Raw genomic sequence first — 44,682 nt, forward strand, 5'->3', positions numbered from 1 at the left:
GTCGCCGTGCATTCAATGCCTTGCTCCTGCAGCTCTTTGGCCACAGCATTGCGCTTGTGCGTGAGCAAGTTGGCTCGCAGATCCAAAGTTGCGCTTTGTTTCAGGGCATGGCTGAGGGCGACAAAAGCCGTCTCGCCATATTGTGCTTGCAGCGCCTGGGCTAACCATTGCGGCAGATTGTGCTGCAGTGCTGCGGTGTCAGGTTCATTGAAGTGCGCATTGGCTTGCATACTCGCGCTCAACCAAACTTGCTGTTCTGGATCTGGCAGATTGTCGATCGCGGTTTGCAAGATGGCGGCAATTTGCGCGGCCGTCACGGGCAGGTTGATAGGGCCATGCTTGTCCATCGCCAAAGCCAAAACAGCCAGACGCTCGCATGATTTGGTTTCTGGCGATTTCGCATCCAGGCCTTCCATGTGGCGCAGCAGCGGCAAAAAACGCAAGGCGGCAAAGCTGGCGTTGGCAATCTGAAAGCGGTCGCGACTCCCAAGCTTGGGGTTTTCGCGTTGAAATTGCGTCAAAGTGATGTCTGCAGGGCCATCAAAGCGCAACAGGCGTTGCAGCACTTGGGCGGTGGCTTGTACAAGGTAGCGGGCAAACATAGTGGGGAGATCCGTCTAAAAAGGGCAATCAGGCGGCCTGTTTTCAGGCGTGCGACTGGGCAGCTTGGCGCGCCAAAATGCATTCAATAGCGCGCGGGTAGAGCAGGTGTTCCTGGGCCCTGACGCGGGAGGCCAAGCTGTCTGCAGTGTCGCCCGCCAGAACGGGGACGACGGCCTGGTCAATGATGGGCCCTGCATCGAGCTCTGGAATGACCCAGTGCACAGTGGCACCTGCGACTTTGCAGCCAGCATCAATCGCACGTTGGTGTGTGTGCAGGCCAGCAAATGCGGGCAAAAGTGATGGGTGGATATTGACCAGGCGCTGCTCAAATTGGCGCACAAAGCCTTCTGTGAGAACGCGCATAAAGCCTGCCAGGATGACCAAGCTGGGCTGGTACTGCTCAAGTGCTTGTGCCAACGCGCAATCAAAGTCTTCACGGGATGCGTATTGTTTATGGTCTACCACTTGTGTGGCCAGGCCGTGCGCTTTGGCCCAGTGCAGACCTGGTGCGTCTGGCCGGTTGCTAATCACTGCGGTGATGCGAGCACCCCATTTGGCTTGCCATTGGCGCTGCTGTTGGGCTTGAACCAAGGCCGCCATATTGGAGCCGGTTCCGGAGATCAAAACGACGATATTTTTCATGAGGGGCGTATTGTCGCATTGTTCGTAGCCGCCCTCAGCCGCAGTGCATGCCAGAAGGCCATGCGAGCCCAGCGGTGAGCAGCCTGCTAAAAGTGCACCAGTCACCAGTTAGACAGACTGGCCAGGTGATGGCATGGTACACCTGCAACTGAGACAAGCGTGTCGTGCCCGCTGCCTTTGAGGAGGCTCTTGGCACTATTTTGCGCGTATTCCTAACGCGACACATCATAAAGAGGCCGTATGGATTTGAATTACACACCGCAGGAGCAAGCGTTCCGACAAGAGGTCAGACAGTGGGTGCAAGCGCATCTGCCCAAAGACGTTGCCTATAAAGTCCACAACAACCTGCGTCTGAGCCGCGATGATATGCAAGGCTGGGCGAAGATTTTGGGCAAAAAAGGTTGGCTGGCTTATGGTTGGCCCCAAGAGTTTGGTGGCCCAGGTTGGACTGCGGTCGAGCGCCATTTGTTTGAGGAAGAGTGTGCGTTGGCCGGTGCACCGCGCATTATTCCGTTTGGCCCTGTGATGGTGGCCCCTGTCATCATGGCTTACGGCAATGCGGAGCAACAAAAACGCTTTCTGCCTGGCATTGCCAGCGGTGAGGTCTGGTGGAGCCAGGGCTACAGCGAACCAGGCTCAGGCTCTGACTTGGCATCGCTCAAGACCCGTGCAGAGCGCGTGGGCGACCATTACGTGGTCAACGGCCAAAAGACCTGGACAACGCTGGGTCAGTACGGTGACTGGATTTTCTGCCTGGTGCGCACCAGTACCGAGGGCAAGCCCCAGACCGGCATTTCCTTCTTGCTGATTGATATGACCTCGCCCGGTGTTACGGTGCGCCCGATCAAGTTGCTCGATGGCGAGTGCGAAGTCAATGAGGTGTTTTTTGACAACGTCAAAGTACCTGCGGAAAACCTGATCGGTGAAGAGAACCAAGGCTGGACCTACGCCAAGCACTTGCTCAGCCATGAGCGTACAAATATCGCCGATGTCAATCGATCCAAGCGCGAGCTGGAGCGTCTCAAACGCATCGCCAAGCAGCAAGGGCTCTGGGAGGACGTGCGCTTTCGCGATGAAATCGCCAAGTTAGAGGTCGATGTGCTGGCGCTGGAGATGATGGTGCTGCGTGTACTGTCGGCCGTCAGCTCAGGGCGCAATCCGCTTGATATTGCTGGCCTGCTCAAAATCAAAGGCAGTGAAATTCAGCAGCGTTATTCAGAACTGCTGATGCTTGCGGCTGGCCCATACAGCTTGCCATTCATTGAGGAGGCGATGAGCGCTGGCTGGCAGGGCGATTTTCCTGGAGGTGATGCGACGATGTCGGTGTTGGCACCGACGTACTTCAATTTCCGCAAAACCACCATTTATGGCGGCTCCAACGAAGTGCAGCGCAACATCGTCGCACAAACCGTGCTGGGCTGATGGCCCACGCACGCTTATCTAGATTCAGAGTGAAGGAGACTTGTCATGGATTTCAATTTCAGCGATGACCAACTGCAATTGCGCGAGGCTGTGCGCAAATGGGTTGAGAAAGCGTATTCGTTTGAACGCCGCAAAGGCATTGTGGCCAGCGGAGGCTTTGATCGCGCCGTTTGGCAAGAGTTGGCCGAATTGGGGCTGATGGGCCTGACGGTGCCTGAAGCCCAAGGCGGCATGGGCATGGGTGCGATTGAGGCGATGGTGGTGCTCGAGGAGTTGGGCCAAGGTTTGGTGCTTGAGCCCTATGCACAAGCGCTGCTGGCCGGTGATGTGCTGGCGCAGCATGCCGATGCTGCATTGCAGCAGGCCTGGCTGGCACCATTAACCAGCGGCGAGGCACTGATCGTGCTGGCGAGCCAAGAGCGTGGTGCGCGCTACCAGCTCGAACCTGTGGGCACGCAGGCAGAGCAAAGCGCAGGCACCTACCACATCAGCGGCCAAAAAAGTCTCGTGCCAGCAGGTGATCTGGCCGATGCCTGGATCGTGCCGGCACTGCTGCAAGGTGAAACAGCATTGTTTTTGGTCGAAAAGGGTGCATCAGGCGTGCAGGCAGATGGGTATTTGACGCAAGATGGCAGCCGCGCTGCGGAGATGCGTTTTGCCAAAACGCCTGCCAAGCTCATCACGACCAATGGCAGTGCGGCCTTGCAGCAAGCAGCCTATATTGGCATTGCCAGTGTGTGCGCATCAGGCGTGGGCGTGATGGATAAAACCCTGCTGCTGACTGCCGACTATCTGAACCAGCGCAAGCAGTTTGGCGTGGTCATTGCAAACTTTCAGGCCCTGCGTCACCGCATGGCCGATATGAAAATGCAATTGGAGCTGGGCCGCTCGATGTCGTATTACGCCTGGCTAAAACTCGATGAGCCAGAGGCCGTGGAGCGCAAGCTGGCGCTGTCGCGGGCCAAATACCAGTTGGGTCAAAGCATGCGCTTTGTGGGCCAGCAAGCGGTGCAATTGCACGGCGGTATTGGTGTGACCGATGAATACATTGGCAGCCATTACTTCAAAACGCTGACGCAATTGGAGATCAGCTGGGGCGACAGCCTGCACCATCTGGGCATCATCAGCGACAACATGCAAGAGACCGCAGGCGTTGCGGCTTAAGAGCCTGTTCAAAGTCTCCACGCAGACCGCGTTGGAGCCCAAAAGGATACGATGCGCGGCAAAAACCGCAGTCGGGCCATCTGCCCGGCGAGGATTTTTAACAAAGCAGCGTGCCTTTTGGGCTCCAACCCGAAGGGCAAGGCACAAAAAAACGCATTGCGGCGTTGCCCGTTTTGCTCATACAGACGTATGAGCGGCAACAGGCGCCTTGCACTGCCTCTTTTTTGTGCCTTGCGCGACTGCGTCGAGACTTGGAACAGGCTCTAAGGTGAAAACTGCAGTGCTTGCTTGCAAAAGTGGGTGCCGCAGCTTGAATTTGCAGGCCCTGGTACACGGGTATGTGCGCCGGGGCCATAATCGCCAGTGGCATCCTTCATAATGCGGTCTTTCTGCGAACAGACAGACACCGATTCATGACACAAACAGCCACCCTTACTGCCCAAATCAAAGCCAACGATCCGATCATCAACCGTGCCTACCAGCTGCTCGCACAAAACCAGTTGGAAGCGGTGGCCAAGCTGCTCAACGAAGCCCAGCGCAACACCACGCAGGATCCACGCATTTTCATGCTGGGCGCCAAACTCGCTGAACAGCAAGGTTACCCAGACAAAGCCGTCGAGGCTGCTGAGCACGCCGTGGCCTTGGCGCCGCAGTGGTGGCCTGCACAGCTGGAGTTGGGCTTGCTGCTGGCACGCCTGGACCGTTATGCCAAAGCATTGGCCCAAGCAGAAAAGATCTTTGCGCTCGAGTCCAAAGAGCGCATGGCATTGGCTGGTGTGGTGGACATTGCCAGCCGCTGTGGTGACCTGAATAAAGCCATCATTTACACCAAACGGGCTCTGGAGCATTACCCGAATGATCCGATACTGCTCATGAGCCTGGCCAACAGCTATTTCTACAATCGCCAATACGATGAAGCCCACGCAACTTGGACTGAGGTGATTGCGCTGGACCCCAAACAGGCCCAAGCCTATTTCGGTCGCCTGAACGTCTGGGTGCAGCGTGGCGAGCCAGCCAAGGCCCAAGAAGACATCGAGCGCTTGCTGGACTTGGCCCCGCAAGATCCGGTCTACCAGTACTATGCACAAGTGGTGGCTGGCCAGACGCCTGCAACGCAGCCTGTTGAGCTGCAGAGACAGTTGTTTGATGGCATGGCGGGGCGTTATGACTTGCACATGGTGCGTGTATTGCGCTATGAGTTGCCCAAGCAAATTGCCGAGAAAATTGTTGATATTTTCCCGGACCGTAAATTCAATTTGTTGGATTTGGGCTGTGGCAGTGGCCTGTTGGGCGTTTACCTGGGCAAAGTCAATGGCTGGGTCATTGGGGTTGATGCCTCGTCCAAAATGGTCGAGCAGGCTGCACGCCATGGTATCTACCACAAGTTCCATACCGTCAATATTTTGGACGCAGTGCGTGATACGCCAGCCAATCTGTACGAAGTGATTACGGCCTTGGATGTATTCCCCTATGTGGGTGACTTGGCGCCGGTGCTGGGCAATGTGCATCGCATTTTGCAGCAAGACGGTTTCTTTTTCTTCTCGACTGAAGTGGCTGATAACGACGGCCCGGGCTTTGTGTTGCAAGCCAACGGCCGTTATGCCCACAGCCGCAGCTACTTGGAGTCCTTGCTTCAACAAGCGGGCTACGCGCTGGCTACGATTGAAGAAAAAACCATTCGTTTTGAAGCAGGTGAGCCAGTCAAAGGCTTTGTTGTGACTGCCCAAAAAGGCCATTAAGGCGCTTGCGCACTTGCGGCTCCAAGAGCCGTGAGGGCGTTAATCGCTCAGCAAAAAAGCCCCCTTACCATGCGTACATTCCTAGGACTGAACCACCAAACACTGGCGCCTGCCAGTGCCATCACGATTGGCAATTTCGACGGCGTGCACCGTGGCCATCAGGCCATGCTGGCTTTGTTGCGCAACGAAGCAGCCAACCGGGGTGTTGCCAGTTGTGTGCTGACGTTTGAGCCGCATCCGCGCGATTACTTTGCCCAGTTGCTCAGTAAGCCAGAATTGGCGCCCGCACGCGTGGGCACGGTGCGTGATAAGTTGATGGATTTGGCCAGCAACGACATTGACCAAACAGTGATACTGCCGTTTGGCGACAAACTGGCCAACCAAAGCCCAGAGGACTTTGTACGCCAAGTCTTGGTGCAGGCCTTGGGTGCGCGCTATGTGCTGGTGGGGGATGATTTTCGCTTTGGTAAAAACCGTGCGGGTGACTACCGGCTGCTCGATGCCATGGGGCGCGAGATGGGTTTTGATGTGGCACGCATGAACAGCTATGAAGTGCATGGCGTGCGGGTCTCCAGTTCAGAAGTGCGCAGCGCCTTGCAAGAAGGCCGCATGCAGGATGTGGCCAAGTTGCTCGGCCGTCCTTACACGGTCAGCGGCCATGTGCTGCATGGCCGCAAGCTGGGTCGCCAGTTGGGCGCCAGTGGCAGTGCCGCCACCGATGGTTTTCGCACCTTGAACCTGCACTTCAAGCATTGGAAGGCCGCTGCCAGCGGAATCTTTGTTGTGCGGGTGTTTGGTCTCTCCGATCAGCCACTGGCTGGTGTGGCCAATATGGGGGTGCGCCCCTCACTGGACCCCAATGATGTCAATGGTGGCCGGGTTTTGTTGGAGACCCATTGCCTGCAATGGCCGCAGGAGCTGGGCGAGGAGGGCGGTTATGGCAAAACCATCCGTGTGGAGCTGCTGGAGAAACTCCATGACGAGCTCAAATACCCAGATCTTGATGCCCTGACCGCAGGTATTGCCAAAGACATAGAAACCGCAAAAGCCTGGTTTGCCGCCCATCCCGAAGCACTGTAAACACGGTTGAGTGCTCAGCTGGTGGGCTGTGTTGAAGACGCCAATGCCCGCTTGCCAGGTTGCGGGCTGTTGGCTTATTCTGATCGCGTGCTTGTGCTGCGTTGACGCTTGCCATCAAAAACCAGCACATACACCAGTGCTGCGATATTGAGCAAGGCCAGCACAAACCAGGTGATCGCATAGCTCAAGTGGTTATTGCTGAACTGGATCTGCGTCATGCCGCCGCGTGGCCATTCCTGACCAGCTCCTGTTGCATAGGCATCCACAAAGTAGGGCGCAGTCGCTTGTTGCAGGCCGCGCGCTTGGCTCAGTTCATCAGGCCAGCGGCGATACCAACGGTCCTCAGCTGGCACATTTTCACGCAAAAACAAATTGGCCTTTTCGGGCCAGCGCAACAAGCCCGCCACTTGAATGGTTTGCCCTGGTGTGGCATTCGTATTGCGTGGTGTTCTGCGTTGCTCGGTAGGAATAAAGCCCTGGTTGATCCACACGACCGTTGTTGGCGTGTTGGCAGTATCGCTGCTGGATACCAGCAGTGGTGTCATGACCCAGTAACCTGGGCCCAGCTCGGTGTTGGCGTAGACGGTGACTTCTTTGTCAGACAGCCACTGGCCTTGCAGTTGCACAGGCGTGTACTCGTTTGCTTCCTGGCTCAATTGCGGCCATTGCTCGGGCATTGGCGCTGCCTGGGGGGCGGCATGCACCAATGTGTCTAGACGGGCCATCAAGTCGGTTTTCCAACCCAAGCGCTGCACTTGCCACAGGCCCAAGCAACTGAAAATAACCGTGTTGATGATGAAGAAAATTACCAAACCCAAGCGTTTGGAGGAAGACTTGCGGGATAAGGCCATGGGGTCGTAATCAAAAAATGCCCTTTGCACCGCCATGTGCAGAGCTTGCATGGCCTGCGCAAAAACTGCGGCAGTCACTGCAACTGCCGCATCGTGTTATTCATGCCAATGCTTGGCAATCCAAGAGGCTGGGCGAATATAGCGAAAGCGGCGATTGCGCCGCCCTGCCAAAGCATCGGGCGGATTGCATTCACCGTGAAAAATCACCACGCGTGCATCGCTAGGGATAAAGGGCTCGTTCCAGAAATTGCTCGGCCACGTAGGAATGCCGTGGTATTTGAAACTCGGGCACCAGCTCTCTGGCCAATAGGCGAGTTTGCCTTGGCGGTGCAAAAAGTCTGACAGGTAGGCCTGCTCGTTGCGAAATTGCTGCTGCACCTGGGCAACGTGCTGCTGGAAATACTCGAGCACATCGACATGCGCGCCAATTTCAAAGCGGTAGACCGAGGAGTTGCCCGTGATGCGGCGTTTTTTCCATGGCCGGGCATAGTCATGGATGATGCGAAATTCACCCGGCTGGGTGAAAAAATCATCCAGTGGGCCAACCACGACCACATCCAGGTCCAGGAACAGGGCTGTGCCATGCAAGCCATATTGCTCGCCCAAGTCAGGCGAGAAGGTGGCGAGCTTTTTCCAGGCACGATCGGGCTGGTTGGGGTAGAGCTGCCAATCGAGCTCAGGGATAGGAAAGCATTCGACTTCGCTGCGAACGCCATCGGTGCGATCAGTGAGGCAAATGAAACGAAAATCGCCTTGCAAATGCCTGCGCGCCATGGCGTAGAGCCGGTTGACGTATTCAGGGCCGTACTTGGTGCCCCATTTCATGCACAGAATATGCCGAGTCGCGGCACCCGCGGTGCTCGCGGCAGAAGTTGGCCCCATGGCTGCTCCTTCAAGGATTGACTCACAACGAACGATGCGCTGGCCACTCATGATGAGACAGCCAGTCTGGGCGGCAGTTTAGTCCAGTGCCTTTTTCTTCGCAGAAACCTGTTTGGGCTTGGACTTTCTGATGTTGCCACCAGCAGTCAGTCGCTGGTTGCCGAGCACGCGTATGGTTTTGATCTCAGGCTTGAGGCCGAGTTTTTTGCTGTGCTTGACGATTTTCACGTCCACCGGTGCTTTGCCCTCGCCAGCTGCTCTGGCTTTGGGGGCCTGGGCACGCCAAATTACCAGCAATTTGCCAATATGCTGAACCGCTGCGGCGTTGAGGGTGTCTGTCAATGCCTGCAGGTAGGACTCGCGGGTGGCGCGGTCATCGCTGAAAACGCGTATTTTAATCAGGCCGTGCGCATCCAGTGCGGCAGCTACTTCTTTTTCGACGGCGGCAGTCAAACCGTCGGAGCCAATCAGTACCACTGGGCTGAGGTGATGGGCATCGGCGCGCAAGCTACGGCGTTGCGCTGGAGTCAAGGTCAATGAAGTCATGGCATGATTATCGACGATACGCAATGTTGCGGCACACTTGAACAGCACATTTAGTGATTGTTGAAGGTGAATTAATAAAAGGTTTGTACACAATGGCGACGAAGGGTAAGGGATCAAAGGTCAATAAGACATGGTTGTATGACCACCTCAATGATCCATATGTGAAGCTGGCTCAGAAAGAGGGTTACCGCGCGCGTGCGGTATACAAGCTCAAGGAAATCGATGAAGAGCACCGTTTGCTGAACAAAGCGCAAGTCGTTGTTGATTTGGGTTGTGCTCCAGGCGCGTGGTGCCAATACTTGAGCCGCAAGCTGAACCTGGGCCATGGCATGGAAGCGAGTCCGACTGCTCCAGTGGTTGTTGGCGTTGATTTGTTGCCAATGGAGCCAGTGCCAGGCATCCATTTCATCCAGGGTGATTTTGAGGATGCAGCGGTGCTGGCACAGCTGGAGCAGGCCATTGGTGGCCGCGCTGTCGATGCGGTGGTCTCAGACATGGCGCCCAATTTGAGCGGACACTCCGCCACCGATGGTGCAAGAATTGAAAATTTGATTGAGATGGCCGTCGACTTTGCCCAAAACCACTTAAAGCCCGATGGCGTCATGGTCGCCAAGGTGTTTCACGGGCCAGGTTACGACAATTTGGTGGCCCTGTTTCGGGATACCTTCAAGCACAGCAAACCGTATAAGCCGAAAGCATCGCGCAGCCGCTCTTCTGAAGTGTTTTTGATTGGCCAAGGTTTGCGCCGCTAAGAGCCTGTTTACGATCTTTTTGCAGACCACTTAGAAGCCCAAAAGGATGCAGTGCGAGGCAAAGAACCGCATTCTGGCTCTACGTCTGGCAAGAATTTTTAACAAAGCAGTGCGGCTTTTGGACGACAACCCGAAGGGCAAGGCACACAAAAGCGCATTACTGCGTTGCCCGTTTTCTCATACAGACATATGAGCGGCAACAGGCGCCTTGTACTGCCTCTTTTGTGTGCATTGCGTAACTGCGCAGAGATAAAGAACTGGCTCTGAAAGGTTNGTGTGCATTGCGTAACTGCGCAGAGATAAAGAACTGGCTCTGAAAGGTTTTGGTGAGGACAGAAATGCACAATCCCCTACTAGGCATTAACCATTTACGGACTACAGGGGCTTGAAAAGCATAGAATCGGACTTAATTGTGAAACACCAAATCCGCACAGTGCATTCATACGCATTTCATGACAGTTAAGTGTGAGGCATGTCGACCATTGTCGGTGTACTATTTCCAGGAGCATAGGCTTGAATAATCAATGGATCTCCAAAGTAGCGATGTGGTTAGTCCTCATCGTTGTTTTGTTTACGGTATTCAAACAGTTTGATACCAGTGGCGGCGGTAATGCGCAGCAAAAACCGTACTCTGACTTCATCAGCATGGTGCAAAACCACCAGATTCAACAAGCTGAGATCCAGGAAACAGGGGCTGGCGGTGTTGAAATCGTGGCGACCACCACCGACGGCGCCAAAGTGCGCACAACAGGCACTTTCTTTGACCGTGGTCTGATTGACGACTTGATCAATTCGAATGTGAAGTTCAATATCAAAGAGCGTGAGCAGCGCTCTTTGCTCGGCTCGATCCTGATCAGTTGGGGTCCTATGCTGCTGCTGATTGCCGTTTGGGTGTATTTCATGCGCCAAATGCAAGGTGGCGGCAAGGGCGGTGCATTCAGCTTTGGTAAAAGCAAGGCCCGCATGCTTGATGACAGCAACAACACCGTGACTTTTGCTGACGTGGCAGGCGCCGATGAGGCCAAAGAAGAAGTCAAGGAGGTGGTTGACTTCTTGAAAGATCCACAGAAATTCCAACGCCTGGGTGGCCGTATTCCTCGTGGCTTGTTGCTGGTTGGCCCGCCTGGTACTGGTAAGACTTTGTTGGCCAAATCGATTGCTGGTGAAGCCAAAGTGCCGTTTTTCAGCATTTCCGGCTCGGACTTCGTTGAGATGTTTGTCGGTGTTGGCGCTGCGCGTGTGCGTGACATGTTTGAAAACGCCAAGAAAAACGCGCCTTGCATCATCTTCATCGACGAGATCGATGCGGTTGGCCGCCAGCGTGGTGCTGGTTTGGGTGGTGGTAACGACGAGCGCGAGCAAACCCTCAACCAGATGCTGGTTGAAATGGACGGTTTTGAAACAAATATGGGGGTGATCGTGGTTGCTGCGACCAACCGCCCTGATATTCTGGATGCTGCTTTGTTGCGTCCAGGCCGTTTTGACCGCCAAGTCTACGTGACCTTGCCTGATGTCAAAGGCCGCGAGCAAATTCTGACTGTGCACATGCGCAAGATTCCAGTGGGGCAGGACGTCAATCCCAACGTGATTGCGCGCGGTACACCGGGCATGTCTGGTGCTGATCTGGCCAACCTGTGTAACGAGGCGGCCTTGATGGCAGCACGCCGCAATGCCCGTGTGGTCGAAATGCAGGACTTTGAGCAGGCCAAAGACAAGATCTTCATGGGTCCAGAGCGTCGCTCTGCTGTGATGGATCCTGAAGAGCTGAAAAATACCGCTTACCATGAAGCGGGCCATGCGTTGATTGGCCGCCTGATGCCTAAATCCGATCCAGTGCATAAAGTGACCATCGTGCCGCGCGGACGCGCACTCGGTGTGACTTTCACATTGCCAGAAAAAGACCGCTATGGCTACGACAAGGAATGGGCGCTGTCACGTATTTCGATGCTGTTTGGTGGTCGTATTGCTGAAGAAGTGTTCATGAACCAAATGACCACGGGCGCATCGGACGACTTCAACAAAGCCACGCAATTGGCGCGTGACATGGTGACCCGTTACGGCATGTCTGATGAGCTGGGCCCAATGGTCTACGCCGAAAATGAAGGCGAAGTGTTTTTGGGCCGCTCTGTGACCAAAACCACCAACGTCAGTGAGGCCACCATGCAAAAAGTGGACATTGAAGTGCGCCGCATCATCGATGAACAGTACGCTTTGGCGCGCCGTTTGATCGAAGAAAACAAAGACAAAATGCATGCGATGGCCAAAGCCATGCTGGAGTGGGAGACCATTGATTCATCCCAGCTGGATGAAATCATGGCTGGCAAAGAGCCGACACCACCGAAAGACTGGGTGCCCAAGCATCCAGCAGCTGGTGGCGGTGGCAATGATTCCGGTGGTGATTCATCTTCTGTGCAAAGAGATCCCTCACCATCGGCAGCATAATCGGCTTCTAGCAAGCTTTTGGCCGTAAGGCGAGTTGAACAACGGGGCTTTGGCCCCGTTTTCTATTGGCGGCTATTGGTGCTTCAGCACTGCACTCGACTGCAGCCCGTCGCACAGGCAGCTAAGCATCGCTGCGTTTTATAGGAAAGCAAAGTCATGGATTCACAACCAGAAGTTGTTTGGCGTACCAGCCGTTTTAGCCTGAACGTATCGCGTCCATTAATCATGGGCATTGTCAATGTCACGCCAGATTCCTTCTCCGATGGGGGGCGTTACAGCGACGTGCGCAGCGCCGTAGCCCATGCAGAGTCACTGCTCAAGCAAGGCGCTGATATTTTGGATCTGGGCGCGGAGTCCACACGTCCAGGCAGCCCAGCCGTGCCAGTGGAGCAAGAGTTGGCGCGCATACTGCCGGTGCTGCAGGAGTTGGTGCGACTGCAGGTGCCCATCTCGATTGACACCTACAAGGCCGAAGTGATGCGGGCCTCGCTGGACCTGGGGGCTGATATCATCAACGACATTTGGGCCTTGCGCCAACCCGGTGCGCTGCAAGCGGTCAGCGCCCATCCCGATTGTGGTGTGTGTTTGATGCACATGCACAAAACCCCCCAGGATATGCAAGTAGAGCCGATGCAAGGCGATGTACTGCAAGAAGTTTGGGTGTTTTTGCAGCAACAGGCGAAACAATTGGAGAGTGCAGGTGTTGCAGCTGATCGCATTGTGCTCGATCCGGGGATCGGCTTTGGCAAGACGGTAGAGCAAAATTTCTTGTTACTGGCCAAGCAGGCGCAGCTGCTCACATTGGGTTATCCTGTGTTGGCTGGCTGGTCGCGCAAATCATCGATTGGCGCTGTGACCGGCCTGGAGGTCGAGCACCGTGCCACGGCCAGTGTGGTTGCTGCGGTATTGGCCGTTGAGCATGGCGCACGCATTGTGCGCGTGCACGATGTGCGTGCGACCGCTGAGGGATTGAAAGTGTGGGGGGCGATGCAGGCGGCGAATGCGCAGTGATGCCTGTGTCGTGATATCTTGAGCCTGACAACAAAAACTGCGGTTTTTGATTACAAATACAACCTATGAGTAAACATTATTTTGGCACTGATGGAATCCGTGGCACGGTAGGCCAGGAGCCAATAACCCCCGATTTCATCTTGCAGCTGGGCCATGCCGTAGGCCGTTTGCTCAAACAATCGATTGCCAATCCCACGGTGTTGATTGGCAAAGACACCCGTATTTCCGGCTATATGCTTGAGAGCGCGCTGGAATCTGGTTTGAACTCGGCTGGGGTTGATGTGGTGCTTTTGGGGCCGATTCCAACCCCTGCGGTCGCCTACCTCACGCGTGCTGTGCGAGCCGACTTGGGCGTGGTGATCAGTGCCAGCCACAATCCATTTGAGGACAATGGCATTAAATTTTTCAGCGCGCAGGGCACCAAGTTGCCCGATGACTGGGAATCTCTGCTTGAGCGCGGCATTGGTCAGGCACCGCAATGGGCGCCAGCTGCGGCATTGGGTAAATCTCGCCGAATGGGAGATGCGGCAGGGCGTTATATTGAATTTTGTAAAAGCACGTTCGACCATGACCTGAATTTGAAAGGTCTGAAATTGGTGGTCGATGCCGCGCATGGCGCCGCCTACCAAGTCGCGCCCCAAGTCTTTCATGAACTGGGAGCAGAGGTCATCCCGATTGGCATTGAACCTGATGGCTTCAATATCAACAAAGAGGTTGGCGCCACTGCGCCACAAGCCTTGATTGCCAAAGTCAAAGAGGTGGGTGCCGATTACGGCATCGCACTTGACGGTGATGCTGACCGCTTGCAAATGGTTGACGCCAGTGGCCGCCTGTTCAATGGCGATGAGCTGCTGTATGTGATGGCTTGTGATCGTTTGGAGGCTGGCGAGGCTGTGCCCGGCGTTGTTGGCACCTTGATGACCAATATGGCCATTGAAGAAGCACTCAAAGCCAAAGGCATTGCACTGCTGCGCGCCAACGTGGGCGACCGTTATGTGCTTGAAGGGCTCAAGCAAAAAGGCTGGCTGCTGGGCGGCGAGAGCTCGGGCCACTTGCTGGCCTTGGACAAACACACCACAGGCGACGGCATCATCAGCGCACTGCAAGTGTTGCTGCGCGTGGTGCGCAGTGGCAAGCAAGTGGTCGACTCTTTGGCGGGGGCCGAGTTGTTTCCCCAAACATTGATCAACGTGCGCTTGACACAGCGCGATGCATGGCAGCACAACCCGTCGTTCCAGGACTGTGTTCGCCAAGCTGAGCAAGCACTGCAAGGTGTCGGTCGGTTATTGGTGCGCCCCAGTGGCACTGAGCCGGTGCTGCGCCTGATGGTGGAGGCCAGGGATGCTGCTTTGTCCAAGGCCTGGGCACAAAACCTGGCAGATAGTCTGGTTGACTGAGCGCTGGCGCACCGACCCTGCATACGTTGCAGGCAAGGTAGGGCTTGAACTTTGGTTCTCCTCTGGGCTTGGCTGGGCCAACCGTTCTAGCCAAGCAAATGGATTAGGTATTTTTGATAGAGCACGCATACATGGCAACGATTGACACGCAAACGCAGCAACGCATCAACGAACTGATCGCCCAGGAGTTGGGCGCAAGCACCAAGCAGGTGGCCACAGCCACGCAGTTACTGGATGAAGGTGCGACCGTGCCATTCATTGCACGCTACCGCAAAGAAGCGACCGGAGGCTTGGACGATGTGCAATTGCGCGCGCTGGACGAGCGCTTGGGATACCTGCGCGAGTTGGAGCAGCGTCGCCAAGCCATTCTTAAAAGCATTGACGAGCAAGGCAAGCTCAGCCCGGCTCTGGCAGCCAGCATTGCCACGGTGATGACCAAGCAAGAGCTTGAAGACTTGTACTTGCCCTACAAACCCAAGCGCCGAACCAAAGGCCAAATTGCCAAAGAGGCTGGTTTGGAGCCGCTGGCACAGTCTTTATTTGACAATCCCGAGCAAGTGCCAGCAGAGGCGGCCCAAGCCTTTGTCCATACACAGAAGGGCGAAGACGGAAGCGACTTCACGACTGTGCAAGCGGTGCTTGATGGAGCACGCGATATTTTGGTGGAAGGCTGGGCAGAGAATGCGGCTTTGGTGCGACACATGCGCCAATGGTTATGGGATACGGGCGTCTTGGTCAGCAGCTTGATCGACGGCAAAAATCCCAATGATCCGGAAATTGCCAAATTCAAAGACTACTTCGACTACCGGGAACCCATTGCCCGTGTGCCTTCGCACCGCGCATTGGCCGTTTTCCGTGGCCGCAGCTTGGATTTGCTGCAGGTGCGTTTGGCCCAGGAGGTCGAGCCTGAGGCCGGTGTGCCCAGTCTGGCCGAAGGCCGTTTGGCACTGCAGCTCCAATGGAGCCATGCTAAGCGACCCGCTGACGATTGGTTGCGCAAAGCCATTGCCTGGCTCTGGCGTGTGAAGCTGAGCCTGTCGCTGGAGCGGGATTTGTTTGGCAAGCTGCGCGAATCGGCAGAAGCGGTGGCGATCAAAGTCTTTGGCGATAATCTGCGTGATTTGTTGCTGGCTGCGCCTGCAGGTTCACACACGGTGATGGGGCTTGACCCAGGTATTCGCACTGGTGTCAAAGTGGCCTTGGTCGATGCAACAGGCAAGCTGCTTGAGACCGCAACCGTGTTTCCACACGAGCCACGCCGTGATTGGCAAGGTGCGCTGCATACATTGGCAGCCTTGTGTGCCAAGCACCGCGTGGCCTTGATTGCGATTGGCAATGGCACGGCCAGTCGCGAAACCGACAAGCTAGCCGGTGAGCTGGTCAAGATGCTGGCCGACAAAACTGGCCACCACATGCAAAAAGTCGTCGTGAGCGAGGCCGGTGCCTCGGTCTATTCGGCCAGCGCATTTGCCAGCGAAGAAATGCCCGATGTCGATGTGAGCCTGCGCGGCGCAGCCAGCATCGCCAGGCGCTTGCAAGATCCACTGGCCGAATTGGTCAAAATTGACCCCAAATCCATTGGTGTGGGCCAGTACCAGCACGATGTGAATCAAACCGAATTGGCGCGCGCCCTGGATGCGGTGGTGGAGGATTGCGTGAACGGTGTTGGCGTGGATCTGAACACTGCGAGTGCGCCTTTGCTCTCTAGGGTATCTGGCCTGAGCAATACCGTCGCACGGGCCGTGGTGCGTTGGCGTGAGTCCAACGGCGCATTCCTCAATCGCCAGCAATTGCTCAAAGTGACCGGCTTGGGCCCTAAAGCTTTTGAGCAAAGTGCCGGCTTTTTGCGTATCCGCGGCGGTGATAACCCACTCGATACGACCGGTGTTCATCCGGAAACCTACCCCGTAGTCGAAGCAATTTTGCAGGCAGCAGGCAAGCCGATCGACCAGGTGATGGGCAATACCAGCTTCCTCAAGTCGCTGAAGCCAGAACAGTTTGCGCTCAATGGCGTTGGTGCAATTACGGTGAAAGACATTGTCACGGAGCTGGAAAAGCCAGGCCGAGACCCACGGCCGGACTTTGTCGTGGCACGTTTTAACGATGGCGTTGAGGACATTGCCGATCTGCGCGCCGATATGGTTCTGGAAGGCACTGTCAGCAACGTGGCCCAGTTTGGTGCTTTTGTCGATTTGGGTGTGCACCAGGATGGACTGATCCATGTGAGCCAACTGGCTAACCGTTTTGTCGAAGATGCACGTGAAGTGGTGAAAACCGGTCAGGTGGTCAAGGTCAAGGTCCTTGAAGTGGACTTGGCGCGCAAGCGTATCAGCCTGACGATGCGCCTTGATGCCGTCTCCGCGCCACGCCAAGAGCAGGGGGCGCAAGCAGGAGGGGCGCGCCGCTCCGACGCTTATGGGGGCGCTGGCCGCGACCTGCGTGGTAAAGACCGCCGCAATGCTGCATCCGTGCAAGCGCCTTCGGCCATGGAATCGGCATTTGCCAAACTCAAAGGCTTGAAGTCCTGAGTGGGTGCATGCTCGCACCACAGTGTTGGCAATCTGCACTACGCATTGAATGATTGAGAAACATTCTGTATCCTATTGATGTAACGGTAATTTTTAAATGATTTCATTTTATGAAATCTGTTTTTTTACTAAAATACGGGTTTGAGTGTTTGATCTCTTTGTGTATTTATAGGCTGCTGTGACCATCTTCTGATGGCTGTGCAGCCGATTGGCGCAGCGCCGTTGTTGGCGATTGGCCGAGTTCGTTGCTACAAGATAAAGCAATACAAACAATGAGGCTGATTTGATCCCGACTGAGTCGCCCCCCATGCTGCCGTTTTTTGCAGGAAGCTTGGCATTCTTGCATCAAGAGCTGTTGGCGCGGCGGCCTCGCATGGAGCGCATCAACCAGGGCTTTGCCAATGAGCCTGTGCTGAGCACCCGGCTTTTGTTCTTGGCCAACCAGCAATGGCCACAGTCGTGCTTGCATGTCAGCTCGGCACTGGCATTGCTTTCCCTTGACGATGTGCGGGAGGCACTCTCAGCTCGGCTGGGCTCGCCCTATGCCAATGGCGTGCACGCAGACAGCCATTATGTGGTGTGGCGCAGGTATTCGATACAGGTGGCGCGGGTGGCCCGTTCGTTGGCCAGGGATTTGTATCTCAATGAGCAATTGGCCTACAGTGCAGGCTTGCTGCATGCCATTCACATGTTGATGCCGCAGGTCGAAAGCGCCTCAGATATCCAGCCCAAACAGACACAACCGAGCGACTTGGCATTGTTGCGTGAGCAGGCATTTCCATTGTTTGGCTTGTTACTCAATGCCCACTGTTTTAAGAAAAGTGCGGCATTGATGCGTCAGTGGCAGCTGCCTGATGGCTTGAGCGATGTTATCAAAGATTGCGAAAAGCCGTTTGACGACGAGATTTTCAGACCGTTGGCAGCCGTGTTGCACCTGGCTATCTGGCGCGTCTGCATAGCCTCCTTGGGCGCTGCGAACAGCACCTTGGCTTACCCCGCAGAGATTGCACTGTCTCTGGGTATGGACATGGACATGGTTTTGCACCAAGAGCCGATTCGTTGGAAATAGCAGCTGTTTTTTTGTTGCGGCTTGATTGGCAGAGAAACGCGCCGCTTTGAGAGCGGCTAAAACGACCAAGCAAACTAAACGTTTGCAGTTAGAACTAGACGTAAAGACGCATGCAGGCCCCGTAGTACGACAAGGTTTTGCAACGGCGCATCAACAGCTCTAAAGCCAGCAGGTCGTGAAGTCGTCCTACGGTGCTTGGTACGCACGCTGTTGAAAGCGTGCTTGCCAGCATCAGTGCAGCTGGTGGCCATCCTGCAAGTTTTGGTTGGTAGCCGGGGCGGAGAAAATCTGCGCTACATCCACTGCATCAAAGTGGTATTGGGCACCACAAAACTCACAGCCGACCTCAATCGGTTTATCGCCTTCGAGCATGTCGCTGACTTCCTCTTGACCCAAGCCGCGCAACATATTGCTGACGCGCTCACGGTCGCACTGGCAACCAAAGTGCGGCTCACGGCCCTGTGTATCGACGCGGCTGAGGGTTTCCTGCCAGAACAAGCGCCGCAAAATGGTGTCGCTGTCCAATTCCAGCAGCTCTTGCTCGGCCAGGCTATGGGCCAGTGTCGCAATGCGGTTGAAGTCCTCGTTATGGCCCAGTACATCCTGCTCTTCGGTATTGGCCTGCGCACCCGCCAGATTGCCTTCGCCTTTGACAGGGATGCGTTGAATCAAGAGGCCGGCGGCGACTGTCTCATTGGCAGCCACAATCAGTACGGTGTCCAATTGCTCAGACAAACGCATGTACTGCTGCAAAATTTCTGACAGTGACGGCAGGGTGTTGCCGTCTTCGTCCATCAAGGACACAATGCCTTGGTAAGGCTGGTAGCTTGGGTGCTTTTCATCTGCATCCAGAGTGATTGCGCAACGGCCTTGGCCATGCACATTAAACATGTCCTTCAATGTTGCATCAGCTGCAATCTTGTCTTGCTGGCTAGGCGCAATCGTGGCAGTGGCCCGAAAACGCAAATCGGACTTGACTTCGGCAACGGCCAAGCGCACCGGGCCATCGCCTTGGATTTGCAGCACCAAGGCACCATCAAAATGGATGTTGGATTGCATCAGCAAGCCCGCTGCAGTCATTTCTCCCAAAACACGGCTCAGGCCGGCCGGGTAGGCGCCTGTTTCAGAGTTATTTGCGCGGCGTGTCAGCACTTCCTGCCAAGGGCTATCCACACGGACAATGGCGCCGCGCACTGGCAAGCCATCAAACAGGAATTTCTGGATTTCAGACATGAGAAACTTTCTTGGTGAGGCGGTGTGTGTACGCATCGCGTGCAAGCACCTGGCTCAAATTGGGGAATGAGCACCCATATGGAGACGCACTCCCGCTTTTCAAGTCCAAAGACTGCATGGCTATGCGGCTCAGTTGCGAAGGCGCGGTGTGTGGGAGGCTTTGAACAGGCTCTTAGGCTTGCAAGGGCTTTCAAGCAACCGGTTTCAGGCCTTTTTTGAAGCGGTTGGCGTTGTCTACATAACGCTTGGCACTCTCGCGCAGACCTTGCTTTTCTTCGTCTGTGAGCATGCGCACGACTTTGGCGGGGCTGCCAATGATCATGCTGCCATCAGGAAAGGACTTGTTTTCGGTAACCAGGGCGCGTGCGCCGACCAAGCAGTTCTTGCCAATTGTCGCGCCATTGAGAATCACCGCGCCAATGCCAATCAGGCTTTCATCGCCAATCGTGCAGCCATGCAACATCACTTGGTGACCGACGGTGACATCGCGCCCAATCGTCAAAGGCTTGTCCAGATCGGCATGCAGCACGCTGCCGTCTTGGATATTGCTGCCTGCACCTATCTGGATATCTGCTGTATCGCCGCGGATGACACTGCCAAACCATACAGAAGCGTGCTCGTCCAGCGTGACTGCTCCCAACACGGTCGCCGAGTCTGCAACCCATGCTGAGTCATTGATTTGTGGGGTGATGCCGTCAAGTTCAAAAATAGCCATTGTGTCTCCAAGAGGGGTGTGGGTTGATTCTGCAATGCCAATATTTGCAAAATTTCAAAACATTATCGGCCAATGACAGCGAATGTGCGCAGCACATCCGCCTCCTACAATACGGGCCTATGAATGATGCAACGATGTCAGACACAACGGCCTTGCCCAGCAACGAATGGCGTAATAACGCCTTGGCGATTTTGCGCATGGCCGAGCCCAACACCAAAGCACAGGCTGCAGCGCAGTTGTACCAACAGCGCCATGCATTGCAGTTGGATACTGCGCAAACACTGGAGCCGCCCGTTCCGGATGCGCCTTTGATGCCAGCCAACCTGGCTTTGGCGCTGCATACTGAATTGGGCAGACGCTCGCCAGCGACCTTGCAAGGTCGCGCAATTTTGCTGCACGCGATTGTGCATATTGAATACAACGCCATCCATTTGGCTTTGGATGCGGTATGGCGTTTTGCCGGCATGCCAAATGCGTATTACGAGGATTGGCTCAAAGTGGCTGCTGAAGAGGCGCAGCACTTTCAAATGCTGCGCGCGCAACTGCAGCGCATGGGATTTGATTACGGTGATTTTCCAGCCCACCAGGGGCTGTGGACGATGTGCGAAAAAACCAAACACGATATTCTGCCCCGCATGGCTTTGGTGCCTAGAACCTTAGAGGCCAGAGGCTTGGATGCAACGCCGCAAATTCAGCACAAGCTGCGCAATGTCCAGGCGGAGGATGCACAAGCGACCGCCTTGATACTTGATACGATTTTGCGTGAGGAGGTCGGGCATGTGGCCATTGGCAATTATTGGTACCGCTGGTTATGCCATCAACGTGGTTTAGAGCCGGTGAGCCTGTATGCGCAACTGGTGCAAGAGTATGACGCACCGCGCCCCAAACCACCTTTGAATCTCGAAGCGCGCCGTGCGGCAGGGTTTTCTGAGCAAGAGCTTGATTACCTGCAATGGGGGGCTTGAAAGCCCTCAGCTAAGATTGACAGCCAGGGTGCTGCAGTGGCAGTGCACCACGTCAGGATTGGTTGGGCGAGGCCTGACGCAAAAACTGGGCAAACGCATCCAGAGTAGCTTGGCTGACATGGTGCTCCATGCCTTCAGCATCACGCCTGGCACTATCGGCGTCCACACCAATGGCCAGCAAGAATGATTCGACCAATTGGTGGCGATTGCGGCTGTATTCGGCCATGGCTTGGCCTTTGTCGCTCAATTGCACGCCTTGGTAGGGGCGTAAGTTCACATAGCCTTCTACTTCCAGGCGTTTGAGCATTTTGGCCACCGTGGGCTGTGCCACGCCCATGCGCTCGGCAATTTGTACCTGGCGGGCCTCGCCGGTGCTGATCAGCAGGTCAGAAATCAGCTCCACATAGTCCTCAATGATTTCCAGGCGATGCGCTTCGCGCACCTGCTGAAAGCCCTCGACCTGCAAAAGCGGGTCGGGCAGTTCTGGAATCATGGGTGAAAGAGGCAGATCCTGGGGCATAGCAAGCACGCGGGTTGGGCTACTTTGAGTGATTGAGGGCGCAATTATGATTAAAAAAATAGTGATGTGATTCTCAACAGTGTGCTTGAGCTGTATCTGTGCTGTGCAATTGGCAGCATAGACCGTATGGTTTTTGAATGTATTTCGCATAAATATAGCAATGGCTATGAATTTAATATAGCATTGGCTATATATGATGAACGTAAACAAGTCTTAATTGCATCCATGGCTTGTGCTGACTCCGCCCCAACATTTTCAAGACCATGACTATTTACCGCCTTTTGCAAACATCCTCACTTCGGTTTGCGGCGCGCTCGTGTGCCGTGCTGGGTCTTGCAGCAGCCTGTCTTTGGCTGGCTGCTGCACATGCACAGTCGGCCACTGCTGCGAAAGAGAAATTCAAGGTTGTGACGACTTTTACGATCATTGCGGACATGGCCAGAAATGTCGCTGGCGATGCGGCCATTGTCGAATCGATCACCAAGCCCGGCGCTGAGATCCATGAATACCAGCCGACACCTGGTGATTTGGTGCGTGCCCAAGGGGCGCAGCTGGTGTTGTGGAATGGTTTGAACCTGGAGTTGTGGTTCGAGCGTTTTTTTCAGCGTGTGAAGAATGTCCCCAGCGTAGTCGTCTCAGCAGGTGTGGAGCCCATGGGTATTGCCCAAGGTCCGTACCAAAACAAATCCAATCCGCATGCGTGGATGTCGCCGCAAGCGGCGTTGATTTACGTCGACAATATCCGTGACGCCCTGGCTGAGCACGACCCAGCCAATGCCAAGGTGTATGAACGCAATGCCGAGGCATACAAAGCGCAGATCCTGGCCACGTTTGAGCCGATTGCCCAGCAGCTCAAAGACTTGCCCGAAGACCAGCGCTGGTTGGTCACCAGCGAGGGTGCATTCAGTTATTTAGCGCGCGATCTGGGATTGCACGAGCTGTATTTGTGGCCAATCAACGCCGACCAGCAAGGCACGCCACAGCAAGTGCGCAAAGTGATTGATGCGATGCGCAAAAATGGCATCCAGGTGATTTTCAGCGAAAGTACGATCTCTGACGGTCCAGCCAAACAAGTGGCCCGAGAAACAGGTGCGCGTTACGGTGGAGTGCTGTTTGTCGACTCCCTCACTGACAGCACAGGGCCGGTGCCGACGTACCTGGATTTGTTGCGCGTGACCTCTGAAACCATTGCCAACGGCTTGTTGAATAAGCAACCAGGAGTACAGCCATGAACGCCCAAGCCGCAGCCCCTGCAACTGCGCAAGTACCGGGCATTGCTGTGCGCGACTTGACTATTACGTACCGCAATGGCTTAACCGCATTGCACAACGCCAGCTTTACGACCCCTGCAGGCAGCATCACCGCCTTGGTCGGGGTCAACGGCGCGGGCAAGTCGACGATGTTCAAAGCCATCATGGGTTTTTTACCCGCAGCGCATGGCCGCATTGAAGTCATGGGCAAACCGGTGCGTGAGGCTTTGCGACAAAAGCAAATCGCTTATGTCCCGCAAAGCGAAGAGGTCGACTGGAACTTCCCGGTGTTGGTTGAAGACGTGGTCATGATGGGTCGCTACGGCCATATGGGTTTTTTGCGCATTCCCCGCAGCCAGGACCACCAGGCGGTCGAGCGCGCCTTGCAGCGGGTTGGACTGTTAGAGCTGCGCAAGCGCCAAATTGGCGAGTTGTCTGGCGGGCAGAAAAAACGGGTGTTTTTGGCCCGTGCGCTGGCCCAGGATGCCAAGGTGATTTTGCTCGATGAGCCGTTTACCGGCGTCGATGTCAAAACCGAAGACGCCATCATTGATCTGCTGCGTGCCTTGAAGGAAGAGGGCCGGGTGATGCTGGTGTCGACCCACAATCTGGGCAGCGTGCCTGAATTCTGCGACCGCACGGTGCTGATCAAGCACACTGTGCAGGCCTACGGTCTGACAGCGGATGTATTCACGCATGAGAACTTGGCGCGCGCCTTTGGCGGTGTGCTGCGCCATTTTGATCTACCACAAGCGCATGGCGGGGGGAATGCTGCCACGGTTGGCATCATGAGTGACGATGAACGCCCACTCATCTTGCTGGATGGCCGCTCGTCGGTGCGAGGCCAGCCACGCAGCGAATGGGATACCGAGTCAGTGCTGCAAGCCCAGGAGCAAGGACGGTCATGAGCGATGTACTGGGTTTACTGGCCGAGCCGTTTGCGTATGGTTATATGCGCAATGCCATTTGGGTTTGTGCGCTGATCGGTGGCGTTTGCGCCTTCTTGTCGTGTTTTTTGATGCTCAAGGGCTGGTCACTCATCGGCGATGCGCTGTCACACTCGATTGTGCCGGGCGTTGCTGGTGCCTATATGTTGGGCCTGCCTTTTTCTGCTGGAGCCTTTTTCAGCGGTGGTCTGGCAGCGGCCGTGATGTTGTTTCTCAACCAGCGTACCAAGCTCAAAGAAGATGCCATCATCGGTTTGATTTTCACTTCTTTTTTTGGCTTGGGGCTGTTCATGGTCTCGCTCTCACCGACCAGTGTGAACATCCAGTCGATTGTGCTGGGCAATGTGCTGGCCATTACCCCAGCAGATACCTTGCAATTGGTGCTGATTGGCGCAGTCACAATGGTGGTGCTTTTGCTCAAGTGGAAAGATTTGCTGCTGGTCTTTTTTGATGAGGCCCATGCCCGCAGTTTGAATCTGCGCGTGGGTGCGTTGAAGATTTTGTTTTTTTCTTTATTGGCTGCCTCTGTCGTGGCGGCAATGCAAACCGTTGGCGCCTTTTTGGTGATCGCCCTGATTGTCACCCCTGGCGCGACCGCTTATTTGCTATCAGACCATTTTGGCCGCATGATTGGTCTGGCCGTGGCCATCGGTGTGCTCACCAGTGCGCTGGGGGCTTATGCCAGCTATTTTTTAGATGGTGCAACGGGCGCCATTGTGGTGCTGCTGCAAACCGTGCTGTTCTTGCTGGCCTTTGTGTGGGCGCCCAAACATGGCGTCTGGGCCGCCCGGCGTAAAGCGCGGCAGGTATTGCTGCAACAAGCTGCGCCTGCTCACACAAGCAGCATGCCCAGCACCGCGCAAGCCAGAAAGGTGCAGCCATGATCGACTGGTTGATTGCGCCTTTGCAATACGACTTCATGCAGCTGGCATTGCTGATTGCGATCGCAGTGGCCATTCCTACGGCTTTGCTGTCTTGCCTGTTGGTGCTCAAAGGCTGGGCTTTGCTGGGTGATGCGATCGCCCACGGTGTTTTTCCAGGCGTAGTGCTGGCTTATCTGCTGGGTTGGCCTTTGATTTTGGGCGCGTTTATTGCAGGCATGCTGTGCGCGTTGTTCTCCGGCTTTTTGCACAATAACAGCCGCATCAAACAGGATACGGCGATGGGGGTGGTGTTTTCTGGCATGTTTGCCTTGGGCTTGCTGATCTACGTGTGGGTGCCCAGTGATGTGCATTTGAACCACATCTTATTTGGTGACATGCTGGGTGTGCAATGGCAGGATGTGCTTGAGAGCAGTGCGATTGCTGTCGCCATCACAGGTGCGATTGCGCTGAAGTGGCGTGATTTGTTGTTGAATGCTTTTGATCCAGTTCAAGCCCATACCTCAGGCTTGCCAGTGCGCCTGTTGCATTACGGTTTGTTGGCAGCAGTGTCTTTGGCCGTCGTTGGTGCTTTGAGTGCTGTGGGCCTGGTGCTATCGATTGCTTTACTGATCGCGCCGGGTGCAATTGCTTTTCTGATTGTGCGCAGTTTTGGCCACATGCTCTGGCTGGCCACCGGTATTTCTGTGCTCAATTCGGTGCTGGGCGTTTTACTGAGTTTTCACCTAGACAGTGCGCCAGGCCCAACCATTGTGCTGCTGTTAACACTGTGCTTCATCGTGGTATTTATATGGCGCGTGCTGCACAACAAACGGGTGTCGATGCAAGCAGTCAAGCACAGTTTAGAAGGCTAGGCCAGCCTTTTGTGCAGCTTGGCGCATGCTGGCGTGCAGATGCTTATTTCTGTCTCGTTGATGCAGACGCCGCTGTCACGAAATCAGGTAATGCAGTGCGCTGCAGCTGCTCTGGTTGCAAATCAAGCGCTGCTTGTTTGGCCGCGTTACGTATCAAGGCCAAGCGCTTGGCGCTGTCAGGGTGGGTTTGCAAAAACTCTGGCTGGGCTTGCTGAAGCAGAGACTGCGATTGTGCCTGCATGGCGGCAAAAAACTCGTCTGCGCCTTGCAAATGCCCATAGTGCGCTAGCAGGGCATTCAAAGCTGCCGCATCGGCGGCCTGTTCCTGCTGGCGTGAGAACTGCAACTGTGTCAGCGCCGCTGTCGTACGCCCAACAATCGATTCAGAGCCGCTGCCCAGCAGCAAGGCCATGCTCGAGGCCAGAATCAGGCCGCTGCCCGCACTGACCAAAGGATCACGGTGGCGCACATGGGCGATTTCGTGGGCCAGCACCATCGCCAAACCGTTCTCGCTTTGCACACTGTCGAGCAAGCCTTGGTGGATGGCGATGTGTCCGCCTAAAGTTGCAAACGCGTTCGGCTCGCGGCTGTTGCTCCAGTGCAGTTGCAGCTGCATACCGGCTGGCAGATCCATGTGCTGGCCCAGTTGTTCTGCCAGGTTTTGCAGATAGCGCTGCTTGGCAGGTGCCTCTGACGCAGGGGCCAGCCGCGCCGCTACGGGCGCGGCAATGCGCTGCTCAAAGCCAAACGGAATCCAAGGTGCGACCCAACGAAAGCCGTATGTCAGTGCCACGACCAGTATGACCAAGCCTGCGGCCAAGGCCAGACTCAGTTGGACAAATTCGCCTAGCGAGGAGTGGGCCGTGACATTGACATCGTCACGCGCTACTGGGTTTTCGTAGACCGCCATGGTGCCGCGCTCAAGGCCTTGTCGACCAGGCCGTGCCGTAAGCCAAAAATTCGGCACAACCGATGCCGCCACGACCTGCGATGCTGTGCAAAGTGGAGGTTTCCAGGCGCACGGCAAAAATCGCTGTGGCGCCTACGGAGGCGGCTTGCTCCTTCATGCGCAAAATGGCTTCACGGCGCCCCCGGTCCATCAGGCTTTCGTAGCTGGTCAGGCGACCACCAAAAAAGCTTTTGAGGCCGGCGGCGATGTTTTTGAAATAATCGCTTGAGATCACCACCGAGCCTTGCACCAGATGAAAATGTTGGCCGGTCATGGCCATTGGTGTGCGCTTTTCGTTGAAGACCAGGATGTGGCGCAGCGCCTCTTCACGCGCGCGAATCGAGCGGTAATGCTTGCGCTCTAGCAGTGCACCGATCAGCAGGCCGGCAAGGGCCAGTGCCAGTGGAATGAGTAATTGGATGACGAGTCCCATACCATGCGCCTGTTCAGGCACCCTCGCGTTTTTCCAGCACCACGGCTGTGCCGTAAGCGAGCAGCTCAGACGCACCAGCGGCGATATTGGACGTGCTAAAACGCACATTGATCACCGCATTGGCGCCAATACTGCGGGCTTGCGCTTGCATGCGTTCGATGGCCTCTTGGCGCGACTCGTTGAGCAGCTCGGTATAGCCTTTGAGTTCACCGCCGACAATATTTTTCAAGCTGGCCATCAGGTCTCGGCCTGCATGTTTGGCCCGCACGGTACTGCCTTGCACCAAGCCCAAATGGCGGGTGATGGTGTAGCCGGGGATGTATTCGATGTTGCTCAGCAGCATGGTTGACTCTCGCTTGAAAAATAAACTGGCTGTGCGTTGCAAGCAAATGCGGCAAGCGCGGCAAGCACAAAGGCCGACTGCAGTGTATGCTGCAATCGGCCTTTGTGGCTTAAGTTCTGTGTTGAAGCGCTGATGCGTCGCTTATGGGCTCAGCACGCATCATGGCGCAATTGCACAACTTATTTGCTGGTGACTACGCGCACCATTTCCAGGCACTTGTTCGAGTAGCCCCACTCGTTGTCATACCAGGACACGAGTTTCACGAAGGTGGAGTCCAGCTGGATACCGGCGTTGGCATCGAAAATCGATGTGCGTGCATCACCGCGGAAGTCAGTGGCAACCACGGCGTCTTCGGTGTAACCCAAAATGCCTTTGAGTTTGCCTTCGGACTGGGCCTTCATCTCGGCCTTGATTTCTTCGTAGGTTGCTGGAGTTTCCAGCTCAGCAGTCAAATCGACCACCGAGACGTCAGACGTTGGCACACGGAACGACATGCCAGTGAGCTTCTTGTTCAAAGAAGGAATCACCACGCCCACGGCTTTGGCTGCACCTGTGCTCGAAGGAATGATGTTTTCCAAAATGCCACGGCCACCGCGCCAGTCTTTGCTCGAAGGACCATCAACGGTTTTTTGGGTTGCAGTGGCAGCGTGTACCGTGGTCATCAGGCCGCGTTTGATGCCCCATTTGTCATGCAGCACTTTGGCCAGTGGGGCCAGGCAGTTGGTGGTGCAAGACGCGTTGGAGATGATGGCTTCGCCGTTGTAGCTTTCGCAGTTCACGCCACGCACAAACATGGGTGTGTCGTCTTTTGAAGGCGCCGACAAGATGACTTTTTTCGCGCCTGCATCGATGTGCTTATGCGCAGTTTCTTTGGTCAGGAAGAGACCAGTCGACTCCAGCACCACGTCGGCGCCCACTTCACTCCATTTCAGGTTTGCAGGGTCGCGCTCTTGCGTCAGGCGGATTTTCTTGCCGTTGACGATCAAGGTGTTGCCTTCAACCGCAACTTCGCCTTTGAAGCGGCCATGCACGCTGTCGTATTGCAGCATATAGGCCAGGTAGTCAGGCTCGAGCAAGTCGTTGATCGCAACGATTTCAATGTCGCTAAAATTTTGAACGGCTGCGCGCAATACGTTGCGGCCAATGCGTCCAAATCCATTGATACCTAACTTGATGGTCATGTCTGTCCTTTGAGAATAGAGAAAGAAAAGCAAACTGACTCACACTGGTTCTCTCGGGCACACTGCACGCCCCCAGTTTGTGAATAACTCGCTATTTTAAGCCTGTCCGCACGGCTTGGAGGCAATGTCCCTGAGAGCCTGTTCATCATCTGCACGCAGTCGCGCAAGGCACAAAAAATTAGCACTGCAAAACAGGCAACGCCGTAATGTGCTTTTTTGGGACCCTGCCCTTGGGGTTGAAGCGCAAAAGGCGCACTGATTGGTTAACCCCCGTTTAAGAACAGGCTCAGAGAGGGCGCTATGCAATCGAAGTCATCTCTTGGCGGCACGGCTGGCGGCAGCGGTAAAGAGCACGTCGGTATGTGAGTTCAGTGCTGTCTCAAACGAATCCTGTACCACGCCGATCACAAACCCAATCGCGACAACCTGCATCGCGATATCAGGCGAAACGCCAAACAAGCTGGTGGCCATTGGGATTAGCAGCAGCGAACCACCGGCCACGCCTGAGACACCGGCCGCAGCAAATGAAGACACCACGCACAGGAGTAGGGCCGTTGGAATATCGACGGGAATATCCAAAGTGTAGACCGTGGCCAGCGCCATCACAGAGATGGTGATGGCAGCACCCGCCATATTGATGGTTGCGCCCAGCGGGATGGTGATGCTGTAGGTATCTTTGTCCAGACCGAGCTTTTCGCTCAAGCGCATGTTCACTGGAATATTGGCCGCAGAGCTGCGGGTGAAGAAGGCAGTCACAGCGCTCTCACGCAAAACCACCAGCAACAAAGGATAAGGGTTGCGACGCGTTTTTAAAAACACCAGTATTGGATTGACCACCAAGGCGACGACCACCATGCAGCTGACCATAACAATCAGCAAACGCGCATAGTCTTTGAGCGCATCAAAGCCCGAACTCGCCAAGGTGCTGGAGACCAGACCAAAAATGCCAATCGGGGCCAGGGAAATCACCCATTGCACCACTGCAGTGAATGCCTGCGACCAATCCTGCAGCATGCTGCGTGTTGACGGCGATGCATGGCGCAAGGCCAAACCCAAGGCAATCGCCCAAGCCAAAATCGCCATGTAGTTGGCTTGGGCGATAGCTTGTATCGGATTGGTGAAAATACTCAGCAACAAATCGTGCAAAACCTCCAGAATACTGCCGGGCGGATTGCCCTGCGCAGCCTGCAGCTTGAGCACCAGTTTGGTTGGAAACAAGTAACTGGCGGCAACAGCTAAAGCCGCAGCACAGAAGGTGCTGACCAGGTACATGATCAGCACAGGCCGCACATGTGTTGGCTGGCCTTTTTGGTGTGCCGACAATGCGGCCATGACAAGCACCAGCACCAAAATTGGCGCCACGGCTTTCAAGGCAGAAACGAATAATTGGCCAAGCAGCTCGACCTTCAAAGCCGCTTCTGGGGCCAGCCAGGCCAAGGCAATTCCAAGCAGCAGGCCAATGACAATGCGGGTAACCAAAGTGGTGCGCCGGAACAGGGAGATGAGTGGGTTTGCGGTTTGAGCCATGCTGTTGGTATTTGCTAAAGCCAGCCGCAGTTCCCGCTCCGATTCACGGCTGCGCAACGCAAGCTAGCGACAGACACTGCCGTTTTTGTGGGCGTGCGTGCCTAATAAAAGTGCGTGAGTATAGGAGATTCGACCTATTGCCTGTGGTTTATTTCGTATGTGAGGATATAGACCGAAAGGCAAAATACCTGATCAAGCCATGAAAAAAAGCCCCAATCCGTTAGAGGTTTGGGGCTTGTGCGCGTGGTATCGAGGCTGCTTGCGCATTGCTCACGCAAACTGCACTAATAATGCATGCCGCGATCAGCTGAAAAAGCGTTTGAACTTGTCTGCAAATGATTGGCTGCTTGGCGAATGTTTGCCACCGCCTTTTTGCAAGGAATCATCGAACTCTTTCAATGTCTTGCGCTGGAATTCAGTCAACTTGACTGGAATCTCAACCTCAATGTGGCAATACAGGTCGCCGGCCACACTGGAGCGCAAGCCTTTGATGCCTTTGCCGCGCAGGCGGAATTGCTTGCCTGGCTGAGTACCTTCAGGAATGTCAATCGCGGCCTTGCCATTGAGCGTTGGCACTTCAATTTCGCCGCCAAGCGCTGCTTTGGTCATACTGATAGGCACCGTGCAGTGCAGGTCATCGCCATCGCGTTCAAAAATCTCATGCTGTTTGACACGAATTTCGATGAACAGGTCGCCTGGTGGGCCACCATTTGTGCCTGGCTCACCATTGCCTGAGGAGCGAATGCGCATGCCGTCATCAATGCCGGCCGGGATTTTGATTTCCAGCGTTTTCTGGCTTTTGATCTTGCCTTGGCCGTGGCACGCAGAGCAGGGCTCAGGGATGATCTTGCCACTGCCGTGACAGGTCGGGCAGGTTTGCTGCACGCTGAAAAAGCCTTGGCGCATTTGCACAACGCCATTGCCATTACAGGTGGTACAGGTCTTGACCTCTGTGCCGGGCTTGGCACCGGTGCCGTGGCATGTGTCGCAATCGTTCCAGGATGGGATTTTGATTTGCGCGTCTTTGCCCTGGGCCGCTTCTTCCAGCGTGATCTCCATGGCGTAAGACAAGTCATTGCCTTTGTAGACTTGCCGCCCACCACCGCCGCGGCGCTGCTGGCCAAACATGTCACCAAAGATATCACCAAAGGCCTCGGCAAAGCCGCCGCCTGCAAAGCCTTCTTGACCGCCAAAACCACCGCGCATATTTGGATCGACCCCGGCATGGCCGTATTGGTCGTAAGCAGCGCGTTTTTGCGGGTCCGAGAGCATTTCATAGGCTTCTTTGCCTTCTTTGAACTTCTCTTCGGCCGTGGCTTTGGCCTCGTCACCTTGGTGGCGATCCGGGTGGTATTTGGAGGAGATCTTGCGGTATGCTTTTTTGATCTCGTCATCGCTGGCGTTTTTGGGAACGCCTAGCACTTCGTAAAAATCTCTTTTTGCCATGGTTTTCATCATCCCCATTACAACGGGAGGGGCAGCCGGTTCTTGAAAGCAGCAACGCCGCACAGGGCGGTCAAGCCAAGTGCGGCGGCAGCTGAGGGCTGGATGGATCGTGCGATTGCAGTGCTCGAATCAGTCAATGTATCGAGCCACTGCAATGCGGGTGTATCCAAAGGAACTGCAAGGCAGTCTTAGTCTTTTTTGACTTCTTTAACTTCAGCATCCACCACATCGTCTTGTGCGGCTTGGCCACCAGCAGCGCCTTCAGCGTTGCGTGCTTCAGCCTGGGCTTCAGCGTAGACTTTCTCGCCCAGTTTTTGGCTGGCTGTCAGCAGCTCAGCAGTCTTGCTGGCGATAGCGTCCTTGTCTTCGCCTTTGAGGGCTTCTTCCAAGTCAGTTGCCGCTTTTTCGATCGATTCTTTTTCAGCAGCTTCGAGCTTGTCGCCATGCTCACCCAAGGATTTGCGGATGTTGTGCAGTGCGGCTTCGCCTTCGTTGCGCGCTTGCACCAGCTCCAGCTTTTTCTTGTCTTCTTCGGCATTCAGCTCGGCGTCCTTGACCATTTGCTGAATTTCTTCTTCCGACAAGCCGGAGTTGGCCTTGATGGTGATCTTGTTTTCCTTGCCAGTGCCTTTGTCTTTGGCGCTGACGTGCAAGATGCCGTTGGCGTCGATGTCAAAGCTCACTTCAATCTGTGGCGTGCCGCGTGGTGCAGGTGCAATGCCTTCCAGGTTGAATTCACCCAGCAATTTGTTGCCAGCAGCAACATCACGCTCGCCCTGATACACCTTGATGGTCACCGCAGGCTGGTTGTCATCCGCAGTCGAGTACGTTTGGGCGTGCTTGGTTGGGATGGTCGTGTTTTTGGTGATCATCTTGGTCATCACGCCGCCCAGGGTTTCAATACCCAAAGACAGAGGTGTCACATCCAGCAGCAGCACGTCGGTGCGGTCACCAGACAGCACTTGGCCTTGTACGGCGGCGCCGACTGCAACGGCTTCGTCAGGGTTGACGTCGCGGCGTGGCTCTTTGCCAAAGAATTCTTTGACGGCTTCTTGCACTTTAGGCATGCGGGTTTGGCCGCCGACCAAAATGATGTCGTCAATCTCAGACAGCTTGATGCCAGCATCTTTGATCGCCACGCGGCATGGCTCGATCGAGCGGGCGATCAAATCGTCCACCAACGACTCCAGCTTGGCGCGGGTCAGCTTGATGTTCAAGTGCTTAGGACCGGAAGCATCAGCGGTGATGTAGGGCAGGTTGATGTCAGTCTGCGTGCTGTTGGAGAGCTCAATTTTGGCTTTCTCAGCAGCTTCTTTCAGACGTTGCAGCGCCAGCACATCTTTGCTCAGGTCAACCGCTTGGTCTTTCTTGAACTCGTCGATGATGTAGTTGATGATGCGTTGGTCAAAGTCTTCACCTCCCAAGAACGTATCGCCGTTGGTGGAGAGCACTTCAAATTGTTTTTCACCGTCTACGTCAGCGATTTCGATGATTGAGACGTCAAACGTACCGCCACCCAAGTCATACACGGCAATCTTGCGATCACCTTTGCCCACTTTGTCCAAGCCAAAGGCCAAGGCAGCAGCCGTTGGCTCGTTGATGATGCGCTTGACTTCCAGGCCGGCAATACGGCCAGCGTCTTTGGTCGCTTGGCGCTGTGCATCATTGAAGTAGGCTGGCACCGTGATCACGGCTTCAGTCACTGGCTCGCCCAAAAAGTCTTCGGCGGTTTTCTTCATTTTGCGCAGAATTTCTGCACTGACTTGCTGGGCCGCGAGCTTTTCGCCGCGTGCTTCAACCCAAGCATCGCCATTGTCTGCCTTGACAATTTTGTAAGGCATTTTTTCGATGTCTTTTTGGACTTCTTTGTCATCAAAACGGCGACCGATCAAACGCTTGACTGCGTAGATGGTGTTGGCAGCGTTGGTGACGGCTTGGCGCTTGGCGGATGCACCGACCAGAATCTCGCCATCTTGCTGGTAGGCAACGATAGAAGGGGTTGTGCGTGCGCCTTCGCTGTTTTCAATGACTCGGGTGCTATTGCCTTCCATCACGGAAACACAGCTATTGGTTGTACCGAGGTCAATACCGATGATTTTTCCCATTGTTCTTACTCCTGAATATTTGATTTCGAATGAATTCGATTGGACTGAGCCTTATCTAGGGCCCTTAAGCGGGGCTTCAAGAGGCTCTGATCAAAAAAACTTGCATTGAAAGTGGTTTTTACCGTTGACTGGCAGATTTGACCAGTATTAGGCAGCCACGACGACCAAAGCGGGGCGCAAAATGCGATCCGAGATCGCATAGCCCCTTTGGAGCACAGACACCACGGTGCCAGATTCTTGTTCGGCTGGCACGGCGCTGATGGCCTGGTGGAGGTTAGGGTCAAATTTGCTGCCGACCTCAGGCGCGACAGCCTGTAGTTTGTTGCGCTCAAACACCGAGAGCAATTGGCTTTGCGTGGCTTTTGTGCCTTCCAGCAATTGCTCGGTTGTGGCGGACTCAATGGCCAGCGCCGCATCCAGGCTGTCAGCCACGGCCAGCAGGTCTTGGGCGAAGCTTTCGATGCCAAATTTGCGTGCTTTGGAAACATCGTCTTCGGCACGGCGGCGGGCATTTTCGGCATCGGCCTTGGCGCGCATGAATTGATCAGACAGCTCGGAGTTTCTGGCCTTCAGGCTTTCGAGCTCTGCAGCTTGGGCTTTGAGATCTTCCACTTGTGCATACAGCGCTGCTAACTCCTCATTGACATCCACTTCAGCCGCATGGGGCTGTTGGCCAGTTGAATCGTTGGTGTTCTCACTATTCAGCTTGTTTTCTGTATCGGACATGTTGATCGTTGGTTTTAAAAAATGGAATGCAATTGCAATACAGCCCAAAGTCAAAGGCAGAGGTGCTGTTGTTGCAGGTTATGCCATTGGAGTGGGGGCATTGATCCAGAATTCAAGCCGCATTGTTCCAAAAAACTCTGCAGCGAATACTTATCTTAGCCTGTATGCGGCAGTTGTTTGTACGGCGCCACTCTCAAGCAGCAATTGTAGGCTGGCAGATGCCTCTCACCATGTGCCTTCAAACCGCGCAAAGTTAGCACAATTGCGGGGATTGGCAGCAGATGCCGCCTCCGGATGCCAGCCTTTTGTGCCAACAAGCTGGTGCGCTGCAGTTGCGCTATTTGCCAGGCAAGATGGCCCGATACCTGCAGAGCAGCCAGCGCCACGCTGGGATGGAATGTCCGGGGTGGGAAGGGATGCGACAGTAGATTGCGTCTCTATATTGCGTCACGCGCGTAACATACATTCCACAACAAGATCGCCTTTCCTGCGCTGTCCGCTGCGATACTTCGCATCTGTGGTGATAGTTTTTACAATGCGCGCTCTTTCAATTCCCATACCGCTGCCCATGCCGGGTCTTTTGTGCAACCGCAGCGTGGCTATGCAAGCGGTGTCGTGCCTGTGCGTGCATTTTTGCTGGGCCGTTAATACAAAATGCAATATTGTGTGTTTAATTAGCAGTCTGCGCGTTGTTGCAGCGCATTGAAGCAGTCTGGGGATTGCCATTTCATCGACGAAGGAGTTGATTCATGACAGAAGAAGTCACCTCGTCCAAGCCACCAAAGGCGCTGATACTTGCGCCCGTGTTTTATCCCTCTGCAGGGATCGCACTGCTATTGGTGGCTTGTTCTATTTTATTTCGTGAGCAAAGCGAGGCTGTTTTTCAGGCCGCCAAAAACTGGGTTGCATTTGATGCAGGTTGGTTCACTGTACTGGCGGTTGCTGGATTTCTGATTTTCGTAGTGGGAATTGCCTTTTCTGGTTTTGGCCGTCTGAAATTGGGGCCCGATCACAGCAAGCCCGATTACAGCTATGCGACCTGGTTTGCCATGTTGTTTGCTGCTGGCATGGGTATTGGCCTGATGTTTTTTGGAGTCGCTGAGCCCATCATGCATTACACCAGCCCGCCTGTGGCTGAAGGCTTGACGATGGATGCGGCACGCCAGGCGATGCGCATCACATTTTTCCACTGGGGCATCCATGCCTGGGCCATTTATGCAGTGGTGGCTTTGTCGCTGGCGTATTTTTCGTATCGTCATGGCTTGCCTTTGCGCATCCGTTCGGCCTTGTACCCTTTGGTTGGTGAGCGCATTCATGGACCGATTGGCCATACAGTGGATACCTTCGCGGTGTTAGGGACGATTTTTGGTTTGGCGACCTCGCTGGGTTTGGGTGTGATTCAGATCAACTCAGGCTTTAGCTATTTGTTTGGCATCGAGTCTTCTGTCACTGTGCAGGTGATTTTGATTGCAGTCATTACCTTGATTGCCACTGGCTCGGTCGTCAGCGGTCTTGATAAAGGTGTCAAAATTTTGTCCGAGCTCAATATGCTGCTGGCAGTGTTGTTGCTGGCATTTGTATTGGTGGCTGGCCCGACTGTGTATTTGCTGCAAACTTTCGTGCAAAACACTGGCATGTACATCTCGAATATTTTTTCGATGACCTTCAATCTCTATGCCTATGACCCCAAACCAGGCTGGATCGGTGGCTGGACCTTGTTTTACTGGGGCTGGTGGATTGCATGGTCTCCATTTGTCGGCATGTTCATTGCCCGCATTTCACGTGGCCGCACGATTCGCGAGTTTGTCGTTGGCGTATTGATGGTGCCCACTGGATTTACTTTTTTGTGGATGACGATCTACGGCAACACCGCACTGCACATGGTGATCAACGGTGGCTATACACATTTGATCGAAACGGTGGCAGTCGACAGCTCAGTGGCCTTGTTTGAGTTCTTGCAGAACATGCCGCTGTCTTCCATCACATCAGCGATTGCGACTTTGCTCGTGGTTTTTTTCTTTGTAACCTCGGCAGACTCTGGAGCCCTGGTCATTGACATGCTGACCTCCAAGGGGGAAGAAGAGTCACCCGTTTGGCAGCGTATTTTTTGGGCTATTTTGGTTGGCTTACTGGCGATTGCGTTGCTGGTCGCAGGCGGCTTGACCTCCCTGCAAGCAGGCACGATTGCGGCCGCTTTGCCATTTACCATCGTCATGATTTTGATGTGTTGGGGACTGGCCAAGGCCATGAGCATGGATTTGGCCAAGCAAAGCAGCATTCGCTATGCCCGTGTTGCACCTGGCCATACGGGCGATTGGCGGCACCGTTTGCGAGCGCTGACGCACCAGCCCAAGCGCCGTGAAGTCATCAACTATATTCGGCGTAAAGCCGACCCAGCGCTGGAGCAGGTGGCCAGTGAGTTACGCAAGCGTGGTTTGGAGGTCGAAATCAAGCTCGGCGACGATGGCCGCGTAGCCTTGCAAGTAGGTCATGGTGAGGAAATCGATTTCGTTTACGCGGTGCGGCCACAGCCATATGAACCGCCGAGCTTCATGCTGGATGATCCGCGCCGCCGCCGTCAGGACGATGAGCGCTTTTACCGCGCCGAGGTATTTTTGCGTGAAGGCGGTCAAGATTATGATGTGATGGGCTGGAGTGAAGACGATTTGATCAATGACGTGCTTGACCAGTACCAGCGCCATATCCACTTTTTGGATGTGATTCGTTGAAATACTATTGATTTTGAAGGAGTACGGCAAGCTGGCTTGTGCATGCTTTGTCGCCCTCAGGGATGAAAGGCCTCGCATTGGATCGTGCGAGGCCTTTTTTATTTCAACTGGAATGTGCAAGAATTGATTGCATTTTATTTGTGGCTTTTTATTCCAAATGGCTAAAATTGACTTTTATTGACCCAAGTTTGCTGGAATAGAAAAATACAGGCAGCTTGGCTGCTGGGGCGTGGTTTTATACAAAAAACGAGGGCATTTTTTGCGCCAAATTTGCATCAAAAGTACGCCGAAAAAATGAAATATAAAAAGCCAGCAACATTCTTGAGCAGCCAATGGTGTGCCTGCAGTGTCTAATTTAATTAAAGAGATTTAAAAATGCATCCATCTCACCTGCGAGAAATGACTATCAGAGGAGTCATTCTTGGCGCATTAATTACCATTGTCTTTACTGCAGCCAATGTTTATTTGGGTTTAAAGGTTGGAATGACTTTTGCATCAGCCATTCCTGCTGCGGTGATTTCCATGGCCTTGTTGCGCAATTTTAAAGGCTCGAACATCCTTGAAAACAATATGGTGCAAACACAGGCCTCAGCGGCAGGTACCTTGTCTGCTGTGATCTTTATTTTGCCTAGCTTGCTGATACTGGGTTATTGGACAGGTTTTCCGTTTTGGCAAGCGGCTCTGGTGTGTGCGGCGGGCGGCATTTTAGGTGTGTTGTACACCGTGCCTTTGCGGCGGGTCATGGTGGTGCAAAGCCAGCTGCCTTATCCAGAGGGCGTAGCTGCTGCCGAGGTTCTCAAGCTAGGCCACACCAGTACCAATGGCGACCTGGGTGAGCAAGCAAGTCGAGGCATGCGCACCTTGTTGGCCGGCAGCAGCATTGCGGCTCTGTATGGCTTGTGCAGCGGTGGTTTTAAACTCTTGGGCGAGAGTTTTTCAGCCTGGTTCACCACAGGTCCTTTGGCTTTTCGAGTGGCAACGGGCTTTTCACCGGCGTTGATTGCTGCGGGGTATTTGATGGGGGCTGCAGCCGGATTGTCAGTGATCGCTGGCGTAGTGCTTAGCTGGGCTGTTCTGGTGCCTGTGCTCAATAGTGTCGCAGTACCCAGTGGTTTGTCAGCCATCGAATCATCGAGCCAGGTTTGGTCTACGCAAGTGCGCTTTATAGGCGCGGGCCTGATTGGGATCGCGGCTATTTGGACTGTGCTGAATATGCTCAAGCCCATCATTGGCGCAATGCGTGCGAGTGCCGGCAACCGTTCTACGTACAGCGCGCATGACAAGCGTGCTGTTCCAGACACTGATCGCGACATGTCCACCTTCGCTATGGCTGGCATAGCAGCATTGGTGTTTGTTGTTTTGCTGGCGATTGTTTATTATTTTTTAGCCGAAGGCGTCCCGCAGATCAGTACAGGTCTGCGTATTGGCCTGAGTCTGCTGTGTGTTCTGTTTGTTTTTGTATTTGGTTTTTTGATTGCAGCAGCATGCGGCTATATGGCTGGACTGGTGGGCTCCTCTAGCAGCCCGATCTCAGGGATTGGCATTATTGGGGTGATACTTGTCTCGCTGTTGCTGCTGCTTCTGACACAGCTGGCACCTGCTGCAATGCAGCAGCTTGGCGGCAAGCCCATTATTGCCTTGGCCTTGTTCACTACGGCAGTTGTGATTGCGGTTGCCGCCATCTCGAATGACAATTTACAAGATCTGAAAACGGGCTACTTGGTCGGGGCCACGCCAGCACGCCAGCAGTGGGTGCTGGTGATCGGCTGCATTGTCGGCAGTTTGGTCATCCCGCCGGTGCTGGAGTTGCTTTATAACGCCTATGGTTTTAGTGGGGCGATGCCACGTCCTGACATGGATGTTCAAAACGTTTTGGCTGCTCCACAGGCCACCTTGATGGCGGCAATTGCCAGCGGGATTTTTGATGGCAGCCTGAACTGGAACATGCTGTTGACCGGTGTCGCAATCGGTGCTGTGGTCATTGCCATTGACTGGGCATTGCGCGCAACGGGCAAAGGCGCTATGCCAGCCTTGGCAGTGGGCCTAGGAATTTACCTGCCGCCAACCATCGGTGTGACTTTATTTATTGGTGCGATGCTTGGTTTTTTTATTGAACGCGCGATTGCACGGCGTGAGCAGCATTCTGGCAATGTCTTGGCGGCTGAGAATGCCAGGCGCACAGGTGTTTTGCTGGCCTCTGGCTTGATTGTTGGCGAGAGTCTCATGGGGCTTGTGATTGCCGGCTTGATTGGGGTGACTGGGCAAAATGCGCCCATCGCATTAGTCGGGCCTGGATTTGCCTATACCGCGCAATGGCTGGGATTGGCTTTCTTGGTGGCGGTATGCGTGTTTTTCTACCGCCAAGTTGTGCACAAAACCAGTTGGCACGCTGTTAATGGCGGCATGAAACCTTAAAGACTCAGCCTTTACTCTGGATGTTGATGGGAGTCTGGCTCCCTTTGGGGCCAGGGGTGGGTCGTCTTTGCAGCTCTGGCGCAACGATATCCATAAGAATAATTGTTGACGCCAAGATCAGCTCGGAGCACAGATTTTTTCGACCATAATCGCGGGCTATGTCCATCTGGTCCATTTTTCGCCGGTGCGCCAAACTCGTTGTAGTGTGGTTTGCTTTGGCGACCGTGGCTGCAGTGGCTTCGCCGCTGATCAATCCCAAACGCATGGCCATTGTGTGCGTTGGGACAGGGGGCGCGCAGTTGGTGGTCATTGATGACGGCGGCAAGATCACCCCGATGGGCAGCCACAGCCTGGATTGCCCAAACTGCTTGCTGGCAGCGCCGCCACCTGCGCTGTGGCTGCACGCGAGAGAACCACAATCGCGTTTTCATTATCTTGTCAGCCACTACCGCGCAGCCCATATTGCGGCATTCAGCGGTTCTGCTCTGCCGCCACGCGGCCCTCCACAGGTGGTTTTTACCGCCATCTAATTGCCTTGCTTCAAGGGCAAGCGGCTGTTTCTTGCATGAGTCCATATGCGTATGGACTCTATGGTTGCATTTAAATGGCATTTGTCCTATTTGGAGTGGCGTGGCAGTTAGAGTCTTTGGCTAGCGGGCAGGGGGCAGGTATTCAAGCGATCTTGCGCTGGTGCGCTTAACAACCAATCACGCTCTGCAAAACCTGACTGTGGCTTGAGTGCGGTCTTGCACGCATTTTTGCGCAGCAAACAAGGCCCTGAGGTGCCTCCTGACTGCCATTTGCTGGGCTGGTGGCAACGCCTGCGTCCGCTCCTGCTGCTCTTTCCATTCCTATTTTTTGAAAATTGCCCCCAAGGCTGCGCCACTGGCATGACTACGAGACCTGCTTTTTCTGTGCAAGCACTGGCGCTAATGCGTCGGTGGCTTGTCTGCGGCTGGCGTTGGGGGCTCATTGCAACACTGCTGTTGGGCTTGGCTTTACGCGCGCTGGTGCCGCAAGGTTTTATGCCTGCTGCGGCCGAAGCTGGTCAGGAAGCCTTGTTTGCGATGGTGGTTTGCACACCGGATGGGCCGATGGAGTTCCAGCAGGCGCTGCCTGCTGCGGCGAGCGATGGCTCGCATGAACAGTCTTCAACTGCACATGCAAGCGCCTTGTGCAGCTTTTCCGTGCTGACCTGGCAGGCCTTGCTTGAAGGCCTGTGGCTGTCGCTGCTGCTACTCGTGCTCTTGCAAGCCTTGCGTGTCGCACGCCGGCACTACTGTGCACCTGTGTGGACGCCGTGTACTGCGATCCAGGCGCCCAGGGGGCCACCTTTGTCTGTTTGATCCCTGCGTTTCACAACGCATTGCGCTTTTGAACCTCCAAACGCTCCGGCCGCACAGGCTGGGGCGCATAGCGTATGCGCATGAAACCACCAATGCGAAACCACGCCATGCCATTGCCATCGGGCAAAGTGGCATGCGTGTTTTCGGTTTGTGTGCAGGCCTGCCATGCCCTGCGCGATCAACAGATGAATACACCATGCAAACAAGCCGTATTTTGATTTCCTCCCTGGGCGTTATCAGCCTGTCTTTGCCCATGCTGGGTTTGGCCCAAACGTCTGCTCCAAGCCCCAACGGCGAAGATGATGCCTCCGAATTAGCGACCGTGCAGGTCACTTCAGCACCGCTGGACTCCCAGATTGCCGTGACAGGTCCAGTGCTTCTGGATCAACAAAGCCAAACAGGCTCATTGCTGGGAATGAGCGTGCGCGATACCCCGGCCAGCATCACCGTCATAGATCGGTATTTGATGCAAGCCATTGGTGCCGAGGACACGCAAAGTGCCTTGCGAGCTGTACCAGGCGTGACCACCCAGGACAGCCCGGGCAGCCCTGGGGTGAACTTCCGTGGTTTTAGCGCCAATTCACTGGCACAGCTGTTCAACGGCATCAATGTGCAGTATTCGATTGCTGCGCGGCCGGTAGACAGCTGGATTTATGACCGCATCGAAGCACTGGGCGGGCCTTCAAGCTTTTTGTACGGCTCGGGTGCAGTTGGCGGCACGGTCAACTACATCACCAAGTTGGCACAACCGGGCGACTTTTCTGAAGCACGCTTGCGTCTGGGCAGCGAGTCATTGCGTGAAATGTCGCTGGGACTCAATCGACGTATCAGCGCTGAAGACAGCGATGGGCGGCCTGTTTCCTATGTCCGCCTGGATGTCAATGACCGGCGCAATAAGGGCTGGACTGATGGCACGCGCAGACAAGCCACTGAGCTCGCCACCTCAGTTAGGACCGACATCAGCCCCAATTTGACACACACCTTGGCCTATGAATACCAGCGTGAAAAAGTGGATCGCCCGTATTGGGGCACGCCGTTGCTCAATCCGGTAGAAGGCACCGTACGCATTGACGAGGGCATGCGCCGCATGAACTTCAACAGCGCCGATGGTTTTTACGGCCAACGTGTGCAATGGCTGCGCTCATTGACCGAGTACCAGGTCAATTCCAGTCTCAGCTTGAAAAACACTTTCTATGCCTATGACGCATTGCGCGACTTTCGCAATGTCGAGAGTTACCGATTTGACGAGACCAACAGCATGGTCACACGCAGTTCGGCCTTGTTGCAAAGGCACGACCAACGCTTGGTAGGTAACCGCCTCGATGCCGTCTACAAAGGGGCTTTGGCTGGCCGTGAGAGTGATTGGGCCTTTGGACTGGATTACAGTGCCAATAAGCAAACGCGCTTTCCGCTCAGCTTGGCAGGCACAATCAATGTGGTTGACCCCTATGATTTTGTGCCTGATTATTTTTGGGATATTGAGGGCATGGCACCCGGCTTCTCGCCAGACCGCACGGTGCGAGTGAAAACGCTCGCCCTGTATGCCGAGAACCGCACCAAGCTCAGCCCACAGCTGCAGTTGCTCACAGGCTTGCGCTACGACCGCATTGGCTTGTCATTGACCAATTTGCGTGAAGTGACTGCAGCCAACCCTGCGTTCTTCAAACGCAATTACAACGCTGTCACTGGCCGCGTAGGCCTGATGTGGGAAGCCGCTCCGGGCTGGAATGCGTATGTGCAGTATGCTACCGCAGCAGACCCTCCGTCAGGCAGCCTCAGCACGGCCAGCTTTGCCGATGCGATCAACAACAGTGACCTGACAACAGGACGCCAGCTGGAAGTCGGTCTTAAAAATGAGTTCTGGGATGGCAAGGCGACGTCGACTTTGGCGGTGTTCCAAATCAAGCGTAAAAACATCTCAACGCAAGATTTGGACAACAGCAGCATCACGTATTTGGTCGGCCAGCAATCATCCAAAGGCATAGAGTGGACTGCAGGTTGGCAGCCCAACTCCGACTTTTCTATGCTTGGCAATCTGGCCTATGTGAAGCCGCAGTATGACAATTACGTGCAAAACGGTCTCTCACTGGCTGGCAAGCAGCCAGTTGGCATGCCGCAGTGGGTGGGTAATCTGTGGGGCCAGTACCAGCTCACTCCAAGCGTTAGTCTGGGTGCAGGAGTGCGTGCCGTGGCAAGCTCTTACGTCAACCCAGTCAATACTTTGAAGCGCCCGGGCTACACGCTGCTGGACTTGTCTGCGCATTGGACAATTCGTCCCGATACGCAACTGAGTGCTCGCGTGCGCAATGCCACTGACAAAGTGTATTTTCTCAATAGCAGCACCTCGGCGGCCTATTTGGGGGCACCACGCGCCTTCGATGTGGCGCTGACGGTGCGTTTCTGAGCGGCAGGTGCAGCGGATGAAACGCACATTCAAACGGTGGACCTACCTCACGCACCGCTGGCTGGGTATTGGCTTGTGCCTACTGCTTGCACTGTGGTTCTTTTCTGGCATCGTCATGATGTATGTGGGCTACCCCAAGCTCACAGAAGAAGAGCGCCTGACACATTTGCCTGACTTGAATCCTGCCACTTCAGTGCCTGCGCTCTTGAGTCCTGGCGCCGCCATGCAAGCTGCTGGAATTGAGCAACTGCAAGAAGTACGCAGCCTGCGGCTTAACCGAGCCCGCGCAGGTGCCCCGACTTATTGGTTAGAGCGCAATGGGCAGCCGGTACTGGCCATCGACGCAAGCTCAGGAGAGACCTTGCTGCAGGTTGATGCGGCAGTGGCGCTTGCCAGTGCACAGGCCTATGCAGGCGATGCCAATGCTGTGCTCGCCAAAGGCACGCTGCTTGAAGATGCCAATACGCATTCAAGAGGTCTGGATGCACATCGGCCATTGTGGCGTTTTGACATAGAGCAAGGGCCCTTGGCGCGTCTCTACGTCTCAGGCACCACGGGTGAGGTGATCCGCGATGTCTCGCGCACAGAACTGTATTGGAACTGGCTGGGCGCCTGGGCGCATTGGTTGTACATGTTCAGAGGCAATGCGTTCAATGCCCACCACAGTGACATCATCAACTGGCTCTCCGTCATCAGCATGGTGCTTGTGTTAACCGGAGCAGTGGTCGGTATTTGGCGTTGGCGGTTTAGAGAACCGTATAAAAGCGGCGCGCGTTCGCCATACCCGTCCGCTTTGATGCGTTGGCACCATGTGCTGGGCCTGTTGTTTGCGATAGTTTGCATGACCTGGCTGTTCAGTGGACTGATGTCGATGCGCCCCTGGGGCATGTTGCGCAGCCCACCAGCTCCTTTGCAAGTGACGGCAATGCATGGGCAGTTGCAGTGGGATTTTTTGCAGGATCTTCCTGGGTCTGAAGCCAACTCCTTCAGTGCCTTGAAAGAAATACGCTGGCTACCCTTGCTGGGTGAGAGCGTGGCTTTGCAGATCAATGCGCAAGGCCCGATCGCTGCACGTAATTTGCGCACTGGCAAGAGCCACGAGCCGAGTCAAGCGCAGGTAATGCAAGCAGCACGCAACTTGATGTCTGTGCCCATCACACAATGGGATCGCTTGTCTGCATACGATCTGTATTACTACGAGCGTGCACCGCACACGATGACAGGTGGACGCGATAAACCCTTGCCGATATACCGCGTCGCATTCGGTGATGAGCCCAAAACCTGGGTGCACGTCGATGCCAATACTGGTCAGCTCTTGGGCAGTCTGAATTCGACAGAGCGGCTGAGTCGGTGGCTGTTCACCATGTTGCACAGCTGGGATTGGTTGCCTTTGCTCAATCGCAGGCCATTGTGGGATGGGGTGATGATCGCACTCAGCCTTGGGGGCTTGGCCATCAGTGCCACTGGCGTTGTGATTGCATGGCGCCGTTTACGCCAGAAAATTTCTTAGCCAAGTGCCTTAAGAGCCGCTAACACAAGCCAGCACACCAAAGGTCTGTATTGACCCACTAAAAAGCTGCACAGG

The 44,682-nt window shown here is 54.9% G+C and carries 37 protein-coding genes (1 of these 37 cut by a window edge); 21 read left to right on the forward strand and 16 right to left on the reverse strand.

All coding sequences use genetic code 11. The annotated features are described in order from the left end of the window. Both E8K88_RS12560 and purN read right to left on the reverse strand, forming a co-directional pair. A protein-coding gene (locus E8K88_RS12560) for an RsmB/NOP family class I SAM-dependent RNA methyltransferase (protein ID WP_136407016.1) crosses the window boundary here: on the reverse strand, positions 1 to 602 show its start. The gene continues 757 nt to the left of window position 1, outside the view; 602 of the gene's 1,359 nt are visible here — the first part of the coding sequence; its start codon is at positions 600 to 602; its stop codon lies beyond the left edge, outside the window. A 43-nt stretch (positions 603 to 645) separates the two neighbouring features. Continuing rightward, on the reverse strand, positions 646 to 1,245 hold the full coding sequence (purN, locus tag E8K88_RS12565; RefSeq protein WP_136407017.1) for a phosphoribosylglycinamide formyltransferase: 600 nt from the start codon (positions 1,243 to 1,245) through the stop codon (positions 646 to 648). Between the two features lie 240 nt (positions 1,246 to 1,485). Between purN and E8K88_RS12570 the strand changes: the two genes are divergently transcribed. The 4 genes from E8K88_RS12570 to E8K88_RS12585 all read left to right on the forward strand — a co-directional run bounded on the left by E8K88_RS12570 (position 1,486) and on the right by E8K88_RS12585 (position 6,650). Continuing rightward, entirely contained in the window at positions 1,486 to 2,667 is a 1,182-nt protein-coding gene (locus E8K88_RS12570; RefSeq protein WP_136407018.1) for an acyl-CoA dehydrogenase family protein, read from the forward strand. 45 nt (positions 2,668 to 2,712) lie between these two features. Continuing rightward, complete coding sequence (locus tag E8K88_RS12575; RefSeq protein WP_136407019.1) at positions 2,713 to 3,831, forward strand: acyl-CoA dehydrogenase family protein; 1,119 nt, start codon at positions 2,713 to 2,715, stop codon at positions 3,829 to 3,831. A gap of 413 nt (positions 3,832 to 4,244) precedes the next feature. Further along, positions 4,245 to 5,570: a methyltransferase domain-containing protein gene (locus E8K88_RS12580; protein ID WP_136407020.1), complete on the forward strand. Its 1,326-nt coding sequence runs from the start codon at positions 4,245 to 4,247 to the stop codon at positions 5,568 to 5,570. A 69-nt stretch (positions 5,571 to 5,639) separates the two neighbouring features. Next, positions 5,640 to 6,650 carry a bifunctional riboflavin kinase/FAD synthetase gene (locus E8K88_RS12585; RefSeq protein WP_136407021.1) on the forward strand — a complete coding sequence of 337 codons (1,011 nt, stop codon included), beginning with the start codon at positions 5,640 to 5,642 and terminating at the stop codon, positions 6,648 to 6,650. Positions 6,651 to 6,724: 74 nt separating this feature from the next. Here E8K88_RS12585 and E8K88_RS12590 read toward each other — a convergent pair whose 3' ends face one another. The 3 genes from E8K88_RS12590 to E8K88_RS12600 all read right to left on the reverse strand — a co-directional run bounded on the left by E8K88_RS12590 (position 6,725) and on the right by E8K88_RS12600 (position 8,929). After that, a complete protein-coding gene (locus E8K88_RS12590) occupies positions 6,725 to 7,501 on the reverse strand; it encodes an SURF1 family protein (RefSeq protein WP_205880085.1) in 777 nt (258 codons plus the stop codon). A 96-nt stretch (positions 7,502 to 7,597) separates the two neighbouring features. Next, positions 7,598 to 8,383, reverse strand: a complete 786-nt coding sequence (locus tag E8K88_RS12595; RefSeq protein ID WP_136407023.1) for a glycosyltransferase — start codon at positions 8,381 to 8,383, stop codon at positions 7,598 to 7,600. Positions 8,384 to 8,461: 78 nt separating this feature from the next. Next, complete coding sequence (locus E8K88_RS12600) at positions 8,462 to 8,929, reverse strand: YhbY family RNA-binding protein (RefSeq protein ID WP_136407024.1); 468 nt, start codon at positions 8,927 to 8,929, stop codon at positions 8,462 to 8,464. Positions 8,930 to 9,021: 92 nt separating this feature from the next. Here E8K88_RS12600 and E8K88_RS12605 point away from each other — a divergent pair, with 92 nt between their 5' ends. From E8K88_RS12605 to E8K88_RS12630, 6 genes are all read left to right on the forward strand, one after another. After that, on the forward strand, positions 9,022 to 9,681 hold the full coding sequence (locus E8K88_RS12605; RefSeq protein WP_136407025.1) for an RlmE family RNA methyltransferase: 660 nt from the start codon (positions 9,022 to 9,024) through the stop codon (positions 9,679 to 9,681). Between the two features lie 513 nt (positions 9,682 to 10,194). Continuing rightward, positions 10,195 to 12,123, forward strand: a complete 1,929-nt coding sequence (ftsH, locus tag E8K88_RS12610) for an ATP-dependent zinc metalloprotease FtsH (RefSeq protein WP_136407026.1) — start codon at positions 10,195 to 10,197, stop codon at positions 12,121 to 12,123. Between the two features lie 156 nt (positions 12,124 to 12,279). Beyond that, positions 12,280 to 13,134, forward strand: a complete 855-nt coding sequence (folP, locus tag E8K88_RS12615) for a dihydropteroate synthase (protein ID WP_136407027.1) — start codon at positions 12,280 to 12,282, stop codon at positions 13,132 to 13,134. A gap of 65 nt (positions 13,135 to 13,199) precedes the next feature. Further along, on the forward strand, positions 13,200 to 14,531 hold the full coding sequence (glmM, locus tag E8K88_RS12620) for a phosphoglucosamine mutase (protein ID WP_136407028.1): 1,332 nt from the start codon (positions 13,200 to 13,202) through the stop codon (positions 14,529 to 14,531). 131 nt (positions 14,532 to 14,662) lie between these two features. Then, a complete protein-coding gene (locus E8K88_RS12625; RefSeq protein ID WP_136407029.1) occupies positions 14,663 to 17,059 on the forward strand; it encodes a Tex family protein in 2,397 nt (798 codons plus the stop codon). 307 nt (positions 17,060 to 17,366) lie between these two features. Continuing rightward, positions 17,367 to 18,128, forward strand: a complete 762-nt coding sequence (locus E8K88_RS12630) for an HDOD domain-containing protein (RefSeq protein WP_136407030.1) — start codon at positions 17,367 to 17,369, stop codon at positions 18,126 to 18,128. A 231-nt stretch (positions 18,129 to 18,359) separates the two neighbouring features. On the opposite strand, the gene hslO is transcribed toward E8K88_RS12630, so the two are convergent. Next, positions 18,360 to 19,361 (reverse strand): Hsp33 family molecular chaperone HslO, encoded by a 1,002-nt coding sequence (hslO, locus tag E8K88_RS12635; RefSeq protein ID WP_136407031.1) that lies wholly within the window; start codon positions 19,359 to 19,361, stop codon positions 18,360 to 18,362. Positions 19,362 to 19,551: 190 nt separating this feature from the next. Beyond that, positions 19,552 to 20,076 (reverse strand): gamma carbonic anhydrase family protein, encoded by a 525-nt coding sequence (locus E8K88_RS12640; RefSeq protein WP_136407032.1) that lies wholly within the window; start codon positions 20,074 to 20,076, stop codon positions 19,552 to 19,554. Between the two features lie 134 nt (positions 20,077 to 20,210). Here E8K88_RS12640 and E8K88_RS12645 point away from each other — a divergent pair, with 134 nt between their 5' ends. Beyond that, positions 20,211 to 21,041 carry a ferritin-like domain-containing protein gene (locus tag E8K88_RS12645; protein WP_136407033.1) on the forward strand — a complete coding sequence of 277 codons (831 nt, stop codon included), beginning with the start codon at positions 20,211 to 20,213 and terminating at the stop codon, positions 21,039 to 21,041. Between the two features lie 52 nt (positions 21,042 to 21,093). Here the strand turns inward: E8K88_RS12645 and mntR are convergent, their stop codons facing one another. Beyond that, a complete protein-coding gene (mntR, locus tag E8K88_RS12650) occupies positions 21,094 to 21,534 on the reverse strand; it encodes a manganese-binding transcriptional regulator MntR (protein WP_205880086.1) in 441 nt (146 codons plus the stop codon). A 434-nt stretch (positions 21,535 to 21,968) separates the two neighbouring features. Between mntR and E8K88_RS12655 the strand changes: the two genes are divergently transcribed. The 4 genes from E8K88_RS12655 to E8K88_RS12670 are packed head-to-tail and all read left to right on the forward strand — an operon-like array spanning position 21,969 to position 25,493. Then, positions 21,969 to 22,793 carry a metal ABC transporter substrate-binding protein gene (locus tag E8K88_RS12655; RefSeq protein ID WP_276606671.1) on the forward strand — a complete coding sequence of 275 codons (825 nt, stop codon included), beginning with the start codon at positions 21,969 to 21,971 and terminating at the stop codon, positions 22,791 to 22,793. After that, on the forward strand, positions 22,790 to 23,719 hold the full coding sequence (locus E8K88_RS12660; protein WP_136407036.1) for a manganese/iron ABC transporter ATP-binding protein: 930 nt from the start codon (positions 22,790 to 22,792) through the stop codon (positions 23,717 to 23,719). The genes E8K88_RS12655 and E8K88_RS12660 overlap by 4 nt, the downstream gene beginning before the upstream one ends. After that, positions 23,716 to 24,642 carry a metal ABC transporter permease gene (locus E8K88_RS12665; protein WP_136407037.1) on the forward strand — a complete coding sequence of 309 codons (927 nt, stop codon included), beginning with the start codon at positions 23,716 to 23,718 and terminating at the stop codon, positions 24,640 to 24,642. Before E8K88_RS12660 ends, E8K88_RS12665 begins: the two co-directional genes overlap by 4 nt. Then, on the forward strand, positions 24,639 to 25,493 hold the full coding sequence (locus E8K88_RS12670) for a metal ABC transporter permease (protein WP_136407038.1): 855 nt from the start codon (positions 24,639 to 24,641) through the stop codon (positions 25,491 to 25,493). Before E8K88_RS12665 ends, E8K88_RS12670 begins: the two co-directional genes overlap by 4 nt. Positions 25,494 to 25,536: 43 nt before the next feature. Here the strand turns inward: E8K88_RS12670 and E8K88_RS12675 are convergent, their stop codons facing one another. The 8 genes from E8K88_RS12675 to grpE form a co-directional block, all read right to left on the reverse strand. Then, positions 25,537 to 26,403 (reverse strand): M48 family metalloprotease, encoded by an 867-nt coding sequence (locus tag E8K88_RS12675; protein WP_136407039.1) that lies wholly within the window; start codon positions 26,401 to 26,403, stop codon positions 25,537 to 25,539. Between the two features lie 10 nt (positions 26,404 to 26,413). Then, positions 26,414 to 26,875 carry a YbjQ family protein gene (locus tag E8K88_RS12680; RefSeq protein WP_136407040.1) on the reverse strand — a complete coding sequence of 154 codons (462 nt, stop codon included), beginning with the start codon at positions 26,873 to 26,875 and terminating at the stop codon, positions 26,414 to 26,416. Positions 26,876 to 26,888: 13 nt separating this feature from the next. Beyond that, positions 26,889 to 27,218 (reverse strand): YbjQ family protein, encoded by a 330-nt coding sequence (locus E8K88_RS12685; RefSeq protein ID WP_136407041.1) that lies wholly within the window; start codon positions 27,216 to 27,218, stop codon positions 26,889 to 26,891. 179 nt (positions 27,219 to 27,397) lie between these two features. Beyond that, positions 27,398 to 28,399, reverse strand: a complete 1,002-nt coding sequence (gene gap, locus E8K88_RS12690; protein ID WP_136407042.1) for a type I glyceraldehyde-3-phosphate dehydrogenase — start codon at positions 28,397 to 28,399, stop codon at positions 27,398 to 27,400. A 312-nt stretch (positions 28,400 to 28,711) separates the two neighbouring features. Continuing rightward, entirely contained in the window at positions 28,712 to 29,926 is a 1,215-nt protein-coding gene (gene sstT, locus E8K88_RS12695; RefSeq protein WP_136407043.1) for a serine/threonine transporter SstT, read from the reverse strand. Positions 29,927 to 30,229: 303 nt separating this feature from the next. Beyond that, the gene (dnaJ, locus tag E8K88_RS12700) at positions 30,230 to 31,372 is read right to left on the reverse strand and encodes a molecular chaperone DnaJ (RefSeq protein ID WP_136407044.1); all 1,143 of its coding nucleotides are present in this window, start codon (positions 31,370 to 31,372) and stop codon (positions 30,230 to 30,232) included. Positions 31,373 to 31,560: 188 nt separating this feature from the next. Then, positions 31,561 to 33,477: a molecular chaperone DnaK gene (gene dnaK / locus E8K88_RS12705; protein ID WP_136407045.1), complete on the reverse strand. Its 1,917-nt coding sequence runs from the start codon at positions 33,475 to 33,477 to the stop codon at positions 31,561 to 31,563. Between the two features lie 147 nt (positions 33,478 to 33,624). After that, the gene (gene grpE, locus E8K88_RS12710) at positions 33,625 to 34,203 is read right to left on the reverse strand and encodes a nucleotide exchange factor GrpE (protein ID WP_136407046.1); all 579 of its coding nucleotides are present in this window, start codon (positions 34,201 to 34,203) and stop codon (positions 33,625 to 33,627) included. Between the two features lie 749 nt (positions 34,204 to 34,952). Here grpE and E8K88_RS12715 point away from each other — a divergent pair. The 6 genes from E8K88_RS12715 to E8K88_RS12740 all read left to right on the forward strand — a co-directional run bounded on the left by E8K88_RS12715 (position 34,953) and on the right by E8K88_RS12740 (position 44,607). After that, positions 34,953 to 36,932, forward strand: a complete 1,980-nt coding sequence (locus E8K88_RS12715; RefSeq protein ID WP_136407047.1) for a BCCT family transporter — start codon at positions 34,953 to 34,955, stop codon at positions 36,930 to 36,932. 375 nt (positions 36,933 to 37,307) lie between these two features. Continuing rightward, complete coding sequence (locus tag E8K88_RS12720; protein ID WP_136407048.1) at positions 37,308 to 39,347, forward strand: OPT family oligopeptide transporter; 2,040 nt, start codon at positions 37,308 to 37,310, stop codon at positions 39,345 to 39,347. 158 nt (positions 39,348 to 39,505) lie between these two features. Next, positions 39,506 to 39,877, forward strand: a complete 372-nt coding sequence (locus E8K88_RS12725) for a DUF2946 domain-containing protein (protein WP_136407049.1) — start codon at positions 39,506 to 39,508, stop codon at positions 39,875 to 39,877. Positions 39,878 to 40,237: 360 nt separating this feature from the next. Beyond that, on the forward strand, positions 40,238 to 40,693 hold the full coding sequence (locus E8K88_RS12730; RefSeq protein WP_136407050.1) for a hypothetical protein: 456 nt from the start codon (positions 40,238 to 40,240) through the stop codon (positions 40,691 to 40,693). Positions 40,694 to 40,889: 196 nt separating this feature from the next. After that, positions 40,890 to 43,097: a TonB-dependent receptor gene (locus E8K88_RS12735; protein ID WP_168797324.1), complete on the forward strand. Its 2,208-nt coding sequence runs from the start codon at positions 40,890 to 40,892 to the stop codon at positions 43,095 to 43,097. 16 nt (positions 43,098 to 43,113) lie between these two features. After that, positions 43,114 to 44,607: a PepSY domain-containing protein gene (locus tag E8K88_RS12740; protein ID WP_136407052.1), complete on the forward strand. Its 1,494-nt coding sequence runs from the start codon at positions 43,114 to 43,116 to the stop codon at positions 44,605 to 44,607. The last annotated feature ends 75 nt before the right edge of the window (positions 44,608 to 44,682 follow it).

Origin of the sequence: Lampropedia aestuarii (assembly GCF_004803635.1) — a bacterium.
GTDB classification, from domain to species: domain Bacteria; phylum Pseudomonadota; class Gammaproteobacteria; order Burkholderiales; family Burkholderiaceae_C; genus Lampropedia; species Lampropedia aestuarii.

Excerpts from the sequence above, each read along its gene's own strand:
- E8K88_RS12670 (WP_136407038.1), top strand. The coding sequence starts at position 24,639 with ATGATCGACTGGTTGATTGCGCCTTTGCAATACGACTTCATGCAGCTG.
- E8K88_RS12595 (WP_136407023.1), bottom strand. The coding sequence starts at position 8,383 with ATGGGGCCAACTTCTGCCGCGAGCACCGCGGGTGCCGCGACTCGGCAT.
- sstT (WP_136407043.1), bottom strand. The coding sequence starts at position 29,926 with ATGGCTCAAACCGCAAACCCACTCATCTCCCTGTTCCGGCGCACCACT.
- mntR (WP_205880086.1), bottom strand. The coding sequence starts at position 21,534 with ATGATTCCAGAACTGCCCGACCCGCTTTTGCAGGTCGAGGGCTTTCAG.
- E8K88_RS12665 (WP_136407037.1), top strand. The coding sequence starts at position 23,716 with ATGAGCGATGTACTGGGTTTACTGGCCGAGCCGTTTGCGTATGGTTAT.
- E8K88_RS12660 (WP_136407036.1), top strand. The coding sequence starts at position 22,790 with ATGAACGCCCAAGCCGCAGCCCCTGCAACTGCGCAAGTACCGGGCATT.
- E8K88_RS12630 (WP_136407030.1), top strand. The coding sequence starts at position 17,367 with ATGCTGCCGTTTTTTGCAGGAAGCTTGGCATTCTTGCATCAAGAGCTG.
- E8K88_RS12675 (WP_136407039.1), bottom strand. The coding sequence starts at position 26,403 with ATGGCGGTCTACGAAAACCCAGTAGCGCGTGACGATGTCAATGTCACG.
- E8K88_RS12570 (WP_136407018.1), top strand. The coding sequence starts at position 1,486 with ATGGATTTGAATTACACACCGCAGGAGCAAGCGTTCCGACAAGAGGTC.
- E8K88_RS12735 (WP_168797324.1), top strand. The coding sequence starts at position 40,890 with ATGCAAACAAGCCGTATTTTGATTTCCTCCCTGGGCGTTATCAGCCTG.
- E8K88_RS12680 (WP_136407040.1), bottom strand. The coding sequence starts at position 26,875 with ATGGGACTCGTCATCCAATTACTCATTCCACTGGCACTGGCCCTTGCC.
- E8K88_RS12575 (WP_136407019.1), top strand. The coding sequence starts at position 2,713 with ATGGATTTCAATTTCAGCGATGACCAACTGCAATTGCGCGAGGCTGTG.
- purN (WP_136407017.1), bottom strand. The coding sequence starts at position 1,245 with ATGAAAAATATCGTCGTTTTGATCTCCGGAACCGGCTCCAATATGGCG.
- E8K88_RS12625 (WP_136407029.1), top strand. The coding sequence starts at position 14,663 with ATGGCAACGATTGACACGCAAACGCAGCAACGCATCAACGAACTGATC.
- hslO (WP_136407031.1), bottom strand. The coding sequence starts at position 19,361 with ATGTCTGAAATCCAGAAATTCCTGTTTGATGGCTTGCCAGTGCGCGGC.
- E8K88_RS12715 (WP_136407047.1), top strand. The coding sequence starts at position 34,953 with ATGACAGAAGAAGTCACCTCGTCCAAGCCACCAAAGGCGCTGATACTT.
- E8K88_RS12600 (WP_136407024.1), bottom strand. The coding sequence starts at position 8,929 with ATGACTTCATTGACCTTGACTCCAGCGCAACGCCGTAGCTTGCGCGCC.
- E8K88_RS12645 (WP_136407033.1), top strand. The coding sequence starts at position 20,211 with ATGTCAGACACAACGGCCTTGCCCAGCAACGAATGGCGTAATAACGCC.
- E8K88_RS12725 (WP_136407049.1), top strand. The coding sequence starts at position 39,506 with ATGTCCATCTGGTCCATTTTTCGCCGGTGCGCCAAACTCGTTGTAGTG.
- E8K88_RS12730 (WP_136407050.1), top strand. The coding sequence starts at position 40,238 with ATGACTACGAGACCTGCTTTTTCTGTGCAAGCACTGGCGCTAATGCGT.
- gap (WP_136407042.1), bottom strand. The coding sequence starts at position 28,399 with ATGACCATCAAGTTAGGTATCAATGGATTTGGACGCATTGGCCGCAAC.
- E8K88_RS12720 (WP_136407048.1), top strand. The coding sequence starts at position 37,308 with ATGCATCCATCTCACCTGCGAGAAATGACTATCAGAGGAGTCATTCTT.
- folP (WP_136407027.1), top strand. The coding sequence starts at position 12,280 with ATGGATTCACAACCAGAAGTTGTTTGGCGTACCAGCCGTTTTAGCCTG.
- grpE (WP_136407046.1), bottom strand. The coding sequence starts at position 34,203 with ATGTCCGATACAGAAAACAAGCTGAATAGTGAGAACACCAACGATTCA.
- E8K88_RS12605 (WP_136407025.1), top strand. The coding sequence starts at position 9,022 with ATGGCGACGAAGGGTAAGGGATCAAAGGTCAATAAGACATGGTTGTAT.
- E8K88_RS12585 (WP_136407021.1), top strand. The coding sequence starts at position 5,640 with ATGCGTACATTCCTAGGACTGAACCACCAAACACTGGCGCCTGCCAGT.
- E8K88_RS12740 (WP_136407052.1), top strand. The coding sequence starts at position 43,114 with ATGAAACGCACATTCAAACGGTGGACCTACCTCACGCACCGCTGGCTG.
- E8K88_RS12640 (WP_136407032.1), bottom strand. The coding sequence starts at position 20,076 with ATGGCTATTTTTGAACTTGACGGCATCACCCCACAAATCAATGACTCA.
- E8K88_RS12580 (WP_136407020.1), top strand. The coding sequence starts at position 4,245 with ATGACACAAACAGCCACCCTTACTGCCCAAATCAAAGCCAACGATCCG.
- glmM (WP_136407028.1), top strand. The coding sequence starts at position 13,200 with ATGAGTAAACATTATTTTGGCACTGATGGAATCCGTGGCACGGTAGGC.
- E8K88_RS12590 (WP_205880085.1), bottom strand. The coding sequence starts at position 7,501 with ATGGCCTTATCCCGCAAGTCTTCCTCCAAACGCTTGGGTTTGGTAATT.
- dnaJ (WP_136407044.1), bottom strand. The coding sequence starts at position 31,372 with ATGGCAAAAAGAGATTTTTACGAAGTGCTAGGCGTTCCCAAAAACGCC.
- dnaK (WP_136407045.1), bottom strand. The coding sequence starts at position 33,477 with ATGGGAAAAATCATCGGTATTGACCTCGGTACAACCAATAGCTGTGTT.
- E8K88_RS12685 (WP_136407041.1), bottom strand. The coding sequence starts at position 27,218 with ATGCTGCTGAGCAACATCGAATACATCCCCGGCTACACCATCACCCGC.